This window comes from Alteromonas gracilis (assembly GCF_043642145.1).
Lineage (GTDB): Bacteria > Pseudomonadota > Gammaproteobacteria > Enterobacterales > Alteromonadaceae > Alteromonas > Alteromonas gracilis_B.
Genome location: NZ_JBHZRZ010000006.1, coordinates 57,672 through 115,342 on the forward strand (window position 1 = coordinate 57,672; position 57,671 = coordinate 115,342).

At 43.9% G+C, this 57,671-nt stretch carries 51 protein-coding genes (2 of these 51 cut by a window edge); 20 read left to right on the forward strand and 31 right to left on the reverse strand.

All coding sequences use genetic code 11. The annotated features are described in order from the left end of the window. The 15 genes from rplO to rnr form a co-directional block, all read right to left on the reverse strand. On the reverse strand, positions 1–274 hold the 5' portion of the coding sequence (gene rplO, locus ACHUFN_RS13005) for a 50S ribosomal protein L15 (RefSeq protein WP_394222840.1). The gene continues 161 nt to the left of window position 1, outside the view; the window shows 274 of its 435 coding nt (coding positions 1–274); its start codon is at positions 272–274; the stop codon falls past the left edge of the window. A 3-nt stretch (positions 275–277) separates the two neighbouring features. Beyond that, positions 278–457 (reverse strand): 50S ribosomal protein L30, encoded by a 180-nt coding sequence (gene rpmD / locus ACHUFN_RS13010; protein WP_014950907.1) that lies wholly within the window; start codon positions 455–457, stop codon positions 278–280. Positions 458–463: 6 nt separating this feature from the next. Further along, a complete protein-coding gene (rpsE, locus tag ACHUFN_RS13015) occupies positions 464–964 on the reverse strand; it encodes a 30S ribosomal protein S5 (RefSeq protein WP_012519221.1) in 501 nt (166 codons plus the stop codon). A gap of 9 nt (positions 965–973) precedes the next feature. Next, positions 974–1,327: a 50S ribosomal protein L18 gene (gene rplR / locus ACHUFN_RS13020; protein WP_014950908.1), complete on the reverse strand. Its 354-nt coding sequence runs from the start codon at positions 1,325–1,327 to the stop codon at positions 974–976. Positions 1,328–1,339: 12 nt separating this feature from the next. Continuing rightward, complete coding sequence (gene rplF, locus ACHUFN_RS13025; RefSeq protein WP_118491876.1) at positions 1,340–1,873, reverse strand: 50S ribosomal protein L6; 534 nt, start codon at positions 1,871–1,873, stop codon at positions 1,340–1,342. 13 nt (positions 1,874–1,886) lie between these two features. Next, positions 1,887–2,279: a 30S ribosomal protein S8 gene (gene rpsH, locus ACHUFN_RS13030; protein WP_012519224.1), complete on the reverse strand. Its 393-nt coding sequence runs from the start codon at positions 2,277–2,279 to the stop codon at positions 1,887–1,889. 13 nt (positions 2,280–2,292) lie between these two features. Next, the gene (rpsN, locus tag ACHUFN_RS13035) at positions 2,293–2,598 is read right to left on the reverse strand and encodes a 30S ribosomal protein S14 (protein WP_012519225.1); all 306 of its coding nucleotides are present in this window, start codon (positions 2,596–2,598) and stop codon (positions 2,293–2,295) included. Positions 2,599–2,610: 12 nt separating this feature from the next. After that, complete coding sequence (gene rplE, locus ACHUFN_RS13040) at positions 2,611–3,150, reverse strand: 50S ribosomal protein L5 (RefSeq protein ID WP_014950911.1); 540 nt, start codon at positions 3,148–3,150, stop codon at positions 2,611–2,613. Between the two features lie 17 nt (positions 3,151–3,167). Continuing rightward, complete coding sequence (rplX, locus tag ACHUFN_RS13045) at positions 3,168–3,482, reverse strand: 50S ribosomal protein L24 (RefSeq protein ID WP_012519227.1); 315 nt, start codon at positions 3,480–3,482, stop codon at positions 3,168–3,170. A 12-nt stretch (positions 3,483–3,494) separates the two neighbouring features. Continuing rightward, the gene (rplN, locus tag ACHUFN_RS13050) at positions 3,495–3,863 is read right to left on the reverse strand and encodes a 50S ribosomal protein L14 (RefSeq protein WP_012519228.1); all 369 of its coding nucleotides are present in this window, start codon (positions 3,861–3,863) and stop codon (positions 3,495–3,497) included. Between the two features lie 221 nt (positions 3,864–4,084). Further along, a complete protein-coding gene (locus ACHUFN_RS13055; RefSeq protein ID WP_394222842.1) occupies positions 4,085–6,193 on the reverse strand; it encodes a GAF domain-containing hybrid sensor histidine kinase/response regulator in 2,109 nt (702 codons plus the stop codon). A gap of 132 nt (positions 6,194–6,325) precedes the next feature. After that, positions 6,326–7,720, reverse strand: a complete 1,395-nt coding sequence (locus tag ACHUFN_RS13060) for a DUF4397 domain-containing protein (RefSeq protein ID WP_394222843.1) — start codon at positions 7,718–7,720, stop codon at positions 6,326–6,328. Between the two features lie 285 nt (positions 7,721–8,005). After that, positions 8,006–9,673 carry a S8 family serine peptidase gene (locus ACHUFN_RS13065; RefSeq protein WP_394222844.1) on the reverse strand — a complete coding sequence of 556 codons (1,668 nt, stop codon included), beginning with the start codon at positions 9,671–9,673 and terminating at the stop codon, positions 8,006–8,008. Positions 9,674–10,221: 548 nt separating this feature from the next. After that, on the reverse strand, positions 10,222–10,962 hold the full coding sequence (gene rlmB / locus ACHUFN_RS13070; protein WP_394222845.1) for a 23S rRNA (guanosine(2251)-2'-O)-methyltransferase RlmB: 741 nt from the start codon (positions 10,960–10,962) through the stop codon (positions 10,222–10,224). After that, positions 10,963–13,380: a ribonuclease R gene (gene rnr, locus ACHUFN_RS13075; RefSeq protein ID WP_394222846.1), complete on the reverse strand. Its 2,418-nt coding sequence runs from the start codon at positions 13,378–13,380 to the stop codon at positions 10,963–10,965. It lies immediately after the preceding gene. Positions 13,381–13,686: 306 nt separating this feature from the next. Here rnr and ACHUFN_RS13080 point away from each other — a divergent pair, with 306 nt between their 5' ends. From ACHUFN_RS13080 to ACHUFN_RS13090, 3 genes are all read left to right on the forward strand, one after another. Then, positions 13,687–15,381 (forward strand): alkaline phosphatase D family protein, encoded by a 1,695-nt coding sequence (locus ACHUFN_RS13080; protein ID WP_394222847.1) that lies wholly within the window; start codon positions 13,687–13,689, stop codon positions 15,379–15,381. 102 nt (positions 15,382–15,483) lie between these two features. Beyond that, positions 15,484–15,765: a PepSY domain-containing protein gene (locus ACHUFN_RS13085; RefSeq protein WP_394222848.1), complete on the forward strand. Its 282-nt coding sequence runs from the start codon at positions 15,484–15,486 to the stop codon at positions 15,763–15,765. A gap of 142 nt (positions 15,766–15,907) precedes the next feature. Further along, complete coding sequence (locus ACHUFN_RS13090) at positions 15,908–16,483, forward strand: cytochrome b/b6 domain-containing protein (RefSeq protein ID WP_394222849.1); 576 nt, start codon at positions 15,908–15,910, stop codon at positions 16,481–16,483. 73 nt (positions 16,484–16,556) lie between these two features. On the opposite strand, the gene ACHUFN_RS13095 is transcribed toward ACHUFN_RS13090, so the two are convergent. Together ACHUFN_RS13095 and ACHUFN_RS13100 are read right to left on the reverse strand one after the other, a co-directional pair. Beyond that, complete coding sequence (locus ACHUFN_RS13095) at positions 16,557–17,201, reverse strand: tetratricopeptide repeat protein (protein WP_394222850.1); 645 nt, start codon at positions 17,199–17,201, stop codon at positions 16,557–16,559. Between the two features lie 174 nt (positions 17,202–17,375). After that, a complete protein-coding gene (locus ACHUFN_RS13100) occupies positions 17,376–17,627 on the reverse strand; it encodes a TIGR02647 family protein (RefSeq protein ID WP_394222851.1) in 252 nt (83 codons plus the stop codon). Positions 17,628–17,877: 250 nt separating this feature from the next. Between ACHUFN_RS13100 and ubiD the strand changes: the two genes are divergently transcribed. The 4 genes from ubiD (at position 17,878) to ACHUFN_RS13120 (ending at position 23,065) form a co-directional block, all read left to right on the forward strand. Beyond that, a complete protein-coding gene (ubiD, locus tag ACHUFN_RS13105) occupies positions 17,878–19,344 on the forward strand; it encodes a 4-hydroxy-3-polyprenylbenzoate decarboxylase (protein WP_394222852.1) in 1,467 nt (488 codons plus the stop codon). 99 nt (positions 19,345–19,443) lie between these two features. After that, a complete protein-coding gene (fre, locus tag ACHUFN_RS13110) occupies positions 19,444–20,139 on the forward strand; it encodes an NAD(P)H-flavin reductase (RefSeq protein WP_394222853.1) in 696 nt (231 codons plus the stop codon). Positions 20,140–20,348: 209 nt separating this feature from the next. Beyond that, complete coding sequence (locus tag ACHUFN_RS13115; protein WP_394222854.1) at positions 20,349–21,755, forward strand: M28 family metallopeptidase; 1,407 nt, start codon at positions 20,349–20,351, stop codon at positions 21,753–21,755. Between the two features lie 284 nt (positions 21,756–22,039). Beyond that, the gene (locus tag ACHUFN_RS13120; RefSeq protein ID WP_394222855.1) at positions 22,040–23,065 is read left to right on the forward strand and encodes a substrate-binding periplasmic protein; all 1,026 of its coding nucleotides are present in this window, start codon (positions 22,040–22,042) and stop codon (positions 23,063–23,065) included. A 97-nt stretch (positions 23,066–23,162) separates the two neighbouring features. On the opposite strand, the gene ACHUFN_RS13125 is transcribed toward ACHUFN_RS13120, so the two are convergent. Next, positions 23,163–25,880 (reverse strand): ATP-binding protein, encoded by a 2,718-nt coding sequence (locus ACHUFN_RS13125; protein ID WP_394222856.1) that lies wholly within the window; start codon positions 25,878–25,880, stop codon positions 23,163–23,165. 215 nt (positions 25,881–26,095) lie between these two features. Then, positions 26,096–26,776 (reverse strand): PilZ domain-containing protein, encoded by a 681-nt coding sequence (locus tag ACHUFN_RS13130; RefSeq protein WP_394222857.1) that lies wholly within the window; start codon positions 26,774–26,776, stop codon positions 26,096–26,098. A 381-nt stretch (positions 26,777–27,157) separates the two neighbouring features. On the opposite strand from ACHUFN_RS13130, the gene ACHUFN_RS13135 reads away from it, so the two are divergent. The 4 genes from ACHUFN_RS13135 (at position 27,158) to ACHUFN_RS13150 (ending at position 30,645) form a co-directional block, all read left to right on the forward strand. Next, positions 27,158–27,715, forward strand: coding sequence for a GbsR/MarR family transcriptional regulator (locus ACHUFN_RS13135; protein ID WP_394222858.1), 558 nt, complete (start codon positions 27,158–27,160; stop codon positions 27,713–27,715). Between the two features lie 11 nt (positions 27,716–27,726). Then, positions 27,727–29,100 carry a cytochrome ubiquinol oxidase subunit I gene (locus ACHUFN_RS13140; RefSeq protein ID WP_394222860.1) on the forward strand — a complete coding sequence of 458 codons (1,374 nt, stop codon included), beginning with the start codon at positions 27,727–27,729 and terminating at the stop codon, positions 29,098–29,100. A gap of 11 nt (positions 29,101–29,111) precedes the next feature. Then, complete coding sequence (locus ACHUFN_RS13145; protein ID WP_394222861.1) at positions 29,112–30,119, forward strand: cytochrome d ubiquinol oxidase subunit II; 1,008 nt, start codon at positions 29,112–29,114, stop codon at positions 30,117–30,119. 361 nt (positions 30,120–30,480) lie between these two features. After that, positions 30,481–30,645 (forward strand): hypothetical protein, encoded by a 165-nt coding sequence (locus ACHUFN_RS13150; protein ID WP_394222862.1) that lies wholly within the window; start codon positions 30,481–30,483, stop codon positions 30,643–30,645. A 34-nt stretch (positions 30,646–30,679) separates the two neighbouring features. On the opposite strand, the gene ACHUFN_RS13155 is transcribed toward ACHUFN_RS13150, so the two are convergent. The 8 genes from ACHUFN_RS13155 to prlC form a co-directional block, all read right to left on the reverse strand. Next, a complete protein-coding gene (locus tag ACHUFN_RS13155) occupies positions 30,680–32,275 on the reverse strand; it encodes a methyl-accepting chemotaxis protein (RefSeq protein ID WP_394222863.1) in 1,596 nt (531 codons plus the stop codon). A 250-nt stretch (positions 32,276–32,525) separates the two neighbouring features. Next, on the reverse strand, positions 32,526–33,170 hold the full coding sequence (locus tag ACHUFN_RS13160) for a hypothetical protein (protein ID WP_394222864.1): 645 nt from the start codon (positions 33,168–33,170) through the stop codon (positions 32,526–32,528). A gap of 262 nt (positions 33,171–33,432) precedes the next feature. Beyond that, positions 33,433–33,642: a transcription antiterminator/RNA stability regulator CspE gene (cspE, locus tag ACHUFN_RS13165; RefSeq protein ID WP_012519905.1), complete on the reverse strand. Its 210-nt coding sequence runs from the start codon at positions 33,640–33,642 to the stop codon at positions 33,433–33,435. Between the two features lie 294 nt (positions 33,643–33,936). Beyond that, positions 33,937–35,565: a ubiquinone biosynthesis regulatory protein kinase UbiB gene (ubiB, locus tag ACHUFN_RS13170; protein ID WP_394222865.1), complete on the reverse strand. Its 1,629-nt coding sequence runs from the start codon at positions 35,563–35,565 to the stop codon at positions 33,937–33,939. A 23-nt stretch (positions 35,566–35,588) separates the two neighbouring features. Then, on the reverse strand, positions 35,589–36,224 hold the full coding sequence (locus ACHUFN_RS13175; RefSeq protein ID WP_394222866.1) for a ubiquinone biosynthesis accessory factor UbiJ: 636 nt from the start codon (positions 36,222–36,224) through the stop codon (positions 35,589–35,591). After that, positions 36,224–37,021, reverse strand: coding sequence for a bifunctional demethylmenaquinone methyltransferase/2-methoxy-6-polyprenyl-1,4-benzoquinol methylase UbiE (gene ubiE / locus ACHUFN_RS13180; RefSeq protein WP_394222867.1), 798 nt, complete (start codon positions 37,019–37,021; stop codon positions 36,224–36,226). The genes ACHUFN_RS13175 and ubiE overlap by 1 nt, the downstream gene beginning before the upstream one ends. A 173-nt stretch (positions 37,022–37,194) precedes the next feature. After that, complete coding sequence (locus ACHUFN_RS13185) at positions 37,195–37,896, reverse strand: DNA-3-methyladenine glycosylase I (RefSeq protein WP_394222868.1); 702 nt, start codon at positions 37,894–37,896, stop codon at positions 37,195–37,197. Between the two features lie 6 nt (positions 37,897–37,902). After that, positions 37,903–39,939 (reverse strand): oligopeptidase A, encoded by a 2,037-nt coding sequence (gene prlC, locus ACHUFN_RS13190; protein WP_394222869.1) that lies wholly within the window; start codon positions 39,937–39,939, stop codon positions 37,903–37,905. A gap of 304 nt (positions 39,940–40,243) precedes the next feature. On the opposite strand from prlC, the gene ACHUFN_RS13195 reads away from it, so the two are divergent. From ACHUFN_RS13195 to gorA, 5 genes are all read left to right on the forward strand, one after another. Continuing rightward, positions 40,244–40,804, forward strand: a complete 561-nt coding sequence (locus ACHUFN_RS13195) for a response regulator (RefSeq protein WP_394222870.1) — start codon at positions 40,244–40,246, stop codon at positions 40,802–40,804. 22 nt (positions 40,805–40,826) lie between these two features. Continuing rightward, positions 40,827–41,651 carry a phosphate/phosphite/phosphonate ABC transporter substrate-binding protein gene (locus ACHUFN_RS13200; RefSeq protein ID WP_394222871.1) on the forward strand — a complete coding sequence of 275 codons (825 nt, stop codon included), beginning with the start codon at positions 40,827–40,829 and terminating at the stop codon, positions 41,649–41,651. Positions 41,652–41,661: 10 nt separating this feature from the next. Then, positions 41,662–43,332, forward strand: coding sequence for a HAMP domain-containing sensor histidine kinase (locus ACHUFN_RS13205; RefSeq protein WP_394222872.1), 1,671 nt, complete (start codon positions 41,662–41,664; stop codon positions 43,330–43,332). 74 nt (positions 43,333–43,406) lie between these two features. Further along, positions 43,407–44,714, forward strand: a complete 1,308-nt coding sequence (nosR, locus tag ACHUFN_RS13210) for a response regulator c-di-GMP phosphodiesterase, NosR family (RefSeq protein ID WP_394222873.1) — start codon at positions 43,407–43,409, stop codon at positions 44,712–44,714. Positions 44,715–44,962: 248 nt separating this feature from the next. Next, a complete protein-coding gene (gene gorA, locus ACHUFN_RS13215) occupies positions 44,963–46,309 on the forward strand; it encodes a glutathione-disulfide reductase (RefSeq protein WP_394222874.1) in 1,347 nt (448 codons plus the stop codon). 293 nt (positions 46,310–46,602) lie between these two features. Here gorA and ACHUFN_RS13220 read toward each other — a convergent pair whose 3' ends face one another. The 3 genes from ACHUFN_RS13220 to ACHUFN_RS13230 all read right to left on the reverse strand — a co-directional run bounded on the left by ACHUFN_RS13220 (position 46,603) and on the right by ACHUFN_RS13230 (position 53,568). Then, positions 46,603–48,717, reverse strand: coding sequence for a two-component system response regulator (locus ACHUFN_RS13220; RefSeq protein ID WP_394222875.1), 2,115 nt, complete (start codon positions 48,715–48,717; stop codon positions 46,603–46,605). Between the two features lie 459 nt (positions 48,718–49,176). Continuing rightward, positions 49,177–51,195, reverse strand: coding sequence for a PAS domain S-box protein (locus tag ACHUFN_RS13225; RefSeq protein ID WP_394222877.1), 2,019 nt, complete (start codon positions 51,193–51,195; stop codon positions 49,177–49,179). Positions 51,196–51,747: 552 nt separating this feature from the next. Further along, a complete protein-coding gene (locus ACHUFN_RS13230) occupies positions 51,748–53,568 on the reverse strand; it encodes an EAL domain-containing protein (protein ID WP_394222878.1) in 1,821 nt (606 codons plus the stop codon). A 322-nt stretch (positions 53,569–53,890) separates the two neighbouring features. On the opposite strand from ACHUFN_RS13230, the gene ACHUFN_RS13235 reads away from it, so the two are divergent. Then, complete coding sequence (locus ACHUFN_RS13235; RefSeq protein WP_394222880.1) at positions 53,891–54,775, forward strand: diguanylate cyclase; 885 nt, start codon at positions 53,891–53,893, stop codon at positions 54,773–54,775. A gap of 408 nt (positions 54,776–55,183) precedes the next feature. On the opposite strand, the gene ACHUFN_RS13240 is transcribed toward ACHUFN_RS13235, so the two are convergent. Further along, complete coding sequence (locus tag ACHUFN_RS13240) at positions 55,184–56,323, reverse strand: response regulator (RefSeq protein WP_394222882.1); 1,140 nt, start codon at positions 56,321–56,323, stop codon at positions 55,184–55,186. 195 nt (positions 56,324–56,518) lie between these two features. Here ACHUFN_RS13240 and ACHUFN_RS13245 point away from each other — a divergent pair, with 195 nt between their 5' ends. The 3 genes in view from ACHUFN_RS13245 to ACHUFN_RS13255 are tightly spaced (at most 9 nt apart) and all read left to right on the forward strand, a layout consistent with a single transcriptional unit that may run on beyond the window. Continuing rightward, entirely contained in the window at positions 56,519–56,881 is a 363-nt protein-coding gene (locus tag ACHUFN_RS13245; protein ID WP_394222883.1) for a response regulator, read from the forward strand. 9 nt (positions 56,882–56,890) lie between these two features. After that, on the forward strand, positions 56,891–57,190 hold the full coding sequence (locus ACHUFN_RS13250; protein ID WP_394222884.1) for an STAS domain-containing protein: 300 nt from the start codon (positions 56,891–56,893) through the stop codon (positions 57,188–57,190). Then, positions 57,174–57,671: the start of a chemotaxis protein CheA gene (locus ACHUFN_RS13255; RefSeq protein WP_394222885.1), read on the forward strand. Its footprint extends 1,587 nt past the window's final position; only the first 498 of its 2,085 coding nucleotides appear in the window; it begins with the start codon at positions 57,174–57,176; its stop codon lies off the right edge, out of view. The genes ACHUFN_RS13250 and ACHUFN_RS13255 overlap by 17 nt, the downstream gene beginning before the upstream one ends.

Below are 57,671 nucleotides of genomic sequence, written 5' to 3' on the forward strand. Positions count from 1 at the left end.
GAGACGCAGTATCACCATCAACCTTCGCGATTTCAGCAAGAGTTACTTGATCAGTAACAAAGCTCTTGCGTGAAGTGAAACCGAACTTAGGAAGTCGACGCTGTAATGGCATCTGACCACCTTCAAATCCTGGCTTAACACGGCCACCTGAACGGCTTTTTTGACCTTTGTGACCTACGCCACCTGTTTTACCAAGACCTGAGCCGATACCACGACCAGAACGCTTACCAGTAGGCTTTGAACCTTCGGCTGGAGAAATTGTATTTAAACGCATGTCTTACTCCTCCACGATCTCAACCATGTAATATACACGGTTGATCATGCCACGTACGGCTGGGGTATCTTCCAGTTCACGAACATGGTTGATTTTACGAAGGCCTAAACCTTTAAGCGTAGCTTTGTGCTTTGGCAGACGGCCAATTGCACTTTTAGTTTGCTTTACTTTAATCGTTGCCATGTCTGATTACCCCAAAATTTCTTCTACAGACAATCCACGCTTCGCAGCAACTTTCGCCGGGCTGTTCATTTCTGTCAGCGCGTTGATTGTTGCACGTACAACGTTGATTGGGTTTGTAGAGCCGTAACATTTTGAAAGTACGTTTTGTACACCAGCTACTTCAAGTACTGCACGCATCGCACCACCAGCAATAATACCGGTACCTTCTGATGCTGGCTGCATGTAAACTTTAGAGCCAGAGTGACGACCTTTGATTGGGTGCTGTAACGTGTGACCGTTAAGGTCTACGTCAACCATGTTGCGACGTGCCTTTTCCATTGCTTTTTGGATTGCAGCAGGTACTTCACGTGCCTTACCGTAACCAAAACCAACGCGACCGTTACCGTCACCCACTACTGTCAATGCAGTGAAACTAAAGATTCGACCACCTTTAACCACTTTAGATACGCGGTTTACAGCGATCAATTTCTCTAGAAATTCACCATTTTGAACGTCTTGTTTAGCCATTATAAACTCCTAGAACTGAAGACCAGCTTCGCGAGCTGCATCAGCTAATGCTTTAACGCGACCGTGGTATTGGAAACCACTACGATCGAAAGCCACTGTTTTAATGCCTTTCTCAAGCGCGCGCTCTGCGATTGCTTTACCGACTACCGTCGCTGCTTCAGCGTTACCTGTAGACTTAAGATCTTTTGCAAGATCTTTCTCAACAGTTGAAGCCGCTGCCAACACTTCAGAACCGCATGGAGCGATTAGCTGAGCGTAGATGTGGCGAGGTGTACGGTTTACTACCAAGCGATGCGCGGCCAGTTCACGAATTTTTGCTCGTGCGCGAGTTGCGCGACGAATGCGAGCTGTTTTCTTATCCATCGTATCACCCACCTACTTTTTCTTAGCTTCTTTACGACGTACGTGTTCGTCAGCGTAACGTACACCTTTGCCTTTATAAGGCTCTGGTGGACGGTAACCACGAATGTTCGCCGCAACCTGACCAACCACCTGCTTATCGGCGCCTTTAACGACGATTTCAGTTTGGCTAGGAGTTTCAACCGTAATGCCTTCAGGCATTTCGTATACTACAGGGTGAGAGAAACCTAGTGTAAGGTTTAGCTTGGCACCTTGTGCTTGTGCACGGTAACCAACACCTAACAATGTAAGTTTTTTCTCGAAACCTTGTGAAACACCTTGAACCATTGCGTTCAGGATAGAGCGAGCAGTACCTGCTTGTGCCCAGCTATCAGCAAAACCTTCACGTGGAAGTGCTTTAAGTTGGTTCTCTTCCTGTGCAACTTCTACAGCGTCGTTGAAAACGCGGGTCAAAGTGCCTTTACTACCTTTAACAGTAACTTCTTGACCAGAGATAGAAACTTCTACACCTGATACAACGTCTACTGGGGCTTTTGCTATACGTGACATTTCAACTCCTCCGTTATGCTACATAACCGATGATCTCACCGCCCATGCCAGCGTTACGCGCTGCACGGTCAGTCATCACACCTTTAGAAGTCGACACGATAGCTACGCCTAAACCACCCATAACCTTTGGAAGCTCATCTTTTTTCTTATAGATGCGCAGACCAGGACGGCTTACACGTTCGATAGTGTCAATTACTTGCTTGCCTTCGAAGTACTTAAGTGTAACTTCTAAAACAGGCTTAACGTCACCAGAAGCAGCGAAGTCAGTAATATAACCTTCAGCTTTCAATACTTCACAGATTGCAACGCGAAGTTTTGAAGAAGGCATAGTTACAGAAACTTTCTGTGCCATCTGGCCGTTACGGATGCGGGTAAACATATCCGCGATAGGATCTTGCATGCTCATTATCAGCTACTCCTTACCAGCTGGCTTTCTTAAGGCCAGGGACTTCACCGCGCATCGCTGCTTCGCGAAGCTTGATACGGCTAAGACCGAATTTGCGTAGGTAACCATGTGGACGACCAGTTACACGACAACGGTTACGTTGACGTGAAGAACTTGAGTCACGTGGCAGTTGTTGTAGCTTCAGAACAGCGTCCCAACGCTCTTCTTCAGAAACGTTAACATCGCTGATAATCGCTTTAAGTGCGGCGCGCTTCTCAGCATACTTAGCTACTAGCTTAGTACGCTTAGCTTCGCGTGCCTTCATTGATTCTTTTGCCATAACCCTACACCCCTACTTTTTGAATGGGAAGTTAAACGCGTCCAGCAGAGCACGTGCTTCTTCATTTGTATTCGCACTGGTAGTGATAGTGATATCCATACCGCGAACCTTATCCACTTTATCGAAATCGATTTCAGGGAAAATGATTTGCTCACGCACGCCCATGCTGTAGTTACCACGTCCGTCGAATGATTTAGGATTCAAACCACGGAAGTCGCGAACACGTGGAATAGCGATTGAAATCAAACGCTCTAGGAATTCCCACATACGCTCGCCGCGTAGGGTTACTTTACAGCCAATCGGATAACCTTCACGGATTTTGAAACCCGCTACTGATTTTCTTGCAACTGTGACTACAGGCTTCTGACCGGCGATAGCCGTCATGTCAGCTTGAGCATTCTCAAGTACCTTTTTGTCAGCAACTGCTTCACCTAAACCCATGTTTAGAGTGATTTTTTCAATCCGAGGGACTTGCATGACGCTTTTGTATCCGAACTGCTTAGCAAGTTCAGCTACTACTGTTTCTTTATAGAAATCATGCAGTTTCGCCATCGTACTCTCCAATATAATTAAACAAGTTCGCCGTTAGACTTGAAGAAACGTACTTTCTTCTCATCTTCGAAACGGAAACCAACGCGATCTGCTTTGCCCGTTGCCGGGTTAACAATCGCAACATTAGAAACGTGAATAGAAGCTTCTTTCTCAACGATGCCACCAGCTACGCCCAATTGTGGGTTTGGCTTAGTGTGCTTCTTGACAAGATTAACGCCTTCTACAATTACACGGTTATCAGCAATAAGCACGCGAAGAACTTTGCCTTGCTTGCCTTTGTCTTTACCCGCTAATACGACTACTTCATCATCACGACGAATTTTATTAGCCATTATCGTGACTCCTTATAGTACCTCTGGGGCCAATGAGATGATTTTCATGAAGTTTTCACTTCTCAACTCACGGGTAACCGGGCCAAAGATACGCGTACCAATTGGTTGCTTGTTTGCATTAAGCATAACAGCCGCGTTACCGTCAAAACGGATGGTAGAACCATCTGCACGACGAACGCCTTTTCTAGTACGCACCACCACTGCGTTCAGTACGTCACCTTTTTTAACTTTACCGCGAGGAATTGCTTCCTTAACAGTAACTTTGATGATGTCACCGATACCTGCATAACGGCGATGCGAGCCACCAAGAACCTTAATACACTGAACCCTGCGAGCGCCGCTGTTGTCTGCAACGTCCAGGTTAGTTTGCATTTGGATCATGTTAGTGCTCCGCTCTTAAAATTAAGACTCTCCCGAGTCGTTAGTGCTGCTAAAAACAACTGGATATCGTTGCTTTTATGTACATACCCCCATAAAAAGGGCGCGAAATAATAACAGAAAACTTTTGGAAGTGATAGCGGTAAATTGAATTATTTTTAAACTATGTGAGCAATAAAAAAGCCCTAACTAAAAGTCAGGGCCAATAACCACGTCATAGGCTATTAAGCAAAATCTTTTAGATGACTTTCATTACTTACAAGCTGTTTACTCAAATGCCTGTATACGCATTCTTTCAATCGACTAACACCAACAGGTTTTGATATGAAGTCATCCATGCCAGATTTCAAGCATTTTTCTTTATCCCCTATTAATGCATTAGCCGTTAAAGCCACAATAGGTATTGTGCACGCCGCGTCGCCTAGCGCCCTAATTTGTCTTGTTGCCTCTAATCCATCCATCACGGGCATGTGACAATCCATTAGAATAATGGCGTAAGGGGTCTTTGAAGCTAATGCTCGCTTTACGCTATCTAACGCTTCCTTGCCGTTTTCAGCTAATTCTGAAGTTATCCCCACTTCTTTTAACTGTTCCTTTATAACAAGCTGATTGATTTCGTTGTCTTCAACGATAAGCGCTTTCATGGCGCTAAGCTCTTCGCGTGTCGGTATGTAGGTGGGCGCCTTATCGCTGGCTTTTTCATCTGCGGCCTCGTCGTTTGCATCGTCTAACATAAGGGTCACTGTAAAACGTGCGCCTACACCAAGGTCGCTGCTAACTTCAATTTTTCCATCATAATGCTTAACAATTTGGCTGACTATAGATAAACCTAAGCCCGTCCCGCCATACCTACGTTGCGTTGAACTTTCAGCTTGGATAAAAGGAGAGAAAATAAGCTTTTGCTGCTGTTTGCTTATGCCTATTCCCGAGTCAGTGATAATTAATTTAACCAGAAAACGTCCGGCGCCATAACGAGTGCATTTTGCCTCAACGGTGACCTTGCCCTCTTTTGTGAACTTCACTGCATTGTTAAGCAGGTTGATTAACACTTGCCCTAATCGAAGTTTATCGGCCATAAATGTTTTACCATCAACGCCCTTCGTATTTACCTCAAGCTTGATTCCCTTTTCGCGCGCCAGGCTATTGAACATTGGCACTTGCTCTTCAATAGTCTCTACAAGGCTAGTTGGCGACCGCTCAAACGTCATGCTGCCAGAATCAATTTTTGAAAAATCCAAGATATCATTAACGATACTGAGTAATGAGTCGGCACTTTTCATCGCGATAGTCGCATGTTTAAGCTGTATTGAATTTAACGGCGAATTCAAAAGTGCCTCAAGCATACCCTGCACACCGTGAATTGGCGTTCGAATTTCGTGGCTCATGTTAGCTAGAAACTCACTTCTGGCTTTAAGGGCGCTTTCTGCAATGTGCGTTTTTTGTTGCAGCATTGCTTTATCTAGGTATAACTGAGTAATATCTAATGTGGCACCGATCACCTTTATACATCGTCCATTTTCCATGACGGGGTGCGCTCTACTTTCAAGCCAGCGTGTCTCTCCTGCATCAGTACGAACCTCTAACTCGTAGGTAAAACCTTCGCCACTTTTAAGCATTTTTTTAAAGCTTTCGATGTAATCAGAACGTTGTCTGTCGTTTACAACAAATTTTATTACGTCTTCGGGTTTGAGCACTTTCTCTGTATGAACATGCAGCATTCGCTTTAACGCACTGCACCAAATCAATGCTCCCGTATCGAGATTTAGCTCCCATGTGCCCACACCAGCTAGGTTTGTAACTTGATGAAGCAGCGAATTTCTTTCTTCTAACACCGCTTTTTGTGCATTCAAATTGTTCATGGCTTGCTGGCGCTCTAACTCATTTCCAATCCATGATGCAAGCAAGAGTAAGTAGTCCATTTCCAGAGATGAAAAAGGGACTTCTCGTGGTACAAGAGATGAAAAGTTTACTGTGCCGAAAAACTCACCGTGCACCTGCACTGGCGATGCTAGGTAGCTTTTAAGTGTGTATTTTTCGAAACACGGATGCGACGCGCCTGGTGAGACTTCGATATTGTGATAAGCAACAACCGCATTGCTGTTTACTACATCAGCACAGTAGGTTTCTGGTAACGCGAAAACGGTGTTTAACGGTATATCATTGTCGGGTGTAACTACACTAAGTACGCGATAATTGTCACCTTTAATGCAACTTACAATCCCTGTTTCCAACCCAAGTGTTTTTGTACCTATGCTTAGTAAACTCTCAAGTTTTTTCTCAAATGATAGTGCTTTATCATTTGATATGGTCTGTAAAGCTTTAATAATACTCATGAGGATTTTCATGCCCCCGGACAGCAAGTGAAAAGGCCAACGCTCGTTGCGTTAACCTTTTAAACTTACGTGAAATATACGCAGATGAAAGTTTTCACCTTTATCAATTAGTCTAATAAGCAAGCTAACTAATTAATAAAGCACGTTAATTTCATAGCCAGTCGGTGTGTCAGCAGGTTCAACTGTGACTATGTAGTTTTTTTCTTCGTTAAAACCGAACAGTGCGGTTCTATCTAACAGAACTTGTTCGTCGTTATCGTCTTCATAAACTGCAATTACTTCATAGTAATCCGAAGGCAACACTTCACTGGCGCTTTCTGCAAATTCTAGGTTTTGCACATTGTATTCTGCAGTATCTATGGTTTCATCATGCCTAACTAGATAGAAGTCCACATCGTCAACATCGCTGGCCAAATTAATAAAGTTTACGGTTTTATCGTAAGCTTGAGGTAAACCACTTTCTACAAATGTCGCGGCTCCTAGCTTGTCGTCGGCGTTATAGATGAGGACAGCTTTACTTTCGCCTTGGTTAAGCGTGATAAGTTTATTGTTAAGTGGCGCTATAGCTCCTGATGAGTCAGTTACGCTTACGCGATAATCGCCGTAGCGAATTGCGCTAAACTCAGACAACTCACCGGCTGCAAGCGTAAAACTCACATCCTCTTCGTTCGTGTTGCCACCGAACGTCACGTTTAATTCTGCTTCAAGATTCGTCGAGTTATAGATGCGATATTGAGAATCGGCCTCTACATCTGTTAGTGAAGACACCGTTGAAGAGTTTAAAATGGTGTCTACAACAAGCCCTTCTTGAATAGCGCCACTCACATCGCGAAGGGTAATTAAATATTCAGTGCTATAAATAAAGTCTAAGGTTTGAGACTCAAAAACCACTTCATCGCTACCTGGTTCAGTAAGGTAAATGGTGTATTCGCCTTCATCAAAGTCGTCGCTGTCTTCGTCACTATCCCAAAACGTTAACTCTAGCATGTCGCTGGTTGTGACGGCTCCAAGGAAGTTAGCGGCTTCAAACGGGTCGCCCGATTCGCTCATGTACAAATCGTACGAAGCGTTATTTGCCACGACAGACAATGCGAATAGGCGAAAATGGTTTTCCAGCGTTTCACGTTCATATGAATAGGCAGTGAAAACTGGTGCACTAAAGTCACCACTCATGATCACTACCGTTTTATAGCCCGATTTAAGGTTTACTGTAAGTTCATCTATAAAGACTTCCTGATCGTCTGCATCTGTTCGAATGAATTCAAGCACCAACTCTCCGTCATCTAACGAGAACATTGAGGTTGCATCACCAAATTGAGCCAAACCGAAACTGTCACCATCAACTTCACGTACTTCGACATTGGCGCCGTTAGGCGAGGCATTGTAAAACTGTAAATAAGCATAAGAATAATCTGACTCGGTGCTGTCTGAGCCTCCACATCCGGTAAGACCACTCAATACTAGTAGCATGAGTAGCGCTAGATGTATTTTCATTTTGCCAAGCAAAAATTGGAAAGTTGATTGCATAGAGCACATGTCCTTTGACGTTGTTATTTGTTGGATATAGCGAGCTTTTCGTTGCACGCACAGTACGGCGATATGGCTGAATCAAAGGCGCTTAGTTCATCGCTTTACACTATCTTTGCAAAGCTGACTTTTCTTTATTGAAATTAGATTTACGCTTGGGTGGAAATGATGATGAATGATGGCCAGCCAAAGCAGAGGTGGGATTAAAATCACCAGAACGGTGTGAACAACAAAAAAAAGCCTGCATAAGCAGGCTTTAACTTAGTTTCAGGGAGATGAGACTAATTACTCATAAGAGTATGACAGTGTTACACCGCTGTAGCTTGAGTAAGCACGAATTCCAATATGCCACGTGCCTGATGCGGGCGCGTCGAATGTACAAATTTCGTCATTACCATTTTGATAAGGGCGACAATCGTAGCTGTTTGTTTCTGGTTGAGAACCAAACTTAACATAAAGATCAGCATCGCCCGTACCACCTGATGTTCTGATGGTCATTTGCGTTACACCTTCAGGAATAGTCCACGTATAACGGTCCCAATTCGTGCGAGTTCCAGATAAATCTGTGAGCTGCCCAGACACTGGTTCGACACCCGGCTCTGAGCCACCGCCACCAGTACCACCGCCCGCACAGCCGTTGGTATTGAGGTAATTGTATGCATCAGCTAACTGCATTAAGCCGTAACCATAGAAGTTATCTCGACCTGCACTGCCTTTATCTTTTGCTGTTGCGTTAAGCGCATTACGAATTTGGTTGTTTGAACACTGAGGGAAGTAACTCCACACCAGCGCCGCACCACCAGCAACATGTGGTGTTGCCATTGATGTGCCGCTTAGAGACGCGTAAGTGTTTGTAGGGTACGTAGACTGAACCGCACTGCCTGGCGCCGCAATTTCAACTTGGTTGTTATACTGGCTGTAACTTGCACGATTTTCGTTGGAGTCTACCGCAGCGACAGACATTACCGCATCATATGATGCAGGATAAGACTTAGCGCTGTTACCGTCATTCCCTGCAGCTGCCACTAACAGCATACCAGCGTCGGTAAAGCTTTGCATTGCATTACGCTCAGTTGTAGACGAGCTACCGCCACCCAAGCTCATGTTAACCACGTTTGAGCCTGCGTCCTGACACTGAGTAATCGCATCGATAAGATCGGATGCAAAGGTCCACTGTCCGCTATCGTTAAAGATTTTAACAATGTGCATATCGACACCTGGATATACGCCGATAACACCTTCGTTATTGTCGTATGCCGCGATGGTGCCTGCTACGTGAGTACCGTGGCCATTGCCATCATTATACCAATTACCCACAGCACTATTATTTGCTTGACCTGTAACACCGTCATTTGTGCCAGGTAAATCAGGGTGGCCTAAGTTGTAACCCGTATCGATAACACACACTTTGCGCGCTGTCGTGTCTGACTGAGCAAACTGATTTGCTTGCACCATGGTGTAACCATATGGAGTTGTCTGCGCCATTGGCATACGACGTACATCTACCTCAATACTTTCAACATTAGGGTTTTTGCGAAGCTTATTTAGCGCCGATTTACTCAACGTAGCGGCAACCATTTTATGCTTTTTAAGTTCTTTTTTAATCGAACCGCCTACCTTTGTGACATCAGACTTTGCAGAAACGATGTTAAAGGGCTTTTTGATTCTCGATTTTGCTTTTGCGCTTTTTACTTCGCCTTTTGCCGAACTAACTTCAATCTCTTCGCTAATCATCTCATCTTTAAATTTGATGATATAGCGTTCTGGTTCCGTCACGACCAGTCTGTCAATAGTAAGGCGATTACCTAACGCTTGCTTTAATGTTTGAGGCTTTTCTTTAACCTTTACCAGACCTTCGCCTGCTGCCATTGCAGAATTACCCATTAAGCCAAGTGATACGGCTAATGCCGCTGCTGTTAAACATGTGTGTTTCATATTTATTTTTGAGTTCAAAATCTATTTCCTGTTTTATCTGTCTTTTTAACTTCAACACTGTTTTTGTCCGTGCTTTTGAAGTTGTTTGTTATTAATTGACATACAGATATAACCATCGCCTCATACGAAAAGCCCTTCCTTGACAACCAACGCAACTGCGTTGCAATGACCTACCCGTTTGTCAGATTTGTAGAAAAAATGACATGGTCAGTTTGTCTACACAGCTCATAGTAGGCGGCGAATCATCACGTTGAGTATGCTGCCTTAACCCTAGTGAGCGTTTTTTATACCTTTACTAAAAATATAAAAAACGACTGAACGCATGAAAGCCGCACAAAATATGTACTACAAGCAAATTCATGGTAGGAATACAAATCTATAATTAACACTAATTTAACAAATTGAAATGTAACAAAATATTTAAAGCTTCATAAGCTTTGCTTAAAAAACAAAAAAAAGGGCGTGTGATAAAAATAATCACACGCCCTTTTGAAAAATGACAAGCAATAAGGCTAAGCCGCTGCTTGCTTAACATTTAAGTACACATTTACATGTTACTCGCTGAACTACAAACCGCGCTGTCTAACAATCTCGTACAAGCAAACGCCTGTTGCCACAGACACGTTCAAACTCGTCACGCTACCTGCCATAGGTAATTTCACGAGTTCATCACAGGTTTCCTTGGTCAATCGGCGCATCCCCTTGCCTTCAGCGCCCATAACTAACGCTGTTGGCCCCTTCAAATCAACATCATAGAGTGTTTTTTCGGTTTCGCCGGCTGTACCAACAATCCATAAACCCTTATCTTGAAGGTGCTTCAACGTTCGGGCCAGGTTAGTAATTTGAATAAGTGGAATGACTTCAGCTGCACCGCACGCCACTTTTCTTACCGTACCGTTTAGGCTTGCTGATTTGTCTTTTGGTACAACAACAGCGTGCACACCTGCACCATCGGCAGTACGTAAACACGCACCTAGATTATGCGGATCGGTTACCCCATCTAACACCAAGATCAGCGGTTGTGCCTGACTCTCTAGTATTTTATCAAGGTCAGCTTCATCTAGCACCCGAGCAGGTTTTGCTCTGGCCACAACACCTTGGTGTTGCTCGCCGTTAGCTTTGTCATCAAGTGCTTTGCGCTGGCAGAACTGTACTGAAATACCAAAACGACGCGCCTGATTAACAATTGTGGTTAAGCGCTCATCGTTACGACCTTTCAGTACCAGCACTTCCATTACACGCTCTGGCTCTTTTTCAAGTACCGACTGCATGGCATGTAAACCGTATAACCATTCTTGCTGCGCCATTTAACGCTTACCTCTTTTGTTCAATGTCAATGTTTTGCCGCTGCTACTGCCTTTTGCGCTGCTGCGACCTGACGATTTACCACCGCTACGGTTAGACGAACTTGAACCGCCTTTACCTTTGCTGCCTTTCTTATCGGAACGCGAGCCTTTGTCAGCGCGTGGCTTGTTGTCGAAGCGTGAAGTTTTGTCTTTCGACTTTTTCGCCGACTTCACTTTTACCTTCTTGCCCTTAGTTCCGCGCAGCATAGACTGATCAAGTAATAAATCAATCTTTCTTTCATCAAGGTTTACTGCAGCTACTTTAACTTCAACAGTATCGCCTAATCTAAACTGGCGATGACCCGACTCACCTACCAATGCCTGTTTTACTTCGTCGTAGTGGTAGTAGTCGTCATCTAAAGACGTGATGTGCACTAAGCCGTCAATGTGGTATTCAGTAAGACGTATAAATAAACCGAAGTTAGTCACCGAGCTCACTACACCTTCAAAGGTGTCGCCTACGTGATCGAGCATGAACTCGCACTTAAGCCAGTCTGAAACATCGCGGGTTGCATCATCAGCACGGCGTTCTGTCATTGAACACTGCTCACCAAGCTGCTCAATTTCTTCAACCGTATAGTTTTTCGCACCACTTACTGCCTTTTTGCCCTGCTGCTTTGCAATAATGCCTTTCAGCGCACGATGCACCACTAAGTCAGGGTAACGGCGAATGGGTGAAGTAAAGTGCGCGTAAGCTTCTAAGGCCAAACCGAAGTGACCTACGTTTTCGCCGTCATACACGGCTTGTTTCATTGAACGAAGCAACATGGTTTGAATAAGTTCTTCGTCTACTCGACCGCGAGTTTTAAGCACAACATCGGTAAATGCGGCAGGCTCGGCATCTTCAACAATACGATGGGGAATGCCAATTTCGCTTAAATAACTGGTAAACGCGGTAAGTCTGTCTGCATCTGGCTTGTCGTGCACACGGTACAACGCTGGCGCTTCGTGCTTTTCTAACATTAACGCTGCGCTTACGTTCGCCATAATCATGCACTCTTCAATGAGTTTGTGCGCGTCGTTTCGAACCAGCGGTACAATGTTCTCAATTTTACGCTGTGCATTGAAAACAAATTTTACTTCTTGCGTTTCAAACTCTATCGCACCACGTTTTGAGCGCGCCTTTTTAAGGGCACGGTACAAATCGTGTAAATTGCGAAGGTGCGGTACGTGAGGTTCGTAACGTTGATGAAGCTCTTTGTCACCCTGCAAAATGTTCCACACTTTGGTGTAGGTCAAACGAGCATGAGAGTTCATTACCGCCTCGTAAAACTGGAATTCTTCCAGTTTTCCTTGTGCGCTAATGGTCATTTCACACACCATACAAAGACGGTCAACCTCAGGGTTAAGTGAACACAACCCGTTAGACAGTACTTCCGGTAACATTGGAATTACCTGGTCGGGGAAATATACCGAGTTACCGCGCTGCTGCGCTTCATCGTCTAGGGCAGAGCCTGTTCTTACGTAATGGCTTACATCAGCAATGGCTACCCACAGCTGCCAGCCGCCGTCGTCAAGCGGTTCACAATATACCGCGTCATCGAAATCTCTGGCGTCTTCTCCGTCAATAGTAACCAGCGGAAGCTGACGTAAATCAATGCGCCCCTCTTTTGCCTCGTCGGGCACTTGGTCGGTAAGCTTTTCAACTTGCTTAGTTACACCGTTAGGCCACTGATGAGGAATATCAAACGTGCGAAGGGCCATTTCAATTTCCATACCCGGCGCCATATGCTCACCAAGTACTTCAACAACTTTACCCACTGGGCTCATTTTTCGGCGCGGGCGCTGGGTAAGCTCTACCACTACAACCTGACCCATTCGTGCACCGTGTGTGCTTTCTGGTGGAATCACAATTTCGTGCTGCAAGCGACTGTCATCTGGCACCACCATGCCAAACCCCTGTTCTACAAAATAGCGACCGACAATAGGCTCGCTACGAGGCTCGATAACTTGGGTAACAAAAGCTTCTTTTCTACCGCGGCGGTCTGTGCCACTAATACGCGCTTCCACCACGTCATCGTGAAGGAACAAGTTCATTTGCCCAGCACTTATAAACAAATCACCGCTTCTATCTTCAGGACGTAGAAAGCCGTAACCATCTCTATGACCAATAATGCGGCCTTTTACGAGCTCGTCACGGTTTTGAAGTATGTACTTTTTCTGTTTAGTGAATTGTACTTGCCCTTCACGCTCCATAGCGCGTAAACGGCGCTGAATACCAATTCGCGCTTCTTCGTCGAACGCGTTCACTAAGTTACATATATCAAGAAACGATAACGGCGTATCGTGCTCTTTTAATACGCTCATCAAATATTCACGGCTTGCTACCGGGTTTTCGTACTTCTCTTTCTCGCGCTGATAATGCGGATCATCACTCATGTATTTTTAAATTACCTTTTATGTATTTTTTTAACCATTTTCTATGGTTGCGCGCATTAACACGCGCTGCAGAAAATATTGAATAGTGTTTAGTAGACACACTCACCTAATTTGGTTCATGTGGTTATTTGATGCACAGTATAACAGTATTTGCCTTAAAACATGGACTGTTATTGCCAATTCTCAGCCTGACATCTCTGTGTCACAAACGGGCCGTATAAAAATACGACTACGCTTTATTGCTTGAGCGTTCAATTAATAAAGTGCTCAACATCAATTTAACTACACCCTATAAAGAGCAGGCAAATGGATAGAAGATCGTTTATCAAGCTATCGTCATTCACAGGCGCTACAATAGCAGTATCCTCAGGGCTGGCTGGCTGCACCATAAGTCCTTCAGCAGATAACCAAGCACAAACCAACGCCACATTTACCCATGGGGTAGCAAGTGGCGACCCTTTAAAAGATGCCGTCATTATTTGGACTCGGGCAGCTCCCGTGTCAGGATCAGGCTTGGTTAAGGCCAATATCTTTTGGGAAATGGCTAATGACTCAGCGTTTAGCGATGTAATAAGCAGTGGCTTTGTTGAAGCTAAAGCCAGTCACGACTTCACCGTTAAAGTTGACGTGTCAGGTCTTACCCCTGCACGTCGATACTTTTATCGTTTTAAAAGTGCCAATAACGTAAGTCCAGTTGGTGAAACTCGCACGCTACCTAATACAGATGTCACTAACGTGACATTTGGTGTTTTTTCCTGCTCTAACTATCCCGCAGGCTTCTTCACCCCTTATATGGAAGCAGCCAAAAACGACCATATAGATTATGTATTGCATTTGGGCGACTACATATACGAGTACGACGGCAACGGATATGCCACTGAACACGCCAAAGAAATTGGCAGAACGTACGCACCTGATAATGACACCGAGCTATACACCTTAACCGACTACCGTAAGCGCTACGCATTGTACAGAACTGATGAAGGCTTACTGGCACTGCATCAAAACAAGCCCTTTATCGTAGTGTGGGATGATCACGAAATCACTAACGATACCTATATAGATGGCGCTGAAAACCACCAAGAAGATGAAGGCGATTTTTATGAACGTCGCGCCGCCGCAGTGCAAGCCTACTATGAATGGTTGCCTATTCGCCCGCCATTCGGAACAGAGCGCTTGGAAATATATCGCCAATTTACCTTTGGCAGCCTTCTTGACTTATACATGCTTGATACGAGAGTGCTAGCACGTGATAAGCAGCTTGATTACGCAAATTATCGCGATACAGAAACCGATGCCTTTAATAATGAAGCTTTTACAAAGGATATCAGCAACCCTAACCGTGGGCTATTAGGCGAAGATCAGCGCAACTGGCTTCACAACGCAATGCAGCAAAGCCAAGCCAAATGGCAAGTGTTAGGGCAGCAGCTATTGATTGGACGTATGTTGTTTCCTGTGTCGATTTTCAACGGCGTAGAAAGAAAAAACATTCCTTCACATGCGCACAAGCTTGCCAATATAAAACGCAAACAAATGAAGGGGGCTGAATTAAGTGATCAGGAGCTTTCTTTAATTAATACGGTTATGCCCTATAACCTTGATGCATGGGATGGCTACCCTGTTGAACGTGAGCAGTTGCTTAGGCAACTTGAAACTCTTGGTAAACCAGTGATTGCCTTAGCAGGTGATACGCACAATGCATGGCACAATAAACTCACGCTAGATGATGGAAGCGAAGTGGGCGTGGAGCTTGCCACACCTGCGGTTACCTCGCCGGGTATGGAGCATTACCTAAGCATGGATGAGGATACGGCTAAAACCTTTGCCAAGGACTTACCTTTACTTATTGATGACTTACAGTATTGTAACCTTCACCAACGAGGTTTTATGACACTATCAATTAGTGTTGATGAGGCAAAAGCAACCTGGCATTTTGTAGACGCTATTTTGACAAAATCTGGAAGTGTTTCTCATACTCATAGCTTCGTGATGAATGCGTAAATCGATTGAACGATATCAATGTTTTGAATTAAGAAGATAAACGCGTTAATTTTGAGTAGGATATTAAAAAAACCGTTTAATAAAAGCGATATGGAGACTGCAATGAAAAAATTAATGATGCTAACAGCAATAGGCGCTGCAACTTTATTAAGTGCGTGCAGTGCAGAGCATGGAACAACGCAATGCACTACGGCGCCTGAATCTGAGTGGCAGAATCAAGACGCATTTCAAGCTACGTTGCTAGCGCAAGGTTATAAAATCAACGAGTTTAAAGTGACAGACGGCAACTGCTATGAAATCTATGGTTTCGACAAAGATGAGAACAAAGTAGAAATTTACTTTAGTCCAGTAGATGGCAGCATTGTTAAAAAAGAGATGCACTAAGCTTTTATCGGCAATAGAAGCACAGCAATGCTTACTTTAATTGTAATAGCTTTGAGTTAAAAAACGCTGCAATATATTGCAGCGTTTTTTTTGAATTATCCTTTTGCTTAAACCTTTTCTTCAATTTGGACAATGCCACTTCATGAATAGCAATCAGTCTTCACACTCACACGATAATATTTATATTTGGGATTGGGTGGTTAGAGTGTGTCATTGGGGTATTGTTGCCGCTTTTACTATCAATTACTTTATTGCAGAACCTGGCCGTCTTATCCATGAAATCACAGGTTACGCAGCAATGGTGTTTATCGCTGTACGCATTGCTTGGGGCATAAGCCGTCCAAAAGTTATGAGTGACGGCAGCAATACAGATTTACACGCAAGTTTTGCCAACATTTCACTCAGCAAATACGCTTTTGTTGAACACATAAAGCATTTAAAGCAAAAGCAGCTTCCCACCAATCACGGACACAACCCTTTTGGCTGGCTGATGGTGTTCGCCGTTATCGCACTTCTTTTAGGGTTAACAATATCTGGCTTTTTGATGGAAGAGATAGATGCGCTGTTTGGAAACAGTACGTTAGAGTGGATGCACAGCATCATGGCAGACGTTTTATATGCTTGTGTACTTCTGCACATCGCCGCTGTGTTTTTCGTTCAATACGTGGGCAACATTCAGCTGATTCGCCCTATGCTCACAGGTTGGCGCAAGCGATAGCACCTCAAACCACATCACTCTTGAAGTGTATAGAACCAAAGACCTCAAAAGCGAAAGAACGCTGTCTATGTAATTAGCTGTCTAGTGGGCGCTTCGCTTCTCGCACGGCTTTTGGATGCATTAACGCTTCTAAGCGTGCAAGATAAGAAGCAATTTGTTGATGCTGTTCTTTATCATTTGTTACCGAATTATAAAGCCAGTGATACGCATCTTCATAATCGTAAGGGCTGCCATAGCCTTCTAGAAATAATTCAACCAAGTGAATTTGCGCTTTCAAGTTTTTAAGGGCCGCAGCCTCACGCAAATATACCACCGCGCGAGATTTGTCTTGCTGCACTAACGTGCCTTTTGCGTAATAACGCCCTAGCTGCTCAAGTGCAGCGGGCAAACCTTGATTCGCGGCATCTTCCATATAGCCAATCCCGCGAGCAGGTTCGGCGTCTACGCACACGCCCCATGCCAACATATCGCCCCATAAAAATTGGTATGCTGGCACTTTTAGCACATTTGCGCGTGCTTCAATGTCTTGAACCAGCTGACATCTATCAGCAACCACTTTGTCTAAATGTGTATTGGCGTTAATCATGTCGATTAGATCGTCTTGGCTGTATAACTGCACAGCGCGAAGCTCTTCAATAGTTTCGCCCTCAAAAGCGTGAACAGAAAAGCCTGATACACAAGCGCAGATAAATATAGCTGTCGAAAGAATACGTTTCATAGCAAAAGAGTATGTGTTGATTGCAGTGTCTTAGTTACGTTATCGGCTCATTATAGATTATCTTAACTACGACATGCCTATCTTTGCGAAAATACGCACAGCCCAAAAGCATAGATTGTGCGCAGATAAGTAGCCAAGCCATATTTGGCCTAGCCACTCACATTTTATTTGTAATTAATGGCTACTTTTTCGCGGGCACATGGCCGATTGAATATGGCGGGCGTGGTCGGCAAGGTCTATGCCTAAATCAGTGAGGTAACCACCATCAGACTGGGTAATTAACCCTTTTGAATACAGTCTTGATGCTGCGTTTACCATACTTTGACTTGCATCGTGATGAATTTTCAGCCCTTGAAGCAGACTGTCTGCAGGGAACTTCAGCAACAAATTTAATTCGTCTAACATGTCCTGATCGAATGAACTCATGTAACCACCTTAGGCAAAAGGGTTATTAGGACCAAAATGCAAACACTAAAGTATGCATACCAGAAAATTATAGGTCCTAAGTTTGTTAAAATTGTTAACGCTTTTCTATATCACACCCAAATTGCACCTCTGTAAAGATTAATTTGTCTGTAAAACGTTTAATCCTGTAATCACAACGCTTACTGATCGGACTTTGTCGCTAAATAGTATATTCTTGCCATAAATTACATTTGTGGATACACCTGCCCTGATGAAGTACAAAGATTTACGCGACTTTATTCGCCTGCTAGAAGCTAAAGGTGAACTGGTACGCATTAGCCAACCCATCGATACCGACTTAGAAATGACGGAAATAGCCGACAGAACGTTGCGTGCTGGCGGCCCTGCTTTGTTGTTTGAAAACCCCAAAAACCATGATATGCCCGTGCTTGCCAACTTATTTGGCACACCAGAGCGCGTTGCTATGGGCATGGGTCAGGAGTCGGTAGAGGCACTGCGTGAAGTCGGAAAACTGTTGGCGTACTTAAAAGAGCCCGAGCCACCAAAAGGGCTGAAAGATCTGTGGGAAAAGTTGCCGGTATTCAAGCAAGTGCTAAATATGCCAGCTAAAGTGCTCAAAAAGGCCCCTTGTCAAGAAGTAGTGCTAACTGGTGACGACGTAGATTTGTCGAAAATACCTGTGCAGCGCTGCTGGCCAGGCGATGCCGCACCGTTAGTAACTTGGGGATTAAGCGTAACAAAAGGCCCACACAAGAAGCGTCAGAACCTTGGTATTTATCGCCAGCAAGTTATTGGTAAAAACAAACTCATCATGCGCTGGCTATCACACCGTGGCGGTGCTCTCGATTTTCGCGAGTGGTGTCAAACTCATCCTGGCGAACCATACCCTGTTTCTGTTGCACTAGGTGCAGATCCAGCGACTATATTGGGCGCGGTCACTCCGGTACCCGACACGCTGTCTGAATATGCTTTTGCTGGCTTACTTCGTGGCGACAAAACCGAAGTGGTTAAATCGATAAGTAACGATCTGCAAGTACCTGCCAGTGCAGAGATTGTACTTGAAGGCTATATTGCACAGGATGAAACTGCACCTGAAGGCCCATATGGCGATCACACTGGTTACTATAATGAAGTTGACGACTTCCCAGTGTTTACCGTTACACACATCACGCATCGCAAAGACCCTATTTATCACTCGACTTACACAGGCAGACCGCCCGATGAGCCAGCTATATTAGGCGTGGCACTAAATGAAGTGTTTGTACCGATTCTGCAAAAGCAGTTCCCTGAAATAGTCGACTTTTACTTACCGCCTGAGGGATGTTCTTATCGCATGGCGGTGGTAACCATGAAGAAACAGTATCCTGGCCATGCCAAGCGGGTGATGATGGGTGTGTGGTCGTTCTTGCGTCAATTCATGTATACCAAGTTTGTGATAGTGTGCGACGACGATGTGAATGCCCGCGACTGGAACGACGTAATTTGGGCGATTACTACGCGAATGGACCCAGCCCGCGATACGGTGATGATAGAAAATACGCCCATCGACTATTTAGATTTTGCCTCCCCGGTTTCAGGGCTGGGCTCGAAAATGGGAATGGATGCAACAAACAAGATGCCCGGTGAGACTGACCGTGAATGGGGTGTTCCTATTGTGATGGACGAAGACGTTAAAAAACGCGTGGATGATATTTGGGACAGTCTTGGTATTATGTAGCGATTATTTTTAGTGCAAACTAATCCGATTTTAATTTATGCGCTACGTGATAAGCGCATGTAAAGGCGATAGGCAAAGCAAAAGGTTAGAAGAGAATACATGTCAGAAATTAAGTGTAAGGTTGCAAGCATCACGCCTTTAACCGAAGTAGTACAAAAAGTTGAGTTAACCCCAAATGACGCGGTTGCGTTCAAAGCAGGTCAGTACGCCATGGTAGTAATGGGCGAAAAAGATATGCGCCCTTTCTCAATCGCGAACGCGGCGTTTGATAATAGCCGTATTGAGCTGCATATAGGCGCAGAGCCGGGCAATAGCTATGCCGGAGAAGTGCTTGAGCGAATGCGCGCTGATGGTGAAATTACAGTGAATGTGGGAAATGGTGATGCGTTTCTTCAAAGTAACGGCTTGCCTATGGTGCTCATTGCCGGTGGTACAGGTTTCTCCTATACATACTCAATTCTACAAGAGCACCTAAATAGCGGTGACAAAACGCCTGTAACTTTGTATTGGGGCGCAAGACACGCTGAAGACTTATACTTAGCAGACGAACTTACCGCAATGGCAAACGCCAACGAACACTTTACGTTTGTGCCAGTTGTAGAGTTTGCTCATGATGACTGGACTGGCAGAACTGGCTGGGTTCACCATGCGGTAATGGCAGATCACGCCGACTTCTCAAATGTTCAAGTTTATGTGGCAGGGCGCTTTGAAATGGCCAAGGTAGTGCGTGACGACTTTACGCAACGCGGCTTGAAAGTGGAGAACCTGTTTGGCGATGCCTTTGCTTTTATTTGAGCACTAGCGCATCATCGTTATTTAATTAGCCGGCTGTTGCCGGCTTTTTAATTTATGTACAGCCCATATTTACTTTCCAACACGCCATAAAAAGTTGCTGTAAGCATTTACCGTATTGGCTTGCGATAACTCGCCATTTCACACGTTTACTCTAATTGTGCGTTTTCATCGTATTCGTTATGGTGAAAAGATAAGCACTGGAGAAAACAATGATAAAAAACCTAGCCTCTAATTTTAAAACAACGATAAGAACAACAAGTTTGTTAGCCACTGCAATCGCTGTTAATAGCGCAGTGTCTTTTACTGCCTTTGCACAGAGCGCGCAGCAACAAGCGCTTTACGATATCGCTAAAGGCGTTTCAGCCGAAAATATTGAAAAAGACATCACAACGCTGGTTAACTTTGGCACGCGCCACACGCTTTCTGAGACCGAGTCTGATACCCGCGGCATTGGTGCAGCCCGCCGCTGGATAAAATCTGAGTTTGATAAAATTTCAGCCGAGTGCGGCGGTTGCTTAGAGGTTTATTACCAGTCTGAGGTAATAAGCGGTGAAAAGCGCATTCCCGACCCCGTAGAAGTGGTAAGTGTCATCGCCATTCAGCGCGGCGCGACCGACCCTAACCGCTACGTGATAATGTCTGGCGATATTGACTCACGGGTATCGGATGTCATGGATTTTACTTCTGACTCTCCTGGCGCAAACGATAATGCATCGGGCGTTGCCGGTACGCTGGAAGCGGCGCGCGTGTTATCAAAGCATAAGTTTAATGGCAGCATTGTGTATGCAGCGCTTTCTGGCGAAGAGCAAGGGCTTTTCGGCGGGCGTATTATGGCAAACAAGGCGAAAGAAGACGGCTGGCGAATTAAAGCGGTGTTGAACAACGACATGATTGGCAACATTGAAGGAATTAACGGTGTGATTAATAACACTACCGCTCGATTATTTGCCGAAGGCACTCGCGTTACTGAGACGGAAAAAGAAGCACGCATGCGTCGATTCACTGGAGGCGAAGTAGATTCACCAAGTCGCAATTTAGCGCGTTATATCGACAAAATTGCCGATCAATACATAGAGAACTTAGACACCATGGTGATTTATCGCCTAGATAGGTTTGGTCGAGGTGGACATCATCGCCCCTTTAACGACCTAGGCTACCCCGGCATTCGCATTATGGAAACGAACGAGAACTATACTCGCCAGCACCAAGACCTTCGCGTTGAAGGCGGCATTGAATACGGCGATACATTAGACGGGGTTAATTTTGATTACGCCGCTAAGTTAACAGGGTTAAATGCGGTTTCTCTTGCGGCCATGGCATGGGCGCCAAATCCACCAGCAAACGTTGAAATTGCTGGTGCCGTTCAACCCTCAACATTCCTGAAATGGAATGCGCTAGATGAAAAACAAAACCCTCAGCTTAAGGGCTATAAAGTGTACTGGCGTCATACCAATGCGCCGCAGTGGGAATACAGCAAATACGTAGGTAACGTAACTGAGGCAATGCTTGAAAATGTGGTTATCGACAACTACTTTTTTGGCGTGGCAAGTGTGAACGAAGACGGCGTTGAGAGTGTTGTTGTATACCCAGGCCCAGCTGGCAGCTTTGGTGAGTAGTTACGTTTTGGTAAAGCTGATTTAAGCAGGCAATCTTTTTAGCAGTTGCTTCCCCTAAAGGTTAGCAACTGCTATACGCCTAAGTTTACAACCGCATAACGCCAAAATCGGCTGTTCATTCGGCCTTCTTTGCTATTTTTGTAAACAACAGAATACAACTCACAGATGCAATGTGTTGATGTCGCTTACATTTTGTTAATTTAACCCGCTGGCTGTTTATTGGTATTCCGAGCATAACTGCATTACAGTGTAAGAAATGCATGATTGCAGTATGGAGGTCACCTTTGGCAAGATTCAGCGCTTTTCCATTTTCGTTCTCTAGTCGCCGACTTCATTTAATAAGTTTCTGCTTTATTCTATTTTTTTGCAGTGCTTGTCACCTGCAAGCTGCCTCAATCACGCTTGGCGCCTCCTCTTTCGAAACTTACATCAGCGACGACAGCGAGTCAGCACGCGTTAACACGCTACTTGAGAGGGCGTTTCAAAAGGCAGATTTAGATGTTGAGCTTCGCGTAATGCGCGACGCATTTTTAGGTAGCTCGGTGCTCACGGGCAAAGTGGATGGTGAATTTGCTTTCGTAAACTTGGGTGAAGATAACAGTAATTTTTTTCTCTCTAATACTTACCTACCTGTCTACTTATATGCGGTAAGTAAAAGTGCAGATGTTGAGGGCATTAGGTTATTTTCGCATCTTAAAGATAACCGTGTCGCCATTGAAAACCGCTTTGCCAATACTCCTTCTTTCAGATTACTTAAAGATATAAAGTGGTCTCGTAACCCAACTACGTACGACGCCTTTCGACAACTTGCCGATGATCGAGCCCCTTATCTAATCACCACACAACTGCTCGCACGCGAGCTTAACACGTTGCTTGCAAACGACAACGAAGAAACTCTACACTACTCGGCTAAACCGCTGGCGACCACAGGCTTTCAATTAGCTATCAATAAAAATGTGGCTAACGCTCAAAATCTTATACAAAAATTCAACAAGGCGATATCGTCAATGCAGGATAACGGTGAGTTCAATGCACCTTTGGCGCTTGCTTGGTTAACGAAAGATGTAAATGGCGATGATGTCGCCGACTATATTGGGCACAGCAGTATAACAACGGTGCAAGACTTACCAAGTACGGCATACTCACTTGATGGCAAAGCTACATCAGAACGAAGCGTATTTTATGTTGATGGCGAGGCATATGGTTCAATTGAAGATGCTCGCGCAGCGCTCCCTAAAAACGGTGCTCAACAATCACGAGAATCTCTTCTAGATAAAGCGACCTACCAGCAGTTGCTTCGCCGCTGGTAGCGTTCGTCACTTAAAACGCAGCGTTGCTGAGACTTTTCAAAGCCTAGCAAGCGGTAAATGGAATTCAAGACCTTTGTTTGATACTAATTCACGCTGCCTAATTGGTGGTCTCAGGTAAGTACATTTCCAAAATAGTCAGCAGCTCCTCACCATCTACAGGCTTAGACACATAGTTGTTAAACCCGGCTTTTAATGCTTTAACTCGGTCTGAAGTATAAGCATAGGCAGTTAAAGCTACGGCATTAAGCTTGGCAATCTCAGAGTTTTCACTGGCTCGAATTTTTAATATTAAACCTAAGCCGTCCATTTCTGGCATGCCTATATCTGACAATAACAAGTCAAACGCTTCTGGCATTTCGTTAATTTCTTTCCATGCCAAAAGGCCATTTTTAACCACGTTGACTCGCGCACCATTCGACTCTAGGAATAGTTTTATAAAATCTCGGGCATCTTGCTCGTCTTCAGCAACAAGAATGCGAAGGCCATCTAGTCGAAGCGACTCTGTAAAATCGCTTATTTGAGAATTCTTTGTTTCGATAATGTCGTCTTGAACGCTAAGTGGCGCTATCGGCATGGAAACAAAAAAAGTGGTTCCACTATTAGGACCTTCACTTTCTGCATAAATTTCGCCGCCGTGCATTTCCACCAAACTCTTAACAATAGATAAGCCTAAACCTAAGCCGTTTCTGTTATGCTCGTTTTTACCTTGATAAAAGCGTTCAAAAACGCGAGCCAATTGCTCCTGCGTCATGCCTTTACCATTATCCTTCACACGGAATAAATAGTTAGAATGCTCTCTTCGCCCACGAACATGCACCGTGCCGCCTTTAGAAGTAAACTTAAGTGCGTTGCTTAGCAGATTATTAATCACCTGCTTTATGCGCAAGTTATCGCCGAGTATTTGCGTGTGTGCATCTTCACAATTTATCGTCAGCTGGATATTTTTACTAGCAAATCCCGCTTCGAACGACTTCGCAACCTCAGCAATAGAGCCTGCAATATTAAGTGAGTGCGTGCTGAGTTTCATAGTACCTGAGATAATACGCGACAAATCCAAAATGTCGTTAATCAACGCCGCTTGAGTTGAAGCTGCGCGTTTAATTACTCCCAACGCGTCCGTCATTCTTTCTACATTATTCGAGTCCATTAACGCCAAGTCAGTCCAGCCAACAATGGAATTTAACGGCGAGCGAAGCTCATGAGAGATGCTGGCAAGAAATTGATCTTTCGCTTTATCAAGCTCTTCTAACTTACTGATTTGTTTATCTAGTGAGGCTTTCAAACTTAAAGCGTAAGGAATAAATAAGTGATCGAAACCTTCAATAATTAACTGGTCATCGTCTGTCCATTCAACCGACTCATCTGCCACACTTTGCAAATACATATCGAATGAATGCCGGGGAGTTAACGACTTGCCTATATCTTTTTTCGCTGCCTCTCGCCCTGCCCACCGAACGGTTTTATCTCGCTGCTCTCTAAACCATACTGTGTAGTAACCTAACTTTGCGGATACACAAGAAATGTACATGCCGCGAATACCGTTTAGGTTGCAGTCATCGGTGGCTTCATCGGCGAGTCGGCTTATTGAAATTGAATTTTCTGAGTCTGCAACAACAAGCTTGTTAAGTAGCTTATTTAGAGCCTGGTCGGAAGGCGTTTTGCCAACGAGATACTTATCAGCGGGGGTAATTACCGCCATACCGCATGCCTCGGCCACGTCCAAAAGCCCTTTCTCTTTCTGGGTAATGGCTTCAAGCGGATTCGAGAAGCTGGTCAGTTGATGGACAATATTATTCAACTTCCTTTGACGGATTTGAAACCGCTCTTTTTTCTGATGGAGTTCTTTTGTATGGAGCTGCCACGCATATAAGTGCCCTAAAGACTCACACACAAGACGCTTTTTCTGATCAATGTAAGCTGGCATACTATTGTGGCATGCTAAAAGCCCCCACAACTTGCCTTCAAAAACCAGCGACACAGAAAACGAAGAACGAACCTCCATATTTTTAAGATAGGCTATATGCATAGGCGAAACCGAACGCACCATCGACATCGACAAATTTAAAGGCGGGCGCTCAGCCTCTCTCATAGATGGCATAAGGCCAACGGGCTGTTCTTCTACATCAAAAACACAGCGTACCCGGTTTTTAAGGTACAACTCGCGCGCCTGAGCTGGAATATCAGACGCGGGGAATTTTAGCCCTCGAAACGAGCGTGCATCTGGCTCGTTTGCTTCGCCTATCACCTCACCGCAATATGTTTTATCAAATTGATAAACCATCACGGTTTCAAAACCAATATATTTTTTAAATACTTGCGCGATGGCGTCCGCCACATCACTCATTGAGTCACAATCTTCAACATCAGGCAGCAGTGAACGAATGTCCATATCCATGGGCACCCACTGTTGGGCAGCTTCAAAACTAAGCTGAGGCGTTGGCTCCAATTCAATAACCAGTAAGCCATTGGAATCAAAGGCCACACCACTACCTTCTTTTTCCCAATCCTTTATGTGAAGTGCATTTTCTGCAAACTTCCACTGGTAGGCATGTCGAGTGTTACCACCTTTTACCGAGTTATGGATAGTTTGAAATGTATGCGCTTCAGGAGAGGGAATATCAATTAATTCAGTAATCAGGGTTTCACCTGGAATGATATCAACAGCAAACATATCGTTGATATTTTTACTCACTACCTGAATTTTTTTTGTATTAGGGTTTATCGCAATCACGTACCCAAAACTCTGGACACTCTCGATCTGATGAATAGCTTCGTCTTCACAGTTTTGAAGTGATATTGAGATTTTATCTACCATTTCCATTGCCTTACATCAGACTTAAAAGAGCATGCATTCAAGAGGCTGCCCATTAATTTTTAATCACGATAGCAACTAATTACTGAAAGATCATGCTTTATCGAATTCAGATACCCAATTGAATTTCATTAAATTAAAGACAGGTGAGTGAACTTTGACGGTAATAGTAAACTGCCAAAGCCGACCTTTTAACTTCTCATAAAGTTAAAAGGTCTTTAAAGGCCATGCTCTCTCATCACTAGCAGAACATAAAGCATTTGAATCTGCCCAATATCCTTTGAGTCAAATTGGATACCTACAGATAGTTTGTCACGACCTCGAATGTTTTTGACTTTCCCTCGAATTACTATCGCTTCTGGGTTTTCCTCGTCGGGTGGAAACTCAATTTTAACGGTTTCGTCAATTAATGCATTTAGGGAATCGCTATCTGCTTCGGCCAATTCTTGGTCGGTAGGGTGATACTCACAATGAACACCTGACTTTGACATATCCGTCACCATTGCAAGGTGCTCTGATTGTGACGATTCGAGCGTCAACTTGACCATAAGCTCTATTTTTAATCGCGGTTCGCAGCGTAAACGCTTTTGATTGATGTCTTTTGGAAAAGTAACAACAAGAACAGGGACTTGAACTGTAGTAAGCATTAACAGCTCACTTTGAAAGTTTATTGATGTAAGTGTTGCATCACTGACAATGCTCTTTAATTCAAGAGCGAGGCCTGGCCGCAGCATTTTAATTTCATGGAGGCTTTTTTTGTTCCGCGTTAAGTCAAATAACATAAACTCAGAAGACACGCTGCCAATGTAGCCGACTTTAAGAGAAACGCGTTCATGCATGGCATTGAGATAACTTATCTCGACAGGTGTACCAACTTTAAGCTCATAAATTATGCTCAAACTGCTCCCTTAACTTGGTTACCATCACCCATTTATTCCCTAAAGCATCAACTGACATCAACATACCGCTAACAGTGTGAAAAAGAAAGAAAACAAATCTTAACCACGGCGTAAAACGCGACACAAATTAAGCACTGGCAAGGCAATTTACGTCATGAACGCTGTTCATTAAGGGCCTTACTCATCATTAACAAAACATAATACGAGTTATTCAGTGTACTGGGCTGCGTAAAATTATCGCGCTTATTTCTCAGGTGCATGTTTCTCAATGCTTATTAAAATCCACCATTAAATTTTTCTTATTTTCATTCCATTTCTATTGATCTTGATCAAACTAATAATTAAACTTTCAGTAATTTCTGAAACTTCTGGAATATGAAAATGAAAATGACGCCTTTGATTACATCTGCGGTTATGCACTTCGGCGAAATGGGAAGTCGCTGGGGATTCAACAGAACGGTAGGGCAAATACTTGCGCTTATCGTGCTAAATGAAGAGCCAATTTCAGCTCAAGAGATTGCCGATGCTCTTAATATTTCTCGCGGCAATACCAGTATGGGCCTTAAAGAACTGCAATCTTGGCGGTTGGTTAAGCAACACCTTGTACCAGGCGAAAGAAAAGACTTTTTTATTCCAGCGGGCGACATATGGACGCTGGCTAATCGTGTATTTGAGGAGCGCAGAAAGCGCGAGATAGACCCAACCATGAGCCTATTACGCGATTTATTGCTAGATGCGCCTGCCAATGAAAAAGAGGCAAATGCACAGCATAAACTGAACGAAATACACGATTTACTCGAATCAATTACGGCATGGTCTGAAGAGCTTCAAAATCTTGGGCCGGAAAAGCTAAACACGTTGATGAAGTTAGGTTCTGGCGTGGGCCGTATGCTTGAGCTTAAGGATAAGCTACTTCCGGGGAAAAACAGCGTTAACTAAGGGGACCCTCAGTGGATGCATTCTTGCTGTCTCGTTTACAATTTGCGTTAAATATTAGTTTTCACATTTTATTCCCAACCATCACCATGGCGATGGGTTGGTTTTTGTTTTACTTCAAACTGCGCTCTAATATTTCAGGTCACCCTGTATGGATGCGTATGTACCGTTTCTGGGTGCGTGTTTTTGCGCTTAGTTTCGCGTTAGGTGTAGTAAGCGGCGTGACCATGTCATTCCAGTTTGGCACTAATTGGCCTGGCTTTATGGAAAAAGTGGGGAACGTTGCAGGTCCATTATTAGGCTACGAGGTACTAACGGCGTTTTTCTTAGAAGCGACTTTCCTTGGAATAATGCTATTTGGTATTCGCCGGGTTCCAAACTGGCTGCATACAGCGTCAACGCTGATAGTTGCAATTGGCACGACAACCTCTGCATTTTGGATCCTAGCACTTAATAGCTGGATGCAAACACCTCAAGGGTTCGAAGTCGTTGACGGTGTTGTGTATGCCACAAATTGGAAAGAAATCATTTTTAACCCCTCTTTCCCCTATCGATTTGTACACATGATGCTTGCGTCTGGGCTTACCGCTAGCTTTTTGATAGCGGGCCTGTCAGCCTATCGCTTACTGAAAGGAGACGACAAGCTTGCTCCCAAGTTGGCGCTTAAAACGGCTACGTATACCGCTGCGGTGTTAATTCCACTTCAAATCTTTGCAGGCGATATGCACGGCCTAAATACGCTTGAACATCAACCACAAAAAGTAGCGGCGATGGAGGGACTCTGGGAAACCACTGAAGGCGCACCATTGCTATTATTCGCGATACCAGATGAGGAAAACAAAGAGAACCACTTTGAAGTTCCCATCCCCTACGGCGCAAGCTTAATCCTTACGCATGAGCTTAAAGGCGAGATAAAAGGGCTGAATGAGTTTGAGGGAGAGCACCCTCCGGTAGCGCCAGTCTTTTACGGCTTCAGAGTAATGGTAGGCATGGGTTTTCTGATGCTAGCAGTATCATGGCTTGGCAGCGTATACCTTATTCGCAAGAAAGAATTTCCATTGTGGCTTAAGCGTACGTTTGCCGGCATGGCCTTTAGTGGCTGGGTAGCCACGCTCGCAGGCTGGTACGTAACGGAAATTGGCAGACAACCTTACTTAGTAAGTGGTGTATTGAAAACCGCTGATGCTGTAACGCAACTGCCACCTGCAAATATCGCGCTGTCATTTACGCTATATCTAGTCATTTACAGCGTGCTTCTTGTTGCTTACATGGGAACACTCATGTTGATGTGCAGAAGAGCCGTTGAAATTGAAGAAATTACTACGGAAGAACGCGAAGTTGCCAAAGCCAAAATGCAACCAAGCGATCCCGATCCGAGTACGGTTTAAGGAGAGCTGACATGTTCGAAAACGTATCGGCAGAAATGCTTGGAAACATTTATGTTGGCCTACTTGGCCTATCTGTTTTGCTCTACGCCATTTTAGATGGATATGACTTAGGCGTAGGCGTACTAATCCCCCCTAGAACTGAGGCGTTTCGCGATGACATGATAGCCTCGATTGGGCCTTATTGGGATGCCAATGAAACATGGCTTGTACTTGCCATTGGCCTGCTGCTTATTGCCTTTCCTGAGGCACATAGCGAGTTTCTGCAGACGCTGTATTTACCCGCCACATTCATGTTGTTGGGGTTAATACTGCGCGGAGTCGCATTCGATTTTAGAGCTAAGGTAGTGCAGGTTAAAAAGCGCAAATGGGATTTAGTTTTCAAGTACGGTTCATTACTCACTACGCTTGCACAGGGCTACATGCTAGGCATATACGTGACAGGGCTTCGAACTGACATATGGGCGCAAGGCTTTGCGCTACTTGCTGCTTTTGGCGTTACCGCAGCCTATGCGTTTATCGGCTCATGTTGGTTAATTTTAAAAGCAGAGGGAGAGCTTCAGCAGAAAGCGTACTATTGGGCTCGCCGCGGCTTAGGTGTACTGGCAGTGGGAATTGTTGCAGTTAGCATTGCAAACCTTACGCTGCACGACGACGTACGCGAGCTGTGGTTGTCAGCACCTTGGGGTTATGTGCTATTTGCCATTCCAGTTGCATGTTTCGCGCTTTTAGCGCTGTGCGGCGTGTTGTTGAAGAAACTTCCAGAGGCAAAAGGCAAAGGAGAATGGCTTCCGTTCTTTATTGCGTTACTCGTATTTTTTCTTTGCTTTACGGCATTTGGCATAAGCTACTATCCGTTTATTATTCCTGGTCAAATGACCATTGCTGATGCGCTAAGTGATGCCAGCTCATTGCGCTTCTTGCTTGTTGGTGTGGTAATAGTTGTTCCAATTATTTTGGCCTATACTGCCATGGTGTATAAAATTTTCTCCGGAAAATCAGAGAAGCTTTCCTACTACTAAGGGCTGCAGCCAGTCTAGCTCACCCACGGCTTTAATTACCAAAAACAATAGTGAACATCATTGAGAGTCAATGGTGTTCACTTTCCCCTCAACGCTATACTTTGGTTAGTTGCTTTAAAAAACGCATTCATTATTTCTTGTAGCGATTATTTCCTACTAAATAGAACGACAACACTTTTAAGGTGATCCTATCTGCCTGATAGGTAATACCTATTATTACAATTATTCGTGCTCACCTTGCCTATACTTTCAGGATATTAAGAGTTTAATTACTCATGATGTTTCAAACAATTATTTGACATCAAACTGTAATATTATTATATTTTATTTGGGGCAGTTTTTAAAAGAAGGAGCCAGAGTTATGGAAAATGTTTTCCATTCGATTTCACGGTTCTTCAAGCGCGCGCACCCCTATACGGTTGCACATTATATCGGCCGTAAAAATGCGCAGCGTATCTTAGGATGTAAAATTAAAAAGAAATCCAAGATATTTGCCGAACAGCACGTTGAAGACCAAAATCATTAATTTATATGGGGCCCGTCAAACCGGCCCCATTTTTTTAGTTCAGTTTAAATGTATTTACATTCGCTTGAAGACCTTCAGCCAGACCTGACAAACTCTTCGCTTCGCTGTTTACATTGGTATTAGCCGCTTTTACTTCGTCACCAAGCATTTGAAAATCGAGCGCGCCCTCTCGCGCTAAAGACACTTGGTCTTTGGCATGCTGAACAAGAGATGATGCCTCGGTGCTTACTTCAACCAACGATAAAATACTGTTTCGCCCTTCTTCTAAAGTCGCAACTAATTCGTTAGCTAAACCCAATGCGTTGTGTGCTTTATCTTTATTCGATGTCATGGTTTGAACTGAATCGCGAATTGACAGCACAATTTTTTCTAACATCGCATTGATTTCAACCGTCGATTGATGGGTTCTAGACGCCAAAGTACGCACTTCATCTGCCACCACTGCAAACCCCCTTCCCGATTCACCGGCACGCGCCGCTTCAATAGCAGCGTTGAGTGCCAACAAATTCGTTTGGTCAGCTATTTCGGCAATAGTCTTTACCACGCTAGACACATTCTTGCCGTCGCTTTGCAGTTGGTCTAATTTTGAGGCGGTTTTGTCAATATCGAAGGTAAGATCAGTAATTGCACGCGCAGTGGCTTCTACGTCTGTCTTGCCTTGCGCGATTTGCTCCGCACTGCCTTTCGCTTCACTTGCTGCGCGCATTGATAAATTAAGGCTTTGTTCCATCTCATCAGACAGATTATCCATAACGGATACGAGTTGTTTAATATCACCATGAAAACTAACGATGGCCTTCGAAGAATGAGTCGTGGCGTCATTAAGGGTTTGCGAAGAGTGATTAAGGTTATTAACCGCATTTTGCAGGTCTGTCATTCCCTTAAGAAATACACTCAACAAGCCTTGAACGCTTTGTGTAATGGCGTGTAGCTCTTTTAAATTTTGCCCCGGTAACCGTGCTTTTAAATTGCGTGAATTCGCAATGTCATTAAGCTTCTCTGCCAGGGTTTCGATGGGATTGGCAATGTTTGCCTTAGCCAGTATATATCCAACCGCAGAGACACCTAGCATTAGCACAATCAAACTAACAATTATCACCTGACTGATATTAAGTTCAGAAGAAATTGCCATAGTGCGCATACTTGCCGCCTGCTCTACGCTACTGCGCACCTCAGTAAGGTATTCGTTCAAATCCGAAGCCGCCTTTGTAATAACCTGAAGGTTTTCGCGTGCGGTATCCCAGTCAACCGGAGAAGCAGTCATTGTGCGTTGCAAAGTTGAGGCAGAAGATACGAGCACGTTGAATTTTTCGGTTACGGTGTCATTTCCCATGGTACTTAACTGAGCAAGGTTATCAGTAACGCCCTCAATTAAGGCATCCTTTTGTGTTTGATAGCGCCTACTATCAATGGTGGTGCCATATAAGGAATACGCAATAAGTACCAATTCTTTGCTGCTGCTTTGAACATCGTCTATTGCACTTAATGAAGGAAGGGTTTCTGAAATATAGGCCTCAACAAGCCCCTCTACTTTACTGTTATTTTTAGTTAATACGATTGCAGCAATAACCGCCACAACGACAACAAGCAAATAGCCCAGCAGGATCCTTTGTTTTATGGTGTTAAACATGTGTCTCCCTTATTTCCTTTAGGTACGATGCGCACGTGTCGCATTTCACATCAATCTATTGTTGGTACTGATAAGCGCGCAGTGCGCAAAAATGACCACTGAACAAAATTAGACCGCTTGGACTACGCTTTTATTTCATTCGTTTAACTTAAACACGAAACAACGCTTTAAGCTAAGTGTTTAAACAAACGAAATTATTGAATCTAGGGCGACAACAGCGAAAAGCGATATAAAAATATAGACAATACTCTTACAGCCACCAAGGCTGGCCAAAGTCTATGTTCTCTGGTGATATCTCAAACTGAAAAGGCGGTTCAAAAACTTCCCAAAACGTTTCGCTTAGGGTTTTATCTATTATTTTTAGGTCGCCGTTATCGCGATAACGGGATAGTAGCGCATGGTATGCGTCAATAGGCATCATTGGGTTAGACTGCAGAAAAATCACTCTTCCACCAAACTCTTCAAACATGGCTTTTTCTGTTTGATATTGCATGACTTGTTTAACCGCAATCTCATGAATAGATTTAGTAGACGTTTCATCCGTCATTTGACTTGAAAATGTTTCAATAAACTTGTCGACAAGGTCTTCGTTGAGCACTATGCCTTTTTGCGATGCATAGCCCTCTATTACCCGTTCATAAATTTTATTTGAGGCGTTTACTCTGATCACGTAGTCAAGCATTTGGGCATAGTTGTCTTTTACCTGCTGCTTAATCGCATCTCGTTCCTCTTCATTAGGCATAACATCTGCAGAGCTTATAGTGGCACCAAATACCATTGCCATTGGCTTATCATCAGGAAGCGGCGCCCTTTGTTGCGCACCGTGAACATGCTGCATGTTTAGTAACAAAAGCACGGTGATTAACGAAAAGCGAATGACGGATGTGATGCGCATAGAGCACTCCCTTAAAAAGTATTCACAACAACGGCCTATAATTTATTGAGTAAAGCATTAAACACTGTGTACGCGCAATACCTGCTAGTACAGACGCCATTAGCACACCGAATGATTTAAAGTGATAGGTTGAAAAGAAATGTAAGACGAGAAGGGCTCACCTTGGAAAAGGTAAACTAAAAGCGCTCAATACGAGCGATAGGGCAGAATTTTTAGCGTAGAAAGAAAAACGGCGGTCATATTGACCGCCGTTTTTGAATTCTTAGATAGCTTGCACGTTAGCAGCTTGAAGACCTTTTTGACCTTCTTCAACTTCAAATTCTACTCGCTGACCCTCTGGAAGCGTTTTGTAACCGTCAGAGATGATCGCACGGAAATGAACGAAAACGTCCTTGCCGCCGTTATCTTGAGTTAGAAAACCGTAACCTTTATCAGCGTTGAACCACTTAACTGTGCCTGTAACTTTAGACATGTCGTATAGACCTCAAATATCGTATTAAATTGCGCGTTAGCGCGTGTAACATAGTTCCTTTATAGTCTTTAAATTGGCGGAGTATTGGGTCTTACTTACGAATGGACAAACAACTTACAACAAATTACAGGGTAACTCGAGCGGTTTAACATATAGCAAATAATACAAAATCGCGTCTATTTAAAGACTTTGGCCAAAAGCCATGAACACTATAACACTCTTCGGGACGATTAATATACAAATTAATTGCTTAACTGCCGATTTCATAAATATTTCACAGCAGCGTAACAAAAATCACAGCCCTTTTCGCCAGGCCAAAAACCAACAAATTGCTCCAAAAGCAGCAGTACTTGCAGGGAAATACCACGATAAATCATACATCGGCAAGATAGCTGAAATTAGCATCGCGGTGGCACCCACCACACTTAAGTGAGTGGTCTGAGTTGTTTTCTTCTGCTCCTGAAGCAGAGCTAGATGCGCCCGTTGTTGCTGCAAAGGCAGGCGCTTCATCTGCTGTAGGCTGTCGTATAGCAAGTCTGGCATTTCTGGCAGTTTTTCCGACCAAAATGGCAAGTTTTCTTTAACCTTACCCATCATGGCAGTGAAGCCAATTTGCTCTTTCATCCAGTTTTCAAGAAACGGCTTAGCGGTTTTCCATAAATCAAGCTGTGGATAAAGCTGACGGCCCAGCCCTTCTATATACAGCAACGTTTTTTGCAACAGTACAAGTTGTGGCTGCACCACCATGTTAAAGCGACGCGCGGTATTAAATAGCTGTAGCAACACGTTACCAAACGATATTTCTGCTAACGGCTTTTGAAAAATGGGTTCGCAGACCGTACGAATGGCCATTTCAAACTCATCGATATTGGTATCTTGCGGCACCCAACCCGAGTCGGCGTGAAGCTGCGCTACCTTGCGATAGTCACGGTTAAAAAAGGCAATAAAGTTTTCGGCCAAATAGCGCTTATCTTCGCGATTAAGCGTACCTACAATACCGAAATCAATCGCGATGTATTTTGGGTTTTCAGGGTGCTCGGTTGATACAAAAATGTTGCCTGGGTGCATGTCTGCATGGAAAAAACTGTCGCGAAATACCTGAGTGAAAAATACTTCAACGCCGCGCTCTGCCAATTTTTTCATGTTGGTATTTTGCGTAAGCAAGGCATCGATATTTGAAATAGGCAAGCCGTAAATACGCTCCATAACCAACACATTACTGCGGCAGTAATCGCTGTAAATTTTAGGTACATACAGCGCGTCAGAGCCTTCAAAATTACGCCCTAGCTGAATACCGTTTGCAGATTCACGCAGTAAATCTAGCTCATCAACGATGGTCTTGCGGTATTCCACTACCACTTCTACAGGGCGCAGGCGCTTACCGTCGGGCAGCCAACGCTGAAGCACATTAGCTAGGCTAAATAACAGCTCCATGTCTGCCACAATGGTATCGCGAATATCTGGGCGCAATACCTTTACCACTACGTCTTCGTTATTATGCTTTAACTTTGCCGCGTGAACTTGGGCAATAGAGGCCGACGCCAGCGGCGCTTTTTCAAATTCGCTGAATAATTCGCTTAAATCAGATAGCCCCAACGCCTGCTTGATAATGTCTTGTGCGGCATCTGATGAAAACGGCGGAACTTTGTCTTGTAAACGGGCAAGCTCGTTTGCAATGGCAGGAGGGAGCAAGTCTCGGCGGGTAGAGAGCATTTGGCCGAACTTAATAAATACAGGGCCAAGGCTTTGTAGCGCAAGCGTAATTCGTTCGCCAGCCGATTTGCCTTTATGCTTATTTCGCACCCAGAAAATGGTATGACGCATGGCTCGAGCGTACCAGGGTAACCACTTTGCTGGAATAAGTTCGTCTAAGCCGTGTTCCAACAATACCTTGTTAATTCGGTATAACCTAACAATACGCATTTATGAGCCTGTTTCTCTCAATCTTACTTAAGTTTTTCTTCTAGACGGCGCAATCTCGCGTCGGCGCTTTCGGCTCTGTCGCGAAGTGCGTTCACTTCATCACTAAAGTGCATAACCGCCAGCCTATGTGCACCAAGCTGTTTTTCTTCCACCACAGCGTTGCCTAATACTTTCGCCATGGAGGCTAGCGCAGACATCGATTTTTCATGCACTGCTTTAACCGTTTTCACGGTTTGATGGGCAATTACATCGTTAGTCTTTTGTGCCAGCAACTCTTCAATGTCGATATCAAGCTGCTGAAACAACGCGCTGACCTTCTGAGCAACGTTAAGCTCCCCTTCCAAAAAGAGTGCTTTTTGTTGAATAAGGCGCGTCAGTTGGCTGGTTTCTTTCAGTTCAGGCAAGGTTTGTAGCGACGTTTTAATACAACAGTCTTTCGGCCCAAGCGATGCAATGGCGTCGTCGAAAGTGCCGTGTTCGCTAAGCACGTCTACTCGGTCAGAAAACGACAAGGTGATGCCGTATGGCAGCGGCGAGATGAACGCCGTAAGCCTTGCGCCATTAAGGGGCTTAAGCCTTGTTTTGCTGTCTTCGTCTAAAGACAGCAATTTATTGATAACCGATTCAGCCGTCGCGGTAACCAGCGCAGAAGTAGGCATTAAAATTTGTAACCTCTGTGCAGCGCTACAATACCGCCAGTTAGGTTCTGGTAATCACATTGCTCAAAGCCAGCCTGTTCAAACATACCCTTTAAGGTTTCTTGGTCGGGATGCATGCGAATGCTTTCCGCCAAGTATTGATAGCTTTCTGCATCGTTTGCCACCAGCTGCCCCATTTTTGGCAGAATATGGAACGAATACATGTCGTAAAGTTTGCTGAGCTGCTCTGACGTAGGCTTAGAAAACTCTAATACCAGCAGGCGGCCGCCTGGTTTTAGTACGCGAAAAATAGAATTTAGCGCGTTTTGCTTTTCCGTTACGTTGCGAAGACCAAATGCCATGGTTACCACATCAAAGTGGTTGTCAGGGAAAGGCAGTGCTTCTGCGTCAGCCTGCACATAGTCGATGTTGCTCACCAAACCACGGTCGCGAAGCTTATCGCGGCCCACTTTCAGCATAGACAGGTTGATGTCAGCAAGGGTTACACGCCCTGTTGGGCCGACCAAACGAGAAAACTTAGAGGTTAAATCGCCAGTACCGCCAGCAATATCCAATACTTTGCTGCCCGCGCGCACGCCGCTGCAGTCAATTGTAAAACGCTTCCATAAGCGATGAACTCCCATCGACATAAGGTCGTTCATGACATCGTACTTCGCAGCAACAGAGTCAAAAACATTCGCAACTAAAGACGCTTTTTGCCCTTTATCTACCTGCTTAAAACCAAAGTGCGTCGTATGCTCGGTAGCATTATCGATTGCAGAGTCTGCTTGCGTAGCGGGAGTTTGATTGTCGCTCATGACAGTCCTGTAATTTGAATATTTTTATTAATGCCGAAGTGTATAGGATTGTGTGCTTAAGCAAAAGCTTTATGCCCGACTGCACACTGATGTAAATCAAGTCACTGGCCTGCACATTATCAAAGCCTGCGAAACGCAGGCGATATCAAGTTAAAAGGTTAATCTGGCTTACTCTACGCTGCCCGATTATTTGTGCCCCAGCTAAAGGCAACAATGGCACTCACCTCTTGTAACGAACGGCCGCTTTCCTCATGCCACAGCGCAAAGGCAGCATTGGCTGCCGACAGTGACTTTTTCGAGGTCAACCCACCGTCGATAATCTCGTTCTTTCGCAAGTAATCTTCCACATCACGAGAAAACAAAAAGGTGTCTATGCCTAGAGCACGAAGCATGTAAGGGCCGGTGTTGCCGCCTAATCGTGCACCGCGCTTTTTCAAAAACGCCCAAAGCTCAGTAATGTTGTCTTTATCAAAGCTTGCGACAAATTTACCAAAGCTACCGTGCTGAATGGCCACGTCTTTGATCATCATGGCATTGTCGCGCACTGTCATTACCTTTTTGTAGTTTCGAACAATGCGCTTATCTGATGCTTTTTGCTCTAGCATTTCATCGGGCATCAGCAACACTTTATCAACGTCGAAACCGAAAAATACGGTTTCAAAATCGGGCCACTTTTGCTCGATAACTCGCCATACAAAGCCCGACTGAAACACTTTTTTGGTCATCGCCGCTAAAAAGCGATCGTCAGGAATAGCTTCAATTTGTACCTTGGAAAGAGGCGCTTGCAGCATCGCTTCAAGCACCTTTTCACCGCCTTTGCGCTCGCACGCTCGCCGGTAAATAGATTGAAAAGACTCTAACGTAGACTCTTTCATGTGTACCTAGCCTTTAATACCGCTATGGCGAAGCAGTGCATCAACTTTCGGCTCGCGTCCTCTAAAGGCTACGAACAAGTCCATAGGAGGCTTGCTGCCGCCCATCTCTAAAATATTTTCTAAGAACGCTTTGCCCGTGTCGCGATTAAAAATGCCATCTTCTTCAAACTTGCTGTACGCATCAGCAGAAAGTACTTCTGCCCATTTGTAGCTGTAGTAGCCCGCAGCGTATCCACCAGCGAAGATGTGTCCAAAGCCATTTTGGAAGCGGTTAAACGATGGTGGAATGACCACGGCCACTTCTTCACGCACTTTGTCTAACGTGCCTTGCACGTCTACGTCACTGCCTTTTTCACTATGCAGTAAGAAGTCGAAAAGACTGAATTCGAGCTGACGCACCATCTGCATAGCAGACTGATAATCGCGTGCGGCAAGCATACGCTCGAGTAAATCAGCGGGCAGTGGCTCACCAGTTTCATAATGACCAGAAATAAAGTTAAGGGCATCTTCTTCCCAACACCAGTTTTCTAAAAACTGACTTGGTAGTTCAACGGCATCCCACGGCACACCGTTAATACCCGACACACCAGCCACACGCATTTTAGTAAGCATATGGTGAATGCCATGACCAAACTCGTGGAATAAGGTTACCACCTCGTCATGAGTGAATAGCGCGGGTTTATCACCTACTGGTCCGTTGAAGTTACAGGTAAGGTACGCCACGGGAAGCTGCAACTCGCCATCCATCTTCTCACGACGCACGCGGCATTCATCCATCCATGCGCCACCACGCTTTTTGGCGCGCGCATACAAGTCTAAGTAGAAGCTACCACGCAATACATCGGCATCGTCGGTAATGGTGAAATAGCGCACATCTTCATGCCATGTATCAATGCCAGGCTGTTCTATAATGTTCAGGCCGTACAGGCGATGCACAACCTCGAATAAACCAGACAGCACTTTGTCTTCAGGAAAGTAGGGACGCAGCATTTCATCTGAAATGGTGTACTTTTCCTGCTTAAGCTTTTCGCTGTAATACGGCAAATCCCATGCTGCCAACTCGGTAACACCGTGCTTATCTTCAGCGTATGCTTTAACTTCTTCAAGCTCTTGCTCGGCTTGAGGTTTAGATTTCGCTGCCAAGTCGCGTAAGAAGCCAATCACCTGATCGGTAGAGTCTGCCATTTTGGTGGCCAGTGAGCGCTCTGCATAGCTTGCAAAACCTAACAGTTCAGCCAGTTCGGTGCGAAGCGTCAGGGTTTCTTTAATAATATCGGTGTTATCCCACTTGCCCGCGTTTGGCCCTTGCTCTGATGCTTTCGTTGCATAGGCGCGGTACATTTCTTCACGTAGCTCGCGATTATCAGCGTACAACATAACGGGTAGATACGACGGAATATCTAGTGTGAATAACCAGCCTTGCAAGTCTTTTTGGTGCGCAGCTTGCTCCCCCGCTTCAAGGGCCGATTCAGGCATGCCCGCAAGTTCAGCTTCATCGGTAACGTGTTTAGTCCACCCCATGGTGGCGTCCATCACATTGTTAGAAAAGGTCGACGATAACTCGCTAAGCTTAGCCTGAATCTCTGCAAATCGTTTCTTTTGTTCAGCTGGCAGTGCTACGCCTGAAAGGGTAAAGTCGCGAACGGCGTTTTCAACGACTTTCTGTTGCTCTTCGCTTAAGCTCGCAAATTCTTCAGACGCTTTAAGCGAGGCATAAGCATTGTAAAGGCCTTCGTGCTGGCCTACCCAGGTTCCGTATTCAGATAATAATGGCAAGCACGCATCATGCGCTTCGCGCAGCTCATCGCTGCTCACTACACTATTCATATGCGAAACCGGCGAGAATATTTTACTTAAGCGGTCATCCACCTCTTCAAGGCGTAATACTAAATTCTTGTAAGAGTAATCTTTCGACGCAACGACCTCTTCTATTTCGCTTTTACAGGCAGCAATTGCTTTTTCAATTGCAGGCTTAATATCAGCAGGTTCAATTGCAGAAAAAATTGGTAGACCATCTACCATCTCGATTGCAGGGGTTGTCATAATCTTTTTCACTCTTAGCGTTTTGATAGAATAATGATGGGGCTTCGTTGATTAAAAGCAAGCTATTGTTTAGGTTAAGTTTGACTAACGTTTTGCGCTTTTATTGAGGTTTTACTTTCCAACGTTAGAAGAAAGATCATTGGATAAGAAGTCAAAAACGTTACGTATTTCTCACACTGCAGCGCAGCGTCGTTCTATGCTGCTCATACCTTGTCGCAATTGTCGCACTTCATTCTAATGTCTACTTTGTCTGACCATTTTTCTATGCCTATACTCTTGTTGAGAAAACGTACTGGGCACAAATATGAAAACTTTGACCTCGGGTGAAATAGCGTCGTACTGCGATGTAAATTTGCGAACCGTGATTCGATGGATTGATAGTGGAAAGCTCAAAGGTTTCAAACTGCCTGGCCGCGGAAATAATAGAGTCTTAGTAGAAGACTTCTTATCTTTTCTTGAAGCGCACGATATGCCTATTCCTGACTCGCTAAAAGGTGTATCGGCCCCTTCTATTCTCATTGTAGATGATGAAATGCCCGTCGCTAAATCTATCCAGCGAGTAGCTCGACGGGCTGGCTTTGACACATATATCGCGACGGGTGGGTTTCAAGCAGGCATCATTCTTGGCCAAAATAATCCTAAGATAATGACGCTCGATTTGAGTATGCCTGGCATGGATGGATATAACGTAATTGAATTTACGCGAGAGCAAGCGAGATACAACGACCTCAAAATAGTCGTAATTTCTGCGCTAGATGAGATCAGCCTTGAGCGTGCCATGGAAAAAGGCGCTGATGCCACCCTTCCAAAGCCTTTTTCTAACTATGACCTCACATTGGTGTTAGAACAATTTGCATCAATGTAAGTTAACGTTAAGAGGTGTCCTTATGAGATGGCTAGCTAAATTTTTGTTATTGGGTTTACTTGTTAACACACCTGCGTTTGCGGTTAATACTAAAGCGCTCACTTTCGCAGTAGTACCTCAGCAGTCGGCCAAGAAGTTAGCTGAAAATTGGCAGCCATTAATTGACTACATCACGAAAAGTACAGGGTTTGAGGTTAACTTTAAAACAGCGAAAGACATACCCACTTTTGAAGCAAATTTAGCCGAGGGCAAATATGACATTGCCTACATGAACCCCTACCATTTCGTCGTGTTTAACGATTCAGTAGGTTACCGTGCGCTTGCGCGTCAACGCGACAAAAAGTTACAAGGCTTAATTGTGGTACCTAAAGACAGCTCGGTTAAAACGCTTGATGATTTAAGCGGCTCTGAGGTTGCCTTTCCCGCTCCCGCCGCCTTTGCAGCCACTATTATCACTAGCGCTCATCTTCGTATGAAAAACATCGCTTTTGTGCCTCGCTACGTCAATTCACATGACTCTGTTTATCTTGCGGTACAACGAGGTTTTTTTGATGCTGGGGGCGGCATTGTGAGAACGCTTGAAGGCTTGCCAACAAACATCAAAAAAGAATTACGGGTTTTATGGAAAAGCAAGGGTTACACACCTCATGCACTTGCAACACACCCAAAAATGTCGCCGAGTGACAGACAGGCCATTCTTAACGCATTGTTAGCCCTCTCTAATGACTCAAGCAATCATTGGATTTTGCAAGGCATTGGATTTAATGGCTTTACCGCATCGCAGGATAGTGATTGGAACGATGTAAGAGCACTGGGGATAGCTTCCCTCTCAAGGCCCCATTTATGAGCATTTATCCATGAGAATCTCGCTGAGGATTAAAACGATAGCAGGTATAGCTTCCATCGCGGCGCTGCTATTGCTCCTGCTCATCATAACAGTTTTTCATTTACTTAATGAGCTGGTAGATAGCAACGTCAAAAAGTCTGCTGATACAACAGTGGCGCTCTTTGTTTCTGCAACAAAAAATGCATTCCTTAGTTATGACTTAGCGGCCCTTGACGCCGATGTAACTGAGATTCTAACTAACCCAAACATTTCCTATGTGAAAATAACAGACAAAGGTGGAAGAGTGTTTGTCGAAAAAGGGAACTCTGAGGCACTGAATCGCCCTTTTGTTGCCGATACGGCTGCGTCAAAAGCTAACGACAGTATTTACGACACACGCGCCCCTATCATGGTGAATGACACGCTGTATGGCTACGTTGAAATAGGACTCAATATCGCCTCTATTACCGAGTCAGTTTCAAAGGTGCGAAGCTGGACAGTCACGTTAGCTTCTTTAGAATTTATCTTGGTCGGGCTGTGCTCATATTTACTTGGATCTTATCTCATGTCGCAGCTTCATCAGCTGCACGAAGGAGCAAAACGCCTGGGCGATGCGGTTAAGCACAACAGTTTTCAAGATATTTCCATCCCCGTGCGCGGAAAAGACGAGCTCAGCGAGCTTGCACAAGCGTTCAATCAGCTAGTAGAGCGCCTTAAGAAAGAAAATGAGCAGCGTCAGCACGCGCAAGATGAGCTAAAAGAACTTAACACCTTGCTTGAACAAAAGGTGCATGACAGAACCGCATTACTCAACAAGAAAAATTATCAGCTTGAAGAAGCCAATAAAGATTTAAAAGAAACACAGGTGCAATTGCTGCAGGCCGAAAAAATGGCATCCGTAGGTCAATTGGCCGCTGGAGTTGCACACGAAATCAACAATCCAGTAGGTTTTGTGAGTAGCAATATTTCAACATTGAGCGAATATATTGCTACTTACCAAATGATTTTCTCACAAGTTAATACTGTCCTTGGCTGCAATGACGAAGCCTCGCGCGTTTCTGCGTTAGTCGAACTAGATAAATTGCTAGCCAATCAAGACATGGCGTTTATTAACGACGATATCAATGATTTATTAAACGAATCAAAAGAGGGCCTTCAGCGCGTAGCCGAGATAGTGAAAGGCTTAAAGCTTTTTTCTCGCGTTGATAGCGACCAAATGCAGAAACACAATATCAATGACTGTGTGCGAACCACCCTTGCAATGGTAAACAACCAATTAAAGTATATTTGTACTGTTGAAACGCACTTGGGCAAAGTACCAGACGTAGCGATGAATGTGGGAAAAATCTCTCAAGTTGTCACAAATTTACTTATTAATGCTGGCCAAGCCATAGAGAGCACCGGAAAAAATGGAAAAATTGTCATTACTACCTGCGTCGTGGGTAACACCGTTGAACTGCGCGTTGAAGATTCTGGCTGTGGCATACCATTAAGTCACCTCGACAAACTATTCAATCCGTTTTTTACAACCAAACCTGAAGGACAAGGTACAGGGCTAGGCCTTTCCATATCATTTGGCATTGCGCAAGAACATGGCGGTACGCTCTCAGCGAGCAGTAAAGAAGGAGAAGGCAGTACGTTTACTCTTGCACTTCCAATAGCATCAGATTTGCCTAGTTTACAAGCTAATGGGGCAAACTAATGGATAGCTTAACTAATGCAATTTGCCAGTCTTGGGCGTGTCGCTTAAAACTTCGTTTGTAAGGATTTTATCTTATGACAGAGACAACTACAGAACAAACCACAACATACACAGTACTGTTCGTTGATGACGAGCCCAATATTTTACGTGCCATAAAACGTGCGCTCTTCACGATGGACATTACGTTATTGCTTGCTGAAAGCGGCGCTAAAGCATTAGAACTTATGAAAGTGCATGATGTACATGTGGTTATCTCTGATATGAAAATGCCAAACATGACCGGCGCCGAACTTTTAGAGCATGTAGCGGTTACCTACCCCGATACTTTTAGGGTTGTACTTACTGGCTACGCCGATATCGAGTCTACTATTAAGGCTGTAAATCAAGGAAAAATACACAGATATCTACAAAAGCCTTGGGACAACCAAGAGCTAATTTCCACGGTAAGCGAAGGTCTAGAGCGGGTAAAATTAAAAGCAGAAAACTTGCGCTTACAAAAGTTAACACGCCTCCAAAACAAGAAGCTACGCGATATTAATGCATCGCTAGAACAAACCGTGCAAAAGCGCACCCGCCAAATTAAGGCGGTATTACATAAACTTGAAAAGCACAATCTAGCGTTAGAGCAAGTGCTGTTCAATGTGATCAGTATTAACCCTCACATAAACGGAAAATTCGCCATTGAAGTCAGTGAACTTGCATCAAAACTTGCGAAGTTAGCGCGTTTAGAACAAGGTGAGATTAAACAAGTACGCTACGCAGGTTTGATTTGTGAGTTGGGGCTACTCGGCCTCAATACAGGTGATTTCACAGCGCCGTTTTCAAAACTTAACTATCAACAACAGCAAAACTATTTATCTCAAACCAAACAAGCAGCTTTAATGCTAGCGCCAGCAGACGCACTTCACAGTGTGTCAGATATCATAGAGTTTCAGTTCGAGCACTATAACGGCTCTGGTCTTTACAAAAAAGTGGCTAAAGAAATTCCTGTCGGCGCACGTATATTGGCGATCGCACGCGACTACTGGCGCCTTGTAACGGGCAGAATGAGTGGCATTGAAATGACACCTCGCGATGCCAAACTTGAAATGAAAAAGCACAGAAATACTCGCTACGACGGCGAGTTTTTAGACCTGTTACTAGAAGCAGAAGATGTAACTACGTCAACGTTACTCGCCACATCAGTTAAAGCATCACAACTAAAACCAGAAATGGTGCTCGCCCAAAATTTGTACAACGATGCACATATCCTTCTTTTGCCTGAAGGGCATGTGTTTACTGAGGCAACCATCCAGAAGTTAATACACTTTGAGGAAGAACGCGGAAAAGCATTTAGTATTCAAATAGAACCAGAACAGGCTTCTTCGACTATAACTGAATAAGCTCTGTTGGCTGCGTGCGTAAGTCAAGGCACAGCTTTGTGACCTTCAAGTGAAGGTTGCGTTGCTCTGCCCCTTTAATTAGGCAGTACTACCCCCATTGATACACTAGATGAAATTCCTTGAAGCAAATTCCGGTCTTAGGAATACTCTAAAGACAGACCTGATTAACTAAGATTTGCTATGCGAGCGCACTAAACGCTGTTTAGCGCAGTACGTAGCTCGCCTAACCGACAAAGAAGGCTTTTTGAATGAAACATTTTGATTATATTTGCATTGGCGGTGGCAGTGGCGGTATCGCTTCTGCGAACCGAGCAGCTAAACACGGAAAGAAGGCCGCTATTATTGAAGCCAAAGATATAGGTGGAACGTGTGTGAATGTTGGCTGCGTTCCGAAAAAAGCCATGTGGTACGGTGCTCAAGTAGCAGAGGCTGTCCATCGATACGCGCCTGAATATGGATTCGATTTGTCGGTTAATCACTTCAGCTGGGCTAGCCTAATCGCCAGCCGACAAGCGTATATTGAGCGCATTCATGCCTCTTATGACCGCGTTCTCACAACCAACGACGTTACTTTGATCCGCGGATTTGCAAAGTTTATAGATAACAACACCGTGGAAGTTAATGGCGAGCAGTATACTGCTGACCATATCACGATTGCCGTTGGTGGACGCCCCATAATTCCTGATATAAAAGGCGCAGAGTTTGGCATTGATTCAGATGGCTTCTTTGCATTAAAAGAGCAACCTAAGCGCGCTGTGGTGGTAGGTGCGGGCTACATTGGTGTCGAGTTAGCCGGTGTGCTTCATGCACTAGGCACAGAATCACACTTAGTGGTTCGCAAGCATGCCCCACTTCGTAACTTCGACCCGCTTATTCATGAAACCTTAGTTGACATGATTCACGCTGAAGGTTGTAAACTGCACAACCACGCCAGCGTTGAAATGGTAGAAAAAGCTGAAGACGGTGAGCTGTCAGTGCATTTAACGAATGGCGAAGTAATTAAAGCAGACTGCTTAATTTGGGCAATTGGTCGGGAACCTTCTACCGATAAAATTGACATTGAAAATACCGATGTGGTGCTAAACGATGACGGCTCAATAAAAGTAGACAAATATCAAAATACGACTGCCAAAAACATCTACGCGGTCGGCGATATTATTGGTCAAGCAGAGCTAACACCAGTGGCGGTAAAAGCAGGCAGACTATTAAGCGAACGCTTGTTTAACGGTCAGAAAGACGCACATATGGATTATTCGCAGATTCCTACCGTTGTATTTAGCCATCCGCCCATTGGCACAATAGGTTTGACTGAGCCAGAAGCTATCGAAGAGTATGGCGAAGACAATGTAAAAGTGTACACATCAAGCTTTGCGTCAATGTACACAGCCGTTACACGCCATCGTCAAATGACCAAAATGAAGCTAGTGTGTACAGGAAAAGATGAGAAAGTGGTAGGCCTACACGGTATTGGCCATGGCATGGATGAAATTCTTCAAGGTTTTGCCGTAGCCATTAAAATGGGCGCAACTAAGGCTGACTTTGACGCATGTGTGGCTATTCACCCCACTAGCGCAGAAGAGTTTGTTACTATGTAGATCGCGTTCTGGAGTGTTAAACTGTAGCTGAGTAATTTCTGAAAAATGTACTACCCTTGAGAACTTCTTTGACTCATTTGGGGTAGTGCATGAATTATGTGATTTGATCAAATCCCTTCTCTGTGCTTCCCCTTTCGGTATCAATTAATGGGCATATTAAGCTGGAAGGAATTTCAACCTTTTATCATTCAGACCACGAATTCAGTAATTACTGTTTCTGCTAGCATGGTCTGCACGACCAAAGCACTTATTTCGCCATCAGCCACAATCAGTACGAGGCGTCGTTTAACATACTATGAGCCAAACACTTCAGGAAATTTAGCTTCGAGCTCTTCTGAGGGTAGCGGCCTGCAAAACAAGTAACCCTGTCCCTGTTCACACTTTAAAGCCTCAAGCATTTTTTGTTGTTGCATTGTTTCTATACCTTCGCACACTAATCGCAAGTTGAGTGACTTCGCCATTGTTTTAATGGCGGTCAAGATACTAAATGCTTGCTTGTTTCCACAAATGTCTCTGATAAACGCTTTGTCGATTTTCAATAGATCAAAATTAAAGCTTCTCAAATAAGACAAGCTTGAGTAGCCTGTACCAAAATCATCCAATGCTATCGTAACTCCCAAAGACTGGAGCGCTAAAATTGTTTTGTTGGCATTGACAACATTTTGGATGAGTGCTGACTCAGTAATCTCGAGTTCTAATAGGTGAGGGGGTACCTTGTACTCTTGTAAAGTCCTCGCAATGAGATCTGCAAACCCAGGAGCATTGAACTGAGAAGCACCAATATTAATTGCCACCCTCATTACCACATCACTCTCTAGCCACTTTTTCACTTGTAAACAGCTTTTGACTAGCACTTGTTCGCCTAACAACCTTATAAGGTTCGATTTTTCAGCGACTGAGATAAATTTATCTGGCGGTATTAGCTGTCCCTCATACCCGATTAAACGCACAAGCGCTTCTACGCCAACAATATTGCCTGATGTAAGAGAATATTTAGGTTGATAGTGAATAATTAATGCGTTTTCATCTAATCGCTGATGAAGCAGTTTTTCAATATTGACACGCTCTTTAAGCTCGTCGGTGAGGGTTTCGTCATAAAAAACATGCCCATTACGACCTTCGCTTTTCACTTTAAACATTGCTGCATCGGCATGCCGTATTAGGTCGTCAGCTGAGAGGGAATCAGTAGGGTAAATGCTGATACCCATGCTAAGAGTTAGGCGGTAACGCTCTTCTAATACACTGAAAGGTTTACTTACTTCCCTAGATATTTTAGTTGCAATTTTGTCAATTTGGTCATGGCTTGCACAATCAATAAGCAGCACAACAAATTCGTCGCCACCGATGCGTGAGATTACAGCTGAGTCATCACAAACCATTTGTAAACGCTTGGCTACCGACCTGATGACCTCATCCCCTTTTTCGTGGCCGATGGTGTCGTTTAAGTATTTAAAATTGTCAATGTCGAACATAAGAACAGCGACAAGGTGATTAGTGTGTCGCGCTCGCGAAATTTCATGCTTTAACCGGCTGTTAAGACAAACACGGTTCGGGAGCCCTGTCAGGTGGTCGTGATTAACAAGGTGAGTCATCTGATTGGCCATAGAAACCATGTCACTGATATTTTGAAAGGTAAGCACCCCCCCAATAAGATTAATATTCTCAATGTCGAAGAGTGGGCTCGCGGTGAGTTCAATTTGATATCGTTTTCCCTTGCGGCCCCAAAGCTCAACATCAAGTGACATGGTAATCACACGCTTTTGTGACATGGCAATATCAAGTGGGTCAAGCAAAGTAGATTTGTTTTCTGAATAGTTTAATTTGAGAATGTCAGTTATTGCCTTGCCTGTAGCTTCGGACGCAAGAAAACCTGTCAGTCGCTGGGCAACTGGATTTATAAATGTCACTTTTTTGCTGGTATCAGTGGCAATAACTCCATCGTCAATAGAGCGCAGTATTGCTTTTAGCTGTGTTTTTTCAGCATGGGTTTGATGTAACGCCGATTTTACAGATTCTGCTTGTTGCCTAATCACCATTTGATTCTTGATGCGCATTAGGCATACATTGGCGTGGATGGGTTTAGTAATAAAATCTACAGCGCCAAGCTCGAGCGCTTTGGCTTCCAGTTCCGGATCATGGTGAGACGTTATAAACACAAAACTCGCTGAGAGTAATGTGGGAATTTTTTGGAGCAGCTTACATAAGTCAAACCCGTTGATGTCCGGCATGTCAATGTCAAGTAGAACGATATCGGGCGTATGCTTTTCAGCCAATACTAATGCCTGTTGAGGCGAAGTGGAAGTCAAAACCTGATAGTGCGTGTGCAACGCACTTTTGATAACTTCTAGTTGAATTTCTTCGTCATCGACGGCGAGTATTAATGCATCACTGTTGTTTATAGACGACATGTGCTCTATCCCTATCCCTGCCAAATTTCCGTTTACATTAATAATCGCTGCACTGAGATTCAGAACTGCTAGTTAACGCTACTAATAGGCGTACTTTTAAAATTTAGCAGTATAGCTAGATTCACTCCTATTAGACAAAAGTATAACGAAGCAATGGATTGAGTAGAGTGAGGTTGCGATTGTATTCGCGTATCTCAAAGCTTCTGATGAGTTTGTGCTGAGTCACGCTTCTACAAAAGTGACGATGGTGAAATGAGGGACTTTATCCCTTTAGAAAAAAGCCCGCTCGTTAATAATGCGGGCCATTAAAGCATCTTTGCAACAATGTAGCTTTGTGAATGTAGCACCTTTTATACTTTTGGCTAATTTATGGCGTGATTGTGCTATCTCAATTATGTTTAAGATAGCGTTAGAAGGGCCTGATTTTTTAGTTGCCTTAGAAATAAGTGCAAACGGGAATCATGACAAACGCTGTGCAAGTAGCGCAAAAAGGGCGGAAATCTCAAATGGCTTGCCTAAATGACCATCAAAACCTGAATCAAGATAACTTTGAACTTCCTGCTCCATAACATTCGCAGTAATAGCAATGATATGCGCATCATTATATCGCTTTTTAATAAGTTGACAGGCTTTAGCCCCATCCATAATTGGCATTTGTATATCCATTAGTACGATATCAGGTTTATATCGATGGTAAGCCTCGATGGCTAATTGGCCGTTTGATACGACGTGGAGCATCGCTTTTGTATCTGCCACCATCGACTTCACAACCTCTTGATTTATCGAGTTATCTTCCGCAAGTAATATTATTCGACCACTTAAATCAGGTACAGCAGTCTTTGCTGGCTCCGGTGTGGCATCAAGGTCGTTAGAAGATGGGAGAAGAGGCAGAAATACGACAAACTTAGTGCCTACGCCCTCGTCACTTGAAACATCGATGCGGCCACCCATGAGTGTTACTAACTCATGAGTAATTGACATTCCTAGCCCTGTACCTCCGAATTCTCGAGTTGTTGAAACATCTGCTTGGGTGAAGCGGTCAAACAAAGTTTTCAGCGCACGCTTATTCATTCCGACGCCAGAATCTACAATGGAAAAAACTAAACCGCATTTGTCTTTTCGCTGTTCGGCCATTAGCTGAATGTCTACACTTCCTTGCCTCGTAAACTTAACCGCGTTGGAAATGAGGTTCATAAAAACTTGCCTAACTCGAACGGCATCACCGAACCAAAACTTAGGCATTGTAGATTGGTAATCAATGGTCACTTTTACGGCTTTTTCGTTTGCTTTAGGAAGTTCGTTCGACAAAATAGATTCAATCGTTCTTTCAATTGAAAACTCTGTTGTTTCTAAACTAAGCGAGTGGGATTCAATCTTTGTATAATCTAAAATATCATTGAGAATGCGCAGTAACGTCTTCGCGGAAAATATTGCTGTTGAGACAAGCCTCTTAGACTTATCTGGTAATGCTTCTCTTTCGAGCACCTGTAGCATACCGAGCACCCCATTCATCGGCGTTCTAACCTCATGACTCATATTAGACAGAAAGATGCTTTTAGCCTCATTCGCTTTTTCTGCCTGAGCTTTAGCCTGACGGAGCTCCTGCTCTACCTTCTCCTGCTCCGTGACATCTTGGATAACAGACCAAATAAGAGGTACGCCATCTTCGTTTTCTATTTTTACGCCGGAAAGTAAAACTGGATAGCAGTACCCATCTTTGTGAATATACTCTTTTTGGTAAGGCCCATAGCGACCAACTGTATTTAAGAGCTCCAGTTGTTTAGCTTCCTCTTCTTCGTATTTCGAAGGAGTCAACTCCCAATAGCTTAGCTCATTAATTTCATCGACACTGTACCCAGAAAATTTAGTAAACTCTTCGTTTACTGAAACAAACGATCCGTCATTAATTCGGTTTATCGCTATGCCAACGGGTGCCTGCTCTACAAACGCCCTGAACCTTTCTTGCTGAAGCTGAATAACTGACTCATACTTTTCAATTTCAGAATTGGCTCTAGTCACCGCTTCTTTTGACTGGATGATGTCTGAAATATCTCGACCTATCGCTAGTACCTGCGTGGTTCCCGGGGTCTCGAAAGCACTAAGTGAGACTAAGCATTGAAATGTGGTTCCATCAAGTCTTGAGTGAACCCACTGAAATAACTGAGCTCCCTTGGCAACTGACTCGGATATATAGGTTTTTGCAAGCTCAGTAGAGCGTGTTCCACAGGGTTGAAATTCCGGGGACAAATCAGCAGGGCTTAGTTGTAAAAAATCCTGCTCACTACTGACACCATGCATAGCAAGCGCTGCGTCATTACATTCGACAAACTTGCCCGTTTTTAAGTCGATTATTGAAAGCGCGTCAGCTGAAGTATCAAATAACCTTTTATACTTATCCCTCTCACGCCGAAGGTCGGTTAACTCACGTTTTAATAAAGCATTTTCATCTTGAATTGAGTACTTCTTACAACCATCCATTCCCTAGACAAACCTTCAAACATTCAATGTGATGCTATTTAGTGTAAATGCACATCGGGTAATTTCAATAAATTCCGTCATTTAAAAATTTTTATTTTTTTACAATACGTAGCGTGAGTGATAAATAGATTAATTATATTACACTCAGTGAAACCATTAGTGATTGCCACAAAGTTAACGGGGCAACATCGAGGCCCTTCTCCCGAATGCAATAAGAATCTTGCCTACTCTACCTTTAAAAAGGCGCCTGCGCGGAAATAATTACTAGTTTTATAAAAGGGATTTTATTATGAACCTACTTAACCTGAAAGCACACTTTCAAAACGAAGTTTCAGATATTGATGAGCGATACAGGGTAGCGCTAAGCCTTGCCATCGACCGTTAAATTGATAACGATTCATAAAACGAAGATGTTCCCATCGTGTTGGCCAGCAACGATGAGATGGTCAAAAAGCATGGGCAGAGGTAAAGCGGCAGCTTTGTGCGTTAAGAGGAAGTTAAAGCAAAAAATTTTGTTGATAAAAAGGCCAAAAACTACCGGTAGAATGAATCTTATCGGCAGTTTCGTTCGCAAAAATCTAAAAAATCACTTGGCTCTAGGGGCTTCGAAAAAAAATAGCCTTGAATCAAACCGCAACCCATTTCGACAAGCTGTTCAAGCTGACACTTTGTCTCAACACCCTCTGCTATGCACTCCATATTTAACTCTTTAGCCATATGAATAATCGAATTGCACAATGCTTTTGACTTTTTGCAACTGCTAATGTCATCAACAAAAGACTTATCAATTTTAAGCGTAGTTATCGGCAAGGATTTTAGATAAGACAGATTCGAGAAACCAGTTCCAAAATCATCTAATGAAAAGCTTATTCTCAAATCCGAAAGCGCATTAATTGCTTTAAGTGCCAACGTACGATCATAAAATATCGAGCTTTCTAGAATCTCGATATCTAAGGCGTCGCGGGGAATGTTACAATCCGAAATAGTTTGTTTAACATAACAATAAAAGTCATTAGATATGAGTGTTGAACCAGTGAGATTGATTGATAATTTGAGTGGCGCTTCTATGGTTTTACGCCACGCTGTCCACTGCTGGAGGGCTTGGTAAAAAATGAATTTTTCTAGTTGAAGCAGGCAATTTGTCTGCTGAGCAACTTCTACGATGTCCGTGGGGTCAACAAAACCCAACTTTGGATGGTTCCAGCGAAGTAAGCATTCGGCACCAACTATTAAATTTTCACTCGCCGTTATTTTCGGTTGATACACTAAATGCAAAGCATTGTTTTCTATCGCATTGTGAAGGTCTCTGGCGATTATTGTTTTGCGTTGAATCTGATTTTTTGTCTTGTCTCCGACGAATAGAAACTCTACATCTCTCGTCACTGCATGTTCTTCAATCGCTGTGTTTGCCAACCCTATAGCATCGCTGAACAAACCTTCTGACGTCTTTTGATTGACCACCGATACAACCAGAGAAGGAGATATAGCAGCAACTTTCGTATTGATTGGTAATGCGAGGGAGTGCTCTAAAGATTTTATCGTTGCATTTATACTTTCGTGAGAAATGTCAGAAAAAGAAACAAAAAAAGCGGTGAGCGTATCTTTCTGATCTCTGCCGACATAGATCTCTCCTACGTCCCTGAATGCCTCTTCAGTTCTGCCATAAACCTCAAACATCAAGTGATCAACAATAAAGTTCCCATAAGCTTTGCTGAGTGAGTTGATATTGCTTAAGGATATTTGCAAGACCCAGTAATTGTCATGACTCGACGTTTGCAGGATCGAATCTACTTTGTTTTTCAGCGTACCGTTGATAAACGCGTGCGTTATTGGATCTTTATTGTTTATTAATGCTTTTTTGGTTCTGTCTCTATTGTGAGATGTATCTGCAAGCAACTCTTTTCGTATCAAGCCAGCGAAGCGTAAAAGTTTGTTTTGCTCGTCTATAGGAAAATGTCTGGGTTTACTGTCGATAATACAAAGCGTTCCCAGCGGCAGACCATCGATACTACGCAGTACGGCACCAGCATAAAATCGTATATTCGGTTCATTTAGAACAAGCGGATTCAATTTAAAGGTGGGATGTTGAGATGCATCTTCGATGACTAAAATTTCATCTTCGTGAATTGCATGGGCACAAAACGCCTCGTCTCTGTGGGTTTCGTTCGCGGCAAGTCCACAATTCGACAAAAACCATTGTCGATTTTTGTCTACCAAGGAAACCAGAGCGATAGGCACGTTAAACACCTGAGCTGTCAACAGAGTAATATCATCGAACCTCGAAGATGAGGGAGAATCGAGGAGCATGGTATTCTTCAAAGCAGCTATACGGCTTTTTTCATCAACATGAAGCGGAGCGGAATAAATAGCCATTTTGTAAATAAAACTTTCTTAAAAAACATTCATTTGTCATTAGCCTAGCGTTTATTTCACCAACCGCAAGACTTTTGATCTTAAGCCTAAGTTTTCGCGCTTATAGGTCTGCTCGAATTTTTGAAAAAATGTCTTTTGAGCTTCAATTGTATTTGAAGTATGCAGAACTTATTGAAACCGTTTAACACAATGGGGGAAATAATAGCTTTCGCAGCTTTCTGAGATAGAGTAAGTATCGAATCAGAGTTCTGTTTCACATAACATTACTTGCCTTATGCTGTAAAGTATTCCTTAATATCAAAAAGCATGTTGGATTTATTGAATGAAGTCCGAAAGCAACCATATTATTCAAGCTTTTAAGTTCGCGCCATTACCAGTATTGATTTTCAACGAAGACGGAAACGTTAAGCTTGTAAACGAACAGTGGACGGAGATTACAGGCTATACTCCCAAAGATATTCCTACGATTTCTCGCTGGGTAGAGTTGGCATATAGAGACAATCGTAAGGAAGTACAAGCGGGAATTGAAGCTTTGTTCGAGAAGCACAGGGTTGTTAAAGAGGGCGAGTTTAAAATTCGTACAAAAAGCGGAGAACTTCGTACATGGGATTTTTCTTCCGGTCCATTAGGCGTAGATGAACAAGGGTGTCGAATGGCTATCAGCATGGCTGTAGATATCACCGAACACAAAGCACTGGAGAAGCAACTAAGAGACAGTGCGACCAAAGATAGCTTAACTAAGCTAACTAATCGAACTGAGCTTATGCGAAAGCTTAAAAAGGAAATTAATCGAGCGAAGCGTTACAATCATCCCGTATCACTAATGTTCTTAGACCTAGATAATTTTAAGCAAGCAAATGATACACACGGACATCTTGTAGGTGACAAGTTATTAATTAAACTTGCAAAAGTATTAGAAAACTCCTTGCGTGTATCTGACTTTACAGGTCGCTATGGCGGTGAAGAGTTCATCGTTGTTTTACCAGAAACCCGTAAAGATGATGCAATAGAGCTTGGCAAAAGATTGTGTAAGAGTATTTCGAAGGATAGTTTTGCGCTCGACGACATTACTTTAAATATGACAGCTAGTATAGGTATAGCTAGCTTTCCAGATGATGGAGAAAATTACTTAGAGATCATTGATGTAGCTGATGGCGCGATGTATGACGCTAAAGCTTTGGGAAAAAATCGGGTTCAGAGCAGCTAGTATCAGGTCGCCTCCGGCTACAGAAGCTTCGGGTAAAATTGATGGCTCAATTGATGAAACTCGTCGAGAGTGTTGAGTAGCTGAATGGTAATATTCATAACGCCTAAATGCCAAATCCCCCACCGCTACCCCACTCTAACTTTTTCTGGAAAATGCTGACCGGGTTCCTTTGAAAGAAGGGCTGATATACTTCTTAAAATTAGAAAATATGGAAAAAGCTTAGAAGGCAAGTGAATAAGCAGTTTCCAGACATCTTCCGTATGAACAACTAAATAGTAAGGATGTACTTTGACTAATCAAGCATCCACTGACCTTTATGCCAATGATATTTTCAATGGCAGCACATGTACTCGCCGCACGGTGGGTGCATGTACAAGCCATTTCTATCCAAAAGCGTTTTCCTAAAACCTAGAAGAACTCAACATCAAGGTATTCTTCCTCTTCTTCTGTGGTTGAAAACTCTGTGACGTGCACTTTCAGTTGCTCAGAAATTGCCGTTAACAGCGCATCAATCTTAATAAGGTCTTGATCGTCCTCTCTCGACTCCAGCTCTTTTTCAATTAAAGCCATGAAGAAAGACTCTTGCGCTTCAGTCATTTCTAGCTCATGGAAACTCGAGCGGATTTGCGAGGATACGCCTTGGATAATCTGTCGTTTTTCTGCATTTAAGCGCCTGAAACAAACCTGTACCTTATCAATCACATCATTCACGTCGGTGTTTAAATTGATCATCGTTTGTTGCTGCTGCAAACTCTTGAAACGAGCTTCAATGGCTGGAACCAGCTTTGCCCCCATATCAAGAATGGCGTCGTAAAGTACAGGATCATCTTTAGCAATGTTTTTCACCAGCAAACTAACGCAGGTGTCGTTGAGCATAAGTCTGCGGCCGAACCTGTAAATACGACCTTGATCATGAAGCACTTTAAACACTTTTAACGTAATGTCGTCGCAAGGGGTTAAGTCGGTGTCAATGGTTTCAACTTCACCTTCACTTCTAAATTGCAGTGCACAGTGCACGCCATTCAAACGAAGGGTGTTAAGCACTTTTTTGGCCATGCTAGCAGCGGAATCACACTGGTTTAAGGACGAAACAATTTCCATTCCTGTGCCATAAATGGCGGCTTGGCTTAAGGCCGTTTTGGTTGTTTCACGGGTTCTCTCATTATCTTTTTCCATCTGCGCAAGTGTCATAATCTGATGCTTTGCGTTAACGATGGTTTCGGTAAATGAAATTACATTGTAGGGCTTGATAAAGTAGTGTGACACACCCGCTTTAAAAGCTTCACGCATTGTATCGTCATCACTAATTGATGACATGACCATTACGACAGGGGGCTTCGTTTTGCTTTCTGTGTTCGCTTGGCAGAAGGCTGCCGCCGTATGCTTACCAACGTGCCAATTTGATAACACAATGCCGATTGACTGTTTATTAATAACTTCAAGCGCTTCGTCCATTGTCGACACCGTAATAATGTCGAATTCGTCTTCCAACGACAATGTATAAAGCTCTAATTGTGTTGCATCCTGCTCAACAATGAGAAGTTTCATAAACAACTCTCCTTTTTATTTACGGCTGCTACTCCAAGCCTATCCAAAAGAATTACCAAGAAATTTGATAACTACAAAAACACCAACTACGTTTTATATTCACAGAGAAATTATAGACTAAAGTATACAGAGCAGTTCAAAAAACAGCGACGAAACTAGGTTCGGCTACAACCTGAAAAAGTAAAGGAGTGCTAAATGAACAAGACAATATTAATTGTCGATGATTCACCGTCAGTGAGACAAGTGGTTGAATTTACATTAACCGAGGCTGGCTACAACGTAATAAGCGCTGATGATGGCGCAACAGCCTTAGAACTTCTAAACGGTCAAAAAATCCACCTTATTGTCAGTGACGTTAATATGCCAATTATGGATGGGCTGACTTTTGCTGAAAACGTTAAAAAAAACGAGGCTTACGCATTCACGCCTATCCTGATGCTTACCACCGAGTCAGGTAAAGAACTGAAAGAAAAAGGCAAAGCCATCGGGGTCAAAGCGTGGCTTGTTAAGCCGTTTAAACCCAACCTTCTGCTCTCTGCCGTAAGCAAACTTGCGTAGGTTTTCGCTATGGCTTCTTACTCTCTCCCTGCAGAGTTAACGGTGTATACGGCTGATGAAATTCAACAGCACTTGCTTGCATTACTATCGGATGCCCCGAAACTCGTTACGCTTGATAGCGGTGCAATTGAGGAAATCGATAGCTGTGGGATTCAGCTTCTTATCCATTTCACTACCCTTTGTGAAAGTAAAAACGTTAACGTCCTCATTGATAGCCCGTCTAGTAGTCTGGTTGAAGCTACCACGTTGCTCAATGTTAACTATGCTCTGTCACTTAATTCGAAGGTAGCGCATGATGAACTTGATTGATACGTTTCTTGAGGAAGCCGAAGAACATCTCGCAGCCATGGAAGCGGCGCTGCTGGAGCTTGAAGAGAACGATGTCTCTGATGATATCATCAATACGGTATTTCGTGCTATTCATACTATAAAAGGTTCCGCAGGCATGGTTGGTTTAGACCATGTGTCTTACTTTGCACACCACGTAGAGAGCTTTTTGGATGCGCTTCGCGCACATCAAGTGTCTTACAAACCAGACATGGTAGCAGTACTCATCGAGTCTAGAGACCATATTGATACACTCATCCATAGCCACGTTTCTAATGAGCTTATGGCTGTCAGCGAACAGATCATCGCGAAAGTAAAAACATGGTATAGCGATACCTCTTCAGAAGAAGTCTCCTCGTCAGATGTAACGGTGGAAGGAAGCAATGACGAAGGGTATTGGAAACTACAATTCACACCTCACGCTGAAACGTTTAAAGACGGTTTCGATGTATTACCTATTATT

Excerpts from the sequence above, each read along its gene's own strand:
- rpmD (WP_014950907.1), bottom strand. The coding sequence starts at position 457 with ATGGCAACGATTAAAGTAAAGCAAACTAAAAGTGCAATTGGCCGTCTG.
- rpsE (WP_012519221.1), bottom strand. The coding sequence starts at position 964 with ATGGCTAAACAAGACGTTCAAAATGGTGAATTTCTAGAGAAATTGATC.
- rplR (WP_014950908.1), bottom strand. The coding sequence starts at position 1,327 with ATGGATAAGAAAACAGCTCGCATTCGTCGCGCAACTCGCGCACGAGCA.
- rplF (WP_118491876.1), bottom strand. The coding sequence starts at position 1,873 with ATGTCACGTATAGCAAAAGCCCCAGTAGACGTTGTATCAGGTGTAGAA.
- rpsH (WP_012519224.1), bottom strand. The coding sequence starts at position 2,279 with ATGAGCATGCAAGATCCTATCGCGGATATGTTTACCCGCATCCGTAAC.
- rpsN (WP_012519225.1), bottom strand. The coding sequence starts at position 2,598 with ATGGCAAAAGAATCAATGAAGGCACGCGAAGCTAAGCGTACTAAGCTA.
- rplE (WP_014950911.1), bottom strand. The coding sequence starts at position 3,150 with ATGGCGAAACTGCATGATTTCTATAAAGAAACAGTAGTAGCTGAACTT.
- rplX (WP_012519227.1), bottom strand. The coding sequence starts at position 3,482 with ATGGCTAATAAAATTCGTCGTGATGATGAAGTAGTCGTATTAGCGGGT.
- rplN (WP_012519228.1), bottom strand. The coding sequence starts at position 3,863 with ATGATCCAAATGCAAACTAACCTGGACGTTGCAGACAACAGCGGCGCT.
- ACHUFN_RS13055 (WP_394222842.1), bottom strand. The coding sequence starts at position 6,193 with ATGAGTATTATTAAAGCTTTACAGACCATATCAAATGATAAAGCACTA.
- ACHUFN_RS13060 (WP_394222843.1), bottom strand. The coding sequence starts at position 7,720 with ATGCAATCAACTTTCCAATTTTTGCTTGGCAAAATGAAAATACATCTA.
- rlmB (WP_394222845.1), bottom strand. The coding sequence starts at position 10,962 with ATGGCGCAGCAAGAATGGTTATACGGTTTACATGCCATGCAGTCGGTA.
- rnr (WP_394222846.1), bottom strand. The coding sequence starts at position 13,380 with ATGAGTGATGATCCGCATTATCAGCGCGAGAAAGAGAAGTACGAAAAC.
- ACHUFN_RS13080 (WP_394222847.1), top strand. The coding sequence starts at position 13,687 with ATGGATAGAAGATCGTTTATCAAGCTATCGTCATTCACAGGCGCTACA.
- ACHUFN_RS13085 (WP_394222848.1), top strand. The coding sequence starts at position 15,484 with ATGAAAAAATTAATGATGCTAACAGCAATAGGCGCTGCAACTTTATTA.
- ACHUFN_RS13090 (WP_394222849.1), top strand. The coding sequence starts at position 15,908 with ATGAATAGCAATCAGTCTTCACACTCACACGATAATATTTATATTTGG.
- ACHUFN_RS13095 (WP_394222850.1), bottom strand. The coding sequence starts at position 17,201 with ATGAAACGTATTCTTTCGACAGCTATATTTATCTGCGCTTGTGTATCA.
- ACHUFN_RS13100 (WP_394222851.1), bottom strand. The coding sequence starts at position 17,627 with ATGAGTTCATTCGATCAGGACATGTTAGACGAATTAAATTTGTTGCTG.
- ubiD (WP_394222852.1), top strand. The coding sequence starts at position 17,878 with ATGAAGTACAAAGATTTACGCGACTTTATTCGCCTGCTAGAAGCTAAA.
- fre (WP_394222853.1), top strand. The coding sequence starts at position 19,444 with ATGTCAGAAATTAAGTGTAAGGTTGCAAGCATCACGCCTTTAACCGAA.
- ACHUFN_RS13115 (WP_394222854.1), top strand. The coding sequence starts at position 20,349 with ATGATAAAAAACCTAGCCTCTAATTTTAAAACAACGATAAGAACAACA.
- ACHUFN_RS13125 (WP_394222856.1), bottom strand. The coding sequence starts at position 25,880 with ATGGTAGATAAAATCTCAATATCACTTCAAAACTGTGAAGACGAAGCT.
- ACHUFN_RS13135 (WP_394222858.1), top strand. The coding sequence starts at position 27,158 with ATGAAAATGACGCCTTTGATTACATCTGCGGTTATGCACTTCGGCGAA.
- ACHUFN_RS13145 (WP_394222861.1), top strand. The coding sequence starts at position 29,112 with ATGTTCGAAAACGTATCGGCAGAAATGCTTGGAAACATTTATGTTGGC.
- ACHUFN_RS13150 (WP_394222862.1), top strand. The coding sequence starts at position 30,481 with ATGGAAAATGTTTTCCATTCGATTTCACGGTTCTTCAAGCGCGCGCAC.
- ACHUFN_RS13155 (WP_394222863.1), bottom strand. The coding sequence starts at position 32,275 with ATGTTTAACACCATAAAACAAAGGATCCTGCTGGGCTATTTGCTTGTT.
- ACHUFN_RS13160 (WP_394222864.1), bottom strand. The coding sequence starts at position 33,170 with ATGCGCATCACATCCGTCATTCGCTTTTCGTTAATCACCGTGCTTTTG.
- cspE (WP_012519905.1), bottom strand. The coding sequence starts at position 33,642 with ATGTCTAAAGTTACAGGCACAGTTAAGTGGTTCAACGCTGATAAAGGT.
- ubiB (WP_394222865.1), bottom strand. The coding sequence starts at position 35,565 with ATGCGTATTGTTAGGTTATACCGAATTAACAAGGTATTGTTGGAACAC.
- ACHUFN_RS13175 (WP_394222866.1), bottom strand. The coding sequence starts at position 36,224 with ATGCCTACTTCTGCGCTGGTTACCGCGACGGCTGAATCGGTTATCAAT.
- ubiE (WP_394222867.1), bottom strand. The coding sequence starts at position 37,021 with ATGAGCGACAATCAAACTCCCGCTACGCAAGCAGACTCTGCAATCGAT.
- ACHUFN_RS13185 (WP_394222868.1), bottom strand. The coding sequence starts at position 37,896 with ATGAAAGAGTCTACGTTAGAGTCTTTTCAATCTATTTACCGGCGAGCG.
- prlC (WP_394222869.1), bottom strand. The coding sequence starts at position 39,939 with ATGACAACCCCTGCAATCGAGATGGTAGATGGTCTACCAATTTTTTCT.
- ACHUFN_RS13195 (WP_394222870.1), top strand. The coding sequence starts at position 40,244 with ATGAAAACTTTGACCTCGGGTGAAATAGCGTCGTACTGCGATGTAAAT.
- ACHUFN_RS13200 (WP_394222871.1), top strand. The coding sequence starts at position 40,827 with ATGAGATGGCTAGCTAAATTTTTGTTATTGGGTTTACTTGTTAACACA.
- ACHUFN_RS13205 (WP_394222872.1), top strand. The coding sequence starts at position 41,662 with ATGAGAATCTCGCTGAGGATTAAAACGATAGCAGGTATAGCTTCCATC.
- nosR (WP_394222873.1), top strand. The coding sequence starts at position 43,407 with ATGACAGAGACAACTACAGAACAAACCACAACATACACAGTACTGTTC.
- gorA (WP_394222874.1), top strand. The coding sequence starts at position 44,963 with ATGAAACATTTTGATTATATTTGCATTGGCGGTGGCAGTGGCGGTATC.
- ACHUFN_RS13220 (WP_394222875.1), bottom strand. The coding sequence starts at position 48,717 with ATGTCGTCTATAAACAACAGTGATGCATTAATACTCGCCGTCGATGAC.
- ACHUFN_RS13225 (WP_394222877.1), bottom strand. The coding sequence starts at position 51,195 with ATGGATGGTTGTAAGAAGTACTCAATTCAAGATGAAAATGCTTTATTA.
- ACHUFN_RS13230 (WP_394222878.1), bottom strand. The coding sequence starts at position 53,568 with ATGGCTATTTATTCCGCTCCGCTTCATGTTGATGAAAAAAGCCGTATA.
- ACHUFN_RS13235 (WP_394222880.1), top strand. The coding sequence starts at position 53,891 with ATGAAGTCCGAAAGCAACCATATTATTCAAGCTTTTAAGTTCGCGCCA.
- ACHUFN_RS13240 (WP_394222882.1), bottom strand. The coding sequence starts at position 56,323 with ATGAAACTTCTCATTGTTGAGCAGGATGCAACACAATTAGAGCTTTAT.
- ACHUFN_RS13245 (WP_394222883.1), top strand. The coding sequence starts at position 56,519 with ATGAACAAGACAATATTAATTGTCGATGATTCACCGTCAGTGAGACAA.
- ACHUFN_RS13250 (WP_394222884.1), top strand. The coding sequence starts at position 56,891 with ATGGCTTCTTACTCTCTCCCTGCAGAGTTAACGGTGTATACGGCTGAT.